We start from the raw sequence: 56322 nt of genomic DNA on the forward strand, positions 1-56322 counted from the left end.
CGAGGTCGTCGACGACGCGGTAACTCAGCTTGTCGGACGTCAACACCAGCTCGCCGTAGCGCAGCTCGGCGCCTCCGGTGGCATCGGCCTGCTGCTCGGCCTGGGCAGAGATCTTGCCGGCGCTGATGACCAGGGCCGGCTTGACGCCGCCGGACCGGGCCGGCGAACTCAGCACGCGGCTGCTGCGCAGCGGCAGGCCCTCGTCGGCCTCGGACGGCAGCGCCGACGCCTGACCCCAGGCGCACAGGGCCAGGGCGATCAGCGTGGGCAGCGGAGCAGGTTGGGGAGTGCGGAACGGGCGCGGCACGGGCGGCAGGGGCGCGAAGTCGGGAGAGGTCGCCGGGGCCGGCTTCTTAGAATTTCATTATCCACGAGGGCCCCTCCTCCATCTTCTCCGTCTGCTCCATGACAACAACCCACGACGACGCGGCCGAGGCCGACCGCCTGATGCGCGCGGCCTGCGCCGCCCTGCGCGACCAGCCCCCGGCCCTGCAGCCCCCCGACCCGGCCGCGCTCGCCGCGGGTCTGGCGCGCATCGGCGACGACAAGCTCGACATCGTGCGCCAGCGCCTCGTCGATGACGCACCCGAGGGCTCGCCGACCGACGCCATTGCCGCACTGCTGCGCCCGCCCGGCCAGTCCTGGGACGAGCAGCAGGAGATCGACTGGGCCGTGCGCCACTGGGAAGCCAGCCGCGCCGCCGGCCTGCTCGATGAGGACCTGGCCGCCGATTTCGGCGAGTACTGGCGCCGGCTGGAATGGAGCGCGATGCGCCAGCACCTGGTGCTGCTGGGCCAGGGGCACGCCGACGAGCGGCGGCTGCTGGCCTACATCGTCAAGACGGCCAGCCGCTACGTCGCCTTCGGGCCGCTCAAGCGCGCGATGGAGGCGCGCTTTCCGGAGTTCTTCGAACTCGGATTCAGTCTTCGCTGATCAGGGGCAGGTCGCGCAGCCGGCAGCCACCAGCCACGGGTCCTTGTCCTCGCCGCCGAAGATCTCCAGCAGGAAGTCCAGGAAGGCCCGCGTGCGCGCCGGCACGTATTTGCGTGTGGGCATGCCGGCCCACAACGTGGTGCCGAACAGGCTCCAGTGCGGCATGACGCGCTCCAGCGCCTGCTCCAGCAATGCGTCCTCGACAACGAAGCTCGGCAGGCCGGCGATGCCCAGGCCGTGCAGCGCGGCGGCGTAGTTGGTGTCCATGTGCGTCGTCGCCAGCGCCGCGCGGTGCGGCGACATGGGCAGCGTGATCTCCTCGCTGCCGTCGCCGCGCTGCAACGTCAGGCCGCGCATCATGGCGGGCGTCGGTGGCACCAGCGCGTCGTGCTCCTTCAGCTCCCTGGGGTGCTGCGGCCGCCCGCGCTGGTCGAGGTACTCGGGCGACGCGCACAGGATGAACTCGCTGCGCGCCAGCCGCCGGGCGATGAACTCGCCGTCCGGCGCCTCGCGGGTCAGGAAGATGGTCAGGTCGTAGCTGTCGTCCACCGTCTCGACGGGCCCCGGCGACGTGATCTCCAGCGTCACCAGCGGGTAGTCGCGGTGGAAGCTCGGCAGGTGCTTGGCGAGCTGGTGCACGGCGATGGCCGGCGGGCACAGCACGCGCAGCAGGCCGCGCACCTCCTGAGTGGCCGACGCTGCCAGCGCCGCCGCCTCGTCCACGTCCGCCAGGATGCGCCGGGCGCGCTCCAGGTAGGCCTCGCCGATCTCGGTCAGCGCCAGGCGGCGCGTCGTGCGGTTCAGCAGCCGCGTGCCGAGGTGCTCCTCCAGCTCCGCCACCAGCCGCGTGACGACGGCCGGCGCCAGATCCAGCGCCCGCGCCGCAGCCGCGAAGCTGCCCTCGTCGATGACGCGGACGAAAACCTTGATGGCGCGGAGCTGATCCATTCGTCCTCTGTTTCTCTAGGGGTGCGCAGCCATCACCTGAGCAACGGCGGCGGTCAGCCGCTTGCCGTAGGGCACATGCAGGAACTCGTTGGGACCATGCGCATTGCTCTTGGGCCCCAGCACGCCGCAGACCATCATCTGCGCCTGCGGGAAACCCTTCTGCAGCATGCTCATCAGCGGGATGGTGCCGCCCTGGCCGATGTAGCCCACCGGTGCGCCGAAGTGGGTCTGGCTGGCGTCGTTCAGCGCCTGGCTGAGCCAGGGCGACAGCTCCGGCGTGTTCCAGCCGGTGGCGCCGTAGGCACCGGCGCGGCCGTCGGGCGTGAACGTGACCTTGGCGTTGTAAGGCGCGTTGTCCTCCAGCAGGGCCTTGAGCTTGAGGGCGGCCTCGTTGCCGTCCACCAGCGGTGGCAGGCGCAGCGACAGCTTGAAGGCCGTGTAAGGCCGCAGCACGTTGCCGGCGTTCTTCAGCTCGGGGAAGCCGTCGGCGCCGACGACCGACAGCGTCGGGCGCCAGGTGCGGTTCAGCAGCACCTCGACCGGGTCGGTCGTCACCGGCAGCACCGGGCCGCCGTCCGCGCCGCAGGCCCAGGGCAGGCGCTTGTAGACCTCTTCCTTCAGGATGGCCGCGGTCGCCTGCGCCTGTTCCAGCCGGGCACCCGGGATCTCGCAGTGGAAGCTCTCCGGCAGCAGGCGGCCGGTCTTGCTGTCCTCCAGGCGGTCCAGCACCTGGCGCAGGATGCGGAAGCTCGACGGCACGACGCCCGAGCCGTCGCCGCTGTGGATGCCTTCGGTCAGCACTTCCACCTTCAGCACGCCCGACACCATGCCGCGCAGCGACGTGGTGAGCCACAGCTGCTCGTAGTTGCCGGCGCCGGAGTCCAGGCAGACCACCAGCGACACATTGCCCAGCCGGGGCTTCAGCACATCCAGGTAGGCGGGCAGGTCGAAGGAGCCGCTCTCCTCGCAGGTCTCGATCAGGCCGACGCAGCGCGGGCGCGGAATGCCCTGCTTGTCCAGCGCCATGATGGCCGTCAGCGACGCGTAGATCGCGTAGCCGTCGTCGGCACCGCCGCGGCCGTAGAGCAGGCCGTTCTCGTACTTGGGCGTCCACGGCCCCAGGTCGCTGCGCCAGCCGCTGAACTCGGGCTGCTTGTCCAGGTGGCCGTAAAGGACGACGGTGTCGTCGCTACCGGCCTTGGTGCCCGGCACCTCGAAGAAGATCACCGGCGTGCGGCCGGGGATGCGAATGACTTCGAGCTTGAGCCCCGCGACCTTCTGGTTCTCCACCCAGGCGGCGGCCTGCGTCAGCACCTTGTCGATGTGGCCGTTCGCTGCCCAGTCGGCGTCGAACATCGGGCTCTTGGCCGGGATGGCGATGTAGTCGGTCAGCGCGGGGACGATTTCCTCGTCCCAGACGCGCGCGGCGAACTCGCCCAGGGCGGTGGCCTCGTCGGCCTGCAGGGGCAGTTGGGGGTCTCGTGCGTTCATGGCGTACTCCTTGGCGCTTGTGGCGCAGCCGGGCAGTTTAGGCGCTCGGATAATGATTTGTTGCCCGCCCCGCCATGCGCCTGACCCGCCTCTTCCTGCTCACCACCGGGCTGCTGCTCAGCCTGGTGACGGCGCTGCTGTTGCATTCGAGCTGGGCCGACTGGCGCCATGTCGACGCGTCCGAGCTCGGCCTCGCGGCCATGCAGCGAGCCTATCTGGCCATGAAGGTCGCCGAAACCGCCTCGGCCGAGCGCGGCCCGGCCATCCCGGTGCTCAACGACACCGAGCCACCGGACCCGGCCAAGCGTGCCCGCCTGACGGACTTCCGCCACGCGACCGACACCGCGCTGGACCAGGCGCTCGCCGCCGTGGCCGGGCTCGCCGACCCGGCCTCGGTGTCCGCCCGTGCCCAGCTGGAGCAGGCCCGCACCGAGCTCGCGCGGGCGCGGGTTGAGGTCGACCGAGTGGCGGCCCTGCCGCATGCCGAGCGCAGCGCGCCAGGCCGGCGCCTCACCCGGGCACCGATCGACCAGATGTTCGCGGTCATCGACACGGTGCTCGGAGCCGTGACGACGCAGTCCGCCGCCGCCGAGGCCGTCTATCCCGAGCTGGCCATGCCCCTGGTCGGTGCGCGCTACGCCGCCGAGCTGCGCGAGTACGCCGGTCGGCTCGGCTCGCAGTTCACCACCCCGCTGGCCACTCAGCTGCCGCTGGAACGGGGCGACGAGCGCGAGATCGCGGTACTGACGGGCCGCATCGAGCAACTGCGCAAGCTCATCAGCCTGCAGGCCCGCGTCAGCCGCGCGAGCGCCCCGCTGCAGGCCGCCATCGCCACCATGGAAGCCCGCTACTTCGGGGTCGGCCTGCCCCTCGTGCGCGAGCTGACCGAGCGAGGCCAGTCCGGCCAGCCCTACGGCCTCGACTCGGCGGCCTTCGTCGGGCGCTACGTGCCGCCGATGAAGAGCATCGTCGAGCTGCGCGACACCCTGTTCGCCGCCGCCCGCGACGATGCCACCGCCCGCGTCGCCGCGGTGCGCCGTGACATGGCGATCAACGCCACCCTGGGCCTGGCGGTGCTGTGTATCGAGCTGACCGTCTTCCTGCTGATCCGGCACCGGGTGCTGCTGCCGCTGCTCCGGGGCACCCGGGGCATGAACGCCATCATGGACGGCCGCGACCTGCCCAGCGACCACCTGCCACCGGTCACGCGGGAGGACGAGATCGGCGACATGCAGCGCGCCGTCGCCGCCCTGCGCGACGCCACGCTGCGCCGACGCGCGCTCGAGGCCGAGCGCGAGCAGCTCATCGGCCAGCTGCGCGTGGCCAGCGACACCGATTTCCTGACCGGCCTGCCCAACCGCCGGGCCTTTGCCGAGCAGGCCGCGCGGCTGCTCGCCCAGGGGCGCCGCCACGGCTGGCCCCTGGCCCTGCTGGTGTTCGACCTGGACCATTTCAAGCGCATCAACGACCAGCACGGCCACCCGGCCGGCGACGCGGTGCTGCGCGCAGTCGCCGAACTCGCCCGGTGCCAGGTGCGCCAGGGCGAGCTGCTGGCCCGGTATGGCGGGGAGGAATTCATCATCCTGGCCATCGACTGCCGCCCCGCCGAGGCCGCCCTGCTGGCCGAGCGACTGCGCGAGGCCCTGGCCGACAACCCCGTCGTGCTGCCCGGCGACGTCCGCCTGCAGGTGACCGCCAGCTTCGGCCTGGCCTGCACCGAGGCGCGCGCGCTGCTCGACCTGGACAGCCTCTACCGCGAGGCCGACCGAGCGCTCTACCGCGCCAAGGCCGAGGGCCGCAATCGCGTCTGCCGCAGCGAGCCGGCAGCGCGGCTCGACGCCGGCTGATGTCACGAGGCGCTGGCAGGATCGGGGAAAACGACGGCCCGGTCCGCCGAGACCTGCACTTAGGCTCGACGCCATGCGCTCCCTCCTGCTGCTCCTTGCCATCTTGCTGCTGGCTGGCTGTGCGTCCGGCCCCAAGTTCACCGTGGACGATGGCCGCAAGGTCGACGAGAACCTGCTCGCCGGCATGCGGGCCTACGGTGCGGGCGAGCGGCTCATCCGCCCGGCCATCGCGCGCAGCGCGGCGCTGCAGGACAAGGACTGCGACAAGCAGTGGGAGCTGCCCTTCGCCGTCGCCACCAGCGAGGGCTGGAGCGACAACGACCGCGTCGCCTGGGCGCGCGCGCTGCAGGTGGACGAGCGGCTGACCGTCATCGCCGTCACGCAGGACTCGCCGCTGCCGGTCGGCACGCGCATCAACAACATCGCCGGCCGGCCCAGCAACGACGGCGAGACGCTGCTGGAGTGGCTGGCCGAGGTACGCGACAACGGCAAGCCGTTCAACGTCGGCACCGCGGCGGGCAAGACCGTGCTCGTCAAGCCCTTCGAGGTCTGCCGCGGCTACACGCGCTTTGCGCCGCCCAACACGCCGCAGATGCAGGACTACCACTGGCTGCTGAGCCTGCACCCGTTGGAGGTGACCCAGGCCGAGCCGACGCCGGACGAGGCGCTGTGGATGGTGCTGTGGACGCAGGGCCTGTCCGAGGAGGGCGGCGCGCGCATGAAGACCTATCACTACGCCGTCAAGATCGCCGGCACCCTCTACAACCTGGCCACGCTGGCCTCGGGCGTGAAGGCGGCGGCGCTGGCGGCCGACGCGGCCATCAGCGCGGCCAAGAGCGCCGCCGCCAACGTGGCCAGCGACGTGCTCAAGCAGCAGCTCATCGACCAGGGCAAGGCACTGGCGGTGCAGCACATACGCGACGGCCTGGTCGACGCCGCACAGAACCTCAGCCGCCAGCAGGTCGTCAACGTCATGCAGGCCGCTGCCGCCAACCGCGGCTCGCTGTCGGGTATCTCGCGCATCGCCGCCACCGCCTTCGAACGGGCCGACGCCTGGGCCTTCACGCGCATGGCCGCCCTGGGCGCACCGCCGCTGGCCGGCTTCACGCTGCATCAGAAGCTCGTCGAACGCGGGCTGGCGCAGAACGCGATGCTGTTCGACGCTGATCGCCTGGCCGCGCTCAACAAGGTGGCCGCCGCGCGCGGCTTCGAGGGCGAGATCACGGCCATCCTCGGCGGCTTCCGCCCCGATGCGCTGGTGGCCGAGATCGGCGCCATGCCGCTCGCCTCCGCACAGACCAGCTTCTCCTTCGAGAGCCCCGACGACCCCGGCGCCGGTCGCTTCTCGCGCGGCCTCGTCGACGCGATGCTTGAAATGCCCGCTGAAACCGGCGCCCGCAAGAAATGAGATCCGCCCTGCTTCTCTGCCTGGCGCTGCTGGCAGCCGTCGCCCGCGCGCAGACGCCGCCCGAGCCCGCAGCCTCGGCCCCTGTCCTGGCAGCGTCCGCGCCCGATGCCGGCGCCGCCGCCCCCGAAACCGCAGCCTCCGCGCCCGAACCTGCGCCAGCCCCACCTCCACCCAGCTGCTCGCAGCTGACCAGCCGCGCGCTGTCGTACGACCTGAAGGCGGCCACGGCGCAGGCGCAGAACCAGCCGCTGCAGGTCCAGGTCAAGTTCTACGACGAGGCCGTGGCCCAGTGGGGCGCGGCCATCGCCACCTGCGACGGCCGCGCCCGCGAGCGCGCCCAGCGCAACCTCGCCGACAGCCAGAAGGCCCACGACGCGCTGGCCGAGAAGCTGCAGGCCGGCAGCCAGTGCGAGAGCGCCCACCACGACGCCGGCGCGCTGCAGGACCTGGCACGCACCGCCTTCAGCGAGCGGCGTTTCTCCGACGCCGCCAGCCTCTACCGCAAGGCCGAGGGCATGTGGGATCTCGCCGTGGACCAGTGCAGCGGCAGCCAGCAGCTGACCGCCCAGCGCCGCCGCGAGCAAAGCGAGATCGACGGCTACAACGCCGAGTTCTGCGCCCCGCCCTTCGAGCAGGCCCGCGAGTTCTCCACCAAGCTGCGCAACGGCGGCGCCGCGCTGCCGCTGGCCGAGCGCCAGACGCAGAGCCAGATCGGCGAGACGCTGTGGCGCAACACGGCTGCGCAGTGCAAGGGCAGCGCGCAGGAGCTGGCGCTCAACAACGCCCAGGCGCTGGCGCGCGAGCGCGGCACGCCGTGGGTCGCCACCGCGCTGCCCGGCGCGCCGCCGCCCACCGCCATGGCCGCGGCCCCCAAGCCGGCGCCCACACCGGGCAAGCCCGCCACCACCGCGGCGCCGGCAGCAGCTGCCGCGGCAACGGCCGCCGCCGCGCCGATGCGCCAGGCCGCCACCGCGCCCGTCGTGCCGCTGCCCAAGCCCGCCGCGCCGGCGCCCACGCTGCCCGCCACGACCACTGCGGCCGCGCCGGCTGCAGAGCCCAAGCTGTTCGACCGCGTTGCCGGCGACACGCATTACGTCGGCCAGTTCGTGCGCAACGACGACGACACCGTCTCCGGCACCGGCCGCGTCGAGTGGAAGAACGGCGACCTCTACGAAGGCCCGCTGAATCACAGCCGCCGCGAAGGTGTCGGCGAGATCCGCTGGGCCACCGGCCAGCGCTACAAGGGCGAGTGGGTCGACGACCGTGCCACCGGCAAGGGACTGATGATGTTCGCCAACGGCAACCAGTTCGACGGCACGCTGGTGGACGGCCAGCCCGAAGGCCAGGGCAAGCTGACCTACGCGTCGGGCGACGTCTACACCGGCCAGATCCACAACGGCCTGCCGCACGGCAAGGGCAGCTACGTCTGGATGAGCGGCCAGCGCTACGAAGGCGACTGGGTCAACGACAAGCCGCAGGGCATGGGCAAGATGCGCTTCTCCAACGGCAACCAGTACGAGGGCCAGCTCGCCGCTGGCCTGCCGCAGGGCAAGGGCCGCATGGTCTTCCCCAGCGGCGACGTCTACGAAGGCGAGTTCGACGCCGGCAAGGCCAACGGCCAGGGCAAGTACGCCTGGCAGACCGGCGAGCGCTACGAAGGCGCCTGGGCCCGCGGCCTCAAGCACGGCCAGGGCATCTTCTACTGGCCCAGCGGCGACCGCTGGGAAGGTGTGTTCAAGGACGACGAGCGCACCGACGACGGGCTCACGATCCGCAAGGGCGGCTAGGACCCGCTCGCGGCGCGGAAGTAGCCGTCCACGCCGGTCAGCATTTCTTCGGTCACCTGGCTCCAGTAGTGGAAGGTGTGGGCGCCCGCGTCCTCGCGGTAGTCGGGTGGCGTGCCCTGCTCGCGCAGCAGCGCCAGCAGCGCGCGGTTGCCGGGCAGCAGCGAGTCCTCGGTGCCGCAGCGCATCACCAGCTGCACCGGCAGCCTGCCTGCGGCCCGGACCTCGTCCAGCAGCTCGTCCGGATACCAGCCGGCCAGCGCGTAGGCATAGCCCCAGCGTGCCGGCGCCGCGACGGGCAGCCGCACCGCGCCCAGGCCACCCAGCGACATGCCGGCGATGGCCGACCGCGCGCGGGTCGGCGCGAGGCCGTAGCGCGCCTTCAGCCAGGCCGGCAGCTCGTCCACGATGAAGTCCCGGGCGGGCCCGTCGTAGCGCCGGCCGTTGCTGCTGGGCATGACGATGACGAAGGGTTTCACGCGGCCGGCGGCGATGAGGCGGTCCGCGTAGCGCTCGATGTGGCCGGTGCGAAACCACTGGTCGGCGTCCATGCCGCCGCCGTGCAACAGCCACAGCACAGGCAGGTCCTGGCCCGCCTGGAAGCCGGGTGGGAGGTAGACGTTGACCTTGACCGGCTGCCCGCCGAACGCCGCCGACGGCAGCTGGTGTGTCTCGACGTGGCCGCGCTGAGCCGGCGCCGGCGGCGTCCACGGCCCGGTGCCGACGAAGACGAAGGAATGCTGGCCGCCCTGGCCGTCGGCATCGTGGTCGGGCGTGGCCGGATCGTGGACCCAGCGGCCATCGACGACGAACTTGTAGAGCCACTGGCCGGGCGCCAGGTCCAGCTGCACGCGCCAGACACCGTCGGCGCCGCGCGCCAGTGGTTTCTTTCCGGCGTCCCAGTCCGTCATCTCGCCGGCCAGGAAGACCTCGCGTGCCTGCGGGGCCGCGAGCGTGAACGTGACCGGGTCGGCCTGGGCCGCCACGGCGGCCAGCCAGACAGCGGCACAAAGAAGGAACCTGGCTTTCATTCGGCTTGCAGCGTCGGGTTGCGGGACTCGCGAGCGTGCCACAGCAGGCCACACTGGCGCCCAATCCCACCCCCCGCACATCATGGACCTCGACCCCAAGGACGTCATCGACCGCGCCGCCGACGCCGGCAAGGAAGCCAGCGCCGCGCGACTCAACGCTGCCGTCGCCGTGACGGTCGCCATCCTCGCCACCTTCATGGGCATCTGCAAGGTCAAGGACGACAACATCGTCCAGGCCATGCAGCAGGCGCAGGCCGACAAGCTGGACCACTGGGCCTACTACCAGTCGCGCACGCTGCGCACCGACGTGGCCGAGGCCACCGCCACGCAGCTGGAGCTGGCCAAGGCTGGCGCCTCGGCTGTGCAGGCGCCGGCCTACGACCAGGCCATCGCCAGCTACCGCGCCAAGGCCGCGGAGCAGGCCAGGAAGCGCGACGAACTCAAGGCCCAGGCCGAGGCCGACCAGCAGACCTACGACTCGCTGAACTACCGCGACGACCAGTTCGACCTGTCCGACGCGCTGCTCGCCATCGCCATCGCGCTGCTGGCCGTCACGGCGCTCACCAAGCTGTGGCCGCTGTTCTTCGCGGCGCTGGTGCCGACCTTCTTCGGCGTGCTGATGGGCGTCGCCGGCCTGGCCGCGCTGCACATCCACCCGGATGCGCTGGTGAAGCTGTTGTCCTAGTCTCGCTGCCCCAGCGTCAGCGAGGGATTCAACCGCAGCGCCGCGGAGGCCGAGGCGTCGACGACAGCCGACGGCATGTACAGGATGCGTCCACGCCCCTGGGGATTGGGTGAGCGGCTGCCCGCCTCGACCACCAGGACGTCGGCGCGGTTGTCATAGGTGATGGTCGACCCGGTTGCTTCCATGCGACCACGGGCGCCTTCAACGCGCATGTAGGCCTTGCCAAGCAAGTGCACCGTGGCGGCGCGGGCGTCGTAGTCCAGCTGGTCCGCCGAACCGTCGACCGCCGCGCCCGGCGCATCGCGCCCCTGGCGGAAGGAAGCCTGCCGGGACGGCCTACCGCTCGCAAACGCTCGATAGAAGCCGTCGGGTGTCTCGCGGAGGTCAGCTCGCTCGGCGCGCAGCAGCGTGGAGCCCTGCGACAGCACCACATCGCCGACGATCTCCGTGCGTCCTTTGGCAAGGTCGCTGAGGCCACGGTCGTCAAAGCTCAGGCTGACCGACCGGGTGCTGTCAGCCCTGTCCGCCAGCGCCGGCCCTGCACCCAAGGCAGCACACAGCGCACACACGACGAACTTCGGCGAAGACGGGCGGAAGCGGCGGCGCATGGGCAGGGCTTTCAACGTTAAGACCGGACGCCGACTGTAGAGGCTTGCAGCGCCTCGCGCCGGGATGGGTATCCTGCCGCCCCATGTACGCGCCCTTCTTCGGCCTCAGACAAGCGCCGTTCTCGATCGCGCCCGACCCGCGCTACCTGTTCATGAGCGAGCGCCACCGCGAGGCGCTGGCCCATCTGCTCTACGGGCTGGACGGTGGCGGCGGCTTCGTGCTGCTGACCGGCGAGATCGGGGCCGGCAAGACCACCGTCTGCCGCTGCTTCCTGGAACAGATCCCGGCGAACTGCAACGTCGCCTACATCTTCAACCCCAAGCTCACCGTCACCGAGCTGCTGCAGGCGATCTGCGACGAGTTCCACGTCCAGGTGCCCGCGGACGCGCTGACGGTGAAGGACTACGTCGACCCGCTGAACGCCTTCCTGCTGGCGCAGCACGCGGCCGGGCGCAACAACGTGCTCATCATCGACGAGGCCCAGAACCTCTCGGCCGACGTGCTGGAGCAGCTGCGCCTGCTGACCAACCTCGAGACCAGCGAGCGCAAGCTGCTGCAGGTGGTGCTGATCGGGCAGCCCGAGCTGCGCGGCATGCTGGCCCGGCCCGAGCTGGAGCAGCTGGCACAGCGCGTCATCGCGCGCTTCCACCTGGGCGCACTGTCCGAGGCCGAGACGGCGCAGTACATCCGCCACCGCCTGACCGTGGCCGGCCTCACCGGCGCGCTGCCCTTCGACCGCAAGGCGCTGCGCCTCATCCACCAGCTCACCCGCGGCGTGCCGCGCCGCATCAACCTGCTGTGCGACCGCGCGCTGCTGGGCGGCTATGCCGGCGGCCAGGCGCAGGTCACGCCGGCCATCGTGCGCCAGGCCGCGGCCGAGGTGTTCGACGCGCAGACCGCCACGCCCGCACGCAAGCGCCGGCGGCGGCCGGACCTGGTCGGCGTGGGCCTGGTGGCGCTCGCCGCGGCCGTGGCCGGCGCGGGGCTGACCTGGGGCTGGCAGCAGCAGTCGACATCGCAGGCCGCACGCGGCGGCAAGTCCGGCGAGGTGGCGATGGCCACCGCGGCGAGTGCCACATCCGCCCCCGCCGGCGCCGCGTCGGCCGCCCGGCCGGCCGCAAGCGCCGCATCGTCGCCAGCCCCGTCCGCCAGCAGCGCCGCGCCCGCGCCGCTGCGGCTGGCCGACTGGGCCCCGCGGGACGGCGACGCCTGGGCCGCGCTGGCCCAGCGCTGGGGCCTGCCACTGCCGGCCCAGGCCGACCCCTGCGGCACCGCGGCGCAGCACGGCCTGCAGTGCTACCGCAGCGCCAGCGGCAGCCTGTCGCTGATCCGCCTCATCGACCGCCCGGTGCTGCTGACGCTGCAACGCCCCGGCCAGCCGCCGGCCCTCGCCGCACTGGTGGGGCTGGACGGCCACCAGGCCACGTTGCTGGTGGACGGCACGCCGCGCCGCGTCGCGCTGGCCGAACTGGCCGGCGCCTGGCGCGGCGAGTTCACGACCTTCTGGCGCGTGCCGCCGGGCTATGTCGGCCGGGCCGGCAACGTCATGCCGCTGCGAGCCTGGCTGGCCGCCCAGCTGGCCCACGCGTCGGGCGCCGCAGCGCCGGCCAGCGCCGCGGCTTCCACGCCCCTCGGCTGGGCCGAGTTGAGCCGCCAGATCCAGGCCTTCCAGGCCAGCCAGGGCCTGCAGCCGGACGGCCGCATCGGCCCCGTCACGCTGATGCAGATCAACCGGGCCACCGGCGTGGCCGAACCGCGCCTGGACGCAGCCCGCTGACCCCAAGATTCGAGCGACCGAACGCCATGTCCTACATCCTCGATGCCCTGCGCCGGGCCGAAGCCGACCGCGAACGCGAGCGCGGCCAGGTGCCGGGCCTGCACACCCAGCCGCAGCCCACCGGCGGCGCCGCGCCGGCCACCGGGCGCAGCCGCTGGCTGCCCTGGGCCGGTGGCGGCCTGCTGGTGCTGGCCGGCGTGGGTGCGGGCAGCTGGTGGGCCGGCAGCGCGCATGACACCACGCCGCCGGTGCCCTCCATGCCGCAAGCCGCGTTGCCCGCGCCGATGCCGGTTGCCACGCCCGAGCCTGTCACGCCGCCGGTCGCCAGCGCGCCGATGCCACAGCCTGCGGCCTCAGGCTCGCCCTACCTGCCGCCCATGCCGCCACCGGTCGCGGTGGCCGCTGCACCCGCACCCGTCGCCGCCACCGTGCCGGCGGCGGCTCCCGCGCCGACCGCCGAAGCCCGCATCCCGGCGCTGGCCGAGCTGCCCGAGAGCACGCGCCGCGAACTGCCCCGACTGACGATCAGCGGCTCGGTCTATTCGGACGACCCGGCCAGCCGCTTCGTCATCGTCAACGGCGAGGTCGTGCGCGAGGGCGCGCGGCTGGGTGCCGACCTGTCGCTGGAGCAGATCCGCCAGCACGAGCTGGTGCTGCGCTTCAAGGGCCAGCGCTACCGGCAGCCGGTCTAGCCCATGCCGACCACGCCCGACGGCCAGGTCGCACGCATCGATCCCGAAGCGGTGTCGACTGACGACGAGTTGCCGGCGTTCATCGCTGCACCGAGGGACGCGCCCGCCTACTACGGCTTTCCGATGCTCGACGGGTCCGATAAGGACGGCTTTCGCTTCGGCGTCATCACGGACCCGCGCGGCAACGAGCCGAAGCGTTGGGGCGATGCGTATGTCGTGGCGCCGGATGGCTCACGGGCCGGCATCGTCTGGCAGGCCGGCGTAGGTGAAGCGACCGTGATCTGCCCGCCGGATCAACGCCGCTGGGGTGTGTACGGCTTCCACTTCCAGGCGCCGATCCAGTCGGACCGGGACCTCATCCGATGCCTTCACTCGGTGCTGCCGCAGTTGAAGGCGTTCTACGAAACCGCAGCTGCCAGTCGTCCCGGGACAACGCAGCCCGAGACGCCCGGCGAGACCTGACCCGCCATCACCACACCTTGCAATGCTGCCCCGCCGGCTTCACGAGCCGGGAGCCGGGCTTGCAAGCGAAGGCCTTCTCGAACTCCGGCATGTTGGCGACCACGCCGTTGATGCGCCACTCGGGCGGCGAGTGCGGGTCGATCTTGGCGTGCACACGCTGCGCCTCGGGGCGCGCGTCGGCGCATGCCCACTGCGCGAAGCCGACGAAGAAGCGCTGCTCGGGTGTCAGGCCGTCTTTCGACTCGCTCACCCTCCCCTGCATGTGAGCCTTCCAGGCCTCCCACGCGAGGATGAGGCCGCCCAGGTCGGCGAGGTCCTCGCCCAGCGTCAGCTTGGAATTGATCTTGATGTCGTCCACGACGGTGTAGGTCGCGTACTGGCCCACCACGCAGGCGGCGCGCTTCTCGAACTCGCGGCCGTCCTTCTTCGTCCACCAGTTCTTCAGGTTGCCCTGGGCGTCGAACTGGCGGCCTTCGTCGTCGAAGCCGTGCGTCAGCTCGTGGCCGATGGTGCCGCCGGTGTTGCCGTAGTTGGGCGCCTCGTCCATCTTCGGGTCGTACAGCGGAGCCTGCAGCACGCCGGCCGGGAAGTTGATGTCGTTCATCTGCGCGTCGTAGTAGGCGTTGACCGTCTGCGGCGTCATGTTCCATTCGCCGCGGTCCAGCGGCTGGCCGATCTTGGCCAGGCGGCGCCTGGCCTCGAACACGTTGCCGCGCACGACGTTGCCGAAGAAGTCGCCACGCTGCACGGCAAAGGCCGTGTAGTCGCGCCAGCGCTCGGGATAACCGACCTTGTTGACGATGGCCTTGAGCTTCTCGTGGGCGCGCGCCCGGGTCTCGGCGCTCATCCACGCGAGGCTGTCGATGGAGCGCGCCATCGCGGCCTCGATCTCATCGGTCATCTGCACCGTGGCGGCCTTGAGCTCGGGCGTGAGGTTGCGCGCGACGAACTCCTGGCCCAGCGCCTCGCCCAGTTGCACGTCGACGAGCTGCACGCAGCGCTTCCAGCGCGGGCTCAGCTGCGGCGTGCCGTTCAAGGTGTGGCCGTAGAAGTCGAAGTTGGCCTGCACGAGGCGGTCGTCCAGCGCCGGCGCCAGGCTGCTGGCGAGCTGCCAGCGCAGGTAGCGCTTCACGTCGTCCAGGCTCATGGCCTGCAGCCGCGCGTTGAACGCCTTCAGGAAGGCCGGCTCGGTGACGTTGTAGCGGGCCAGGTCGGGCGCCACGCCCAGGGCCGCGCCGAAGGCGGCCCAGTCGAAGCCCGGCGTCAGCGCCTGCAGGCCGCGGGCGTCGACAACGTGGAAGGTCTTGTAAGGGTCACGCTGGTCGACCTTGCTCAGCGACGCGCGCGCCAGCACCGCCTCGGTGGCCAGCACGCTGCGCGCCGCCGCCCGGGCCCCGGCCGGCGAGTCGCCCAGCAGCGTGAAGACCTGGGCCACATGGGCCTCGTAGGCGTTGCGGATCTTCAGCGTCCGGGCGTCGCGCTTGAGGTAGTAGTCGCGGTCGGGCAGGCCCAGGCCGCCGGCCGACGCGAACGCGATCTGGCGCGTTGCGTCGGCAAAGTCCTGGCCCGAGCCGAAGCCGAAGAACAGCCGCTCGTTGCCGGCGGCCAGTTGCAACTCGGCCAGCAGCGCCGGCAGCGCGCGCTTGTCGGCCAGGGCATCGATGCGGTCCAGCAGCGGCTGCAGGCCCTTCAGGCCGGCGGTCTGCACGGCACCCTCGTTCATGCAGCTGGCGAAATAGTCGCCCAGCTTGGCCTGGCTGGCGCTGCGCTCGGTGCCGGTGTCGCCGAGCTTATTCAGCACACCCCACAGGTAGCGCTGGTTCTCGTTGGCCATCTTGGCGTAGACCGACCAGCGCGACTGGTCAGACGGGATGGGGTTGGCCTTGCTCCAGGCGCCGCAGGCGAAGCGGTAGAGGTCGTTGCAAGGGTTGGCACTGCGGTCCATGGCCTTGACATCGAGTCCGGGCGTGTAGGGCAGCGCATCCAGCGGACCCTCGTCGGCCGCATGAGCCAGCGTGGCCGCCAGCAGGGCGGAAAGCAGCAGTTGTTTCATGGCAAGAACGTTGGATTTGATGAACGCGATTGTGGGTGCCGGGCCGCGGCCCGGCCATTCGTCAGACCGGGAAGCCGCACGGCATGATGGGCGCATGAACGACACCCTGCTACTGCTTGTCCCCATCGCCGCCGAACACAAGGCCCTGCTGCTGGCGCGCTTCCAGGTCATCGAGGCCACGGACCCGGCGGCACGCGCCGCCGCCATCGCCGCCCACGCGGCGGATATCGAGCTGGTGCTGACCAACGGTTCTGTCGGCTTCACGGCCGCCGAGATCGCCGCGCTGCCCCGCCTGAAGCTGCTGGCCGCCCTGGGCGCCGGCTACGAGAACCTCGACCGGGCCGCCGCCCGCGCCCGCGGCGTGGCGCTGTGCAACGGCGCCGGCACCAACGACGACTGCGTGGCGGACCACGCGCTGGCACTGCTGCTCGCCAGCGTGCGGGCACTGCCCCAGCAGGGCAAGGCGCTGCGGGCGGGCATCTGGCGCGACGATCTGCTGCTCTACCCAAGCCTCGGCGGGCGGCGGCTGGGCATCGTGGGCCTGGGCGCCATCGGTCGCAAGATCGCCCACCGCGCGGCGGCCTTCGGCATGGTCATCGGTTATCACAACCGCACGCCCAGGCCGGACGCCGGTGACGCGAGCTACTTCGACAGCCCGCAGGGCCTGGCCGCCTGGGCGGACGACCTCGTCGTGGCCACGCCCGGCGGCGCGGCGACGCGGCACATCGTCGACGCCGCCGTGCTGGCCGCCCTGGGTGCGGGCGGCCACGTGGTCAACATCGCCCGCGGCAGCTGCGTGGACACCGCGGCCCTGGCGGCCGCGCTGAAGGCCGGGCAGATTGCGGGCGCGGCGCTGGACGTCTACGAGAGCGAGCCGCAGCCGCCGGCGGAGCTGGCGAGCCTGGACAACGTCATCCTGACGCCGCACGTGGCCGGCTGGTCGCCCGAGTCCGTCCGGGCCTCGGTGCAGAACTTCATCGACAACGCCGACGCACTGCGGCGCGGCGCCCCGTTGCCGACGCCGATCTGAGGTCAGCGGCGGCGCGGCCGTTCGATGACCTCTTCCTCCGCCATCGGCACGTAGAGGCGGCGGCTGCCCTCCTCCAGCGCCATCTCGATGGCCCGGCGGCCCAGCGGCTGGGGCGCGGCGGGCGGCGGTGGCGGCAGGTTGTCGAAGCCCAGCAGGGGCTCGACCACCCGGTTGACGGGCGCCCGCTGGGACGCGAAGACGTTCAGCAGGCGGCGGGGCGTGGGGATGTGCAGAAGCTTCATGGCAGCAGGCAACAGAAGCAAACGAAGGGGTTTCCCAACAGACGACGTGGGCGCCGAAACAGCGACAGGCCGTCGGCATCCAAGTTTGTGCCGTGTCGGCGCAAGCCCGCAAGTAGGCCTGCCCCCGGGATAGCCATCACGTCGTCCGCCGGGCCGACCCGCGCGCACCCCGTCGGTGCGTCTTCAGCTGCGGCGCGCCGTCTGATGAAGCGTCGGGCGGCGGCTCAGGCCGCCGAAGCCGCCTTGGCCGGTGCGCTGGCGACGCAGCCCTTGGCCGCCGACAGCCCGCGCAGGAAGCCGCGGCGCACGCCGCCGGCCGTGATGGCCACGCTGACCTGGCGGGCGTAGCGCTCGGCGCCGCTGAGCTTGCGCACCCAGCCGCGGAACGGGATGACACCTTCGGCCGTGCGCTGCAGCGCACCGGTGGCCGCGTCCTCGCCGCGCTCCAGCAGGCCCGTGTTGCCCTTGCCGGCCGGCGCGTCGAGGTCAGGGCCCAGCACCTCGTCCAGCGCCTGGATGCCGGCGGCGAGCCCCGTGCAGCTGGCGTCGGCCGGCAGCGCGTAGGGCGCTGCCGAGGCCGCCTTCAGCACATCGGGGATGTCGGCGCGGACGACGTTGAGGTCGCTCAGCGGCGTGGTGGCAGCATTGGTGGCGGCGTTGGCGACCTTGTCCTGGCTGGAGCTGGCGCAGGCGGTGAGGGCGAGGACGGCGGCGAGGGTGAGGGCGTGGTGGTATGGGCGCATGGCGGGCTGGATCATCTCAGGCCGGCGTTGATCTTTTCGAGCGCTGCGGCGCCCGGGCACAGGTCTTTTTCACCCAGCGCATTCAACGCGCCGGCCGCCGTGCGCTGCGCGGCGTGCCAGTCCCTGGCGGCGGGGTCCACGTAGAGCAGCCCGGTCGCGATCTCGCCGGCAGCGGCGCGCAACTGCATCGCGGCCATCGCACCGAGGCGGTCGGTGGGGTCGTAGCCGGCGTCCATCTTGCGCAGGCGCAGTACCGTGCCGTCGGCCTGCGGCACATCGATGACGTCAGGCGAGTGCTCGACAACCTGCTCGTCGGCGAGGTCGATGAAGTCGATGCGGTTCAGCGCCTCGTTGTGCGCGCGGACATGGTCGTAGCTGCGCGTGGAACCAGCATGGTTGTTGAACGCCACGCAGGGGCTCACCACATCGATGAAGGCCGCGCCGCCGTGGCGGATGGCGGCTTCGATGAGCGGCACGAGCTGGGCCTTGTCGCCCGAGAAGCTGCGCGCGACGAAGGTGGCGCCGAGCTGCAGCGCCAGCGCGGCGAGGTCGATGGCCGCATCGTTGTTCGTCGCGCCCTTCTTGGCGACCGAGCCCTTGTCGGCAGTCGCACTGAACTGACCTTTCGTGAGTCCGTAGACACCGTTGTTCTCGACGATGTAGACCATGCGCACGCCGCGGCGCATCGCGTGGGCGAACTGGCCCAGGCCGATGGACGCCGAGTCGCCGTCGCCGGACACGCCGAGGTAGAGCAGTTCGCGGTTGGCGAGGTAGGCGCCGGTCAGCACGCTGGGCATGCGGCCGTGCACGGTGTTGAAGCCGTGGCTGGCGCCGAGGAAGTAGTCGGGCGTCTTGCTGGAGCAGCCGATGCCCGACAGCTTGGCAACGCGGTGGGGCTCGATGTCCAGCTGCCAGCAGGCCTGCACGATGGCGCCGGAGATGGAGTCGTGGCCGCAGCCGGCGCACAGTGTGGACACCTTGCCTTCGTAGTCGCGACGCGTGTAGCCGACGGCGTTCTTCGTCAGGCTGGGATGGTGCAGCTTGGGCTTCGCAAGGTAGGTCATGCGGCACTCCTCGGCGTGGTCGCCAGCGCGTGCACGTGGCGCGTGATCGCGTCGGTGATGAAGCGCGCCGTGATCGGCGTGCCGTCATAGTGCAGCACCTTGACGAGCTGCGCCGGCGCCACCTCCAGCTCGTTGATGAGCAGGCGGCGCATCTGCGCGTCGCGGTTCTGCTCGACGACGAAGACGGCGTCGTGCGCCGCGATGAACTCCGCGACCGACGGCGGGAAGGGGTAGGCGCGCAGCCGCATCGCGTCGATGTGGATGCCGGCGTCGGCCAGCGCCGCCAGCGCCTCGTCCATGGCCGGCGCCGTGGAGCCGAAGTAGAGGACGCCCAGGCGCGTCTTCTGCGCCGCGGCGCGCACCAGCGGTTGCGGTGCGAGCAGCGCGGCGGTGGCGAACTTGGCGCGCAGCCGCTCGACGTTGCGGACGTAGTCGTCGCCGCGCTCGGAGTAGATGGCCTGTTCGTTGCGCGTCGTACCGCGCGTGAAATAGGCGCCCTTGCTCGCGTGCGTGCCCGGCAGCGTGCGCCACGGGATGCCGTCGCCGTCGACGTCCTTGTAGCGGGCGAACGGCGTGCCGGCCTCCAGCTGCTCGGCCGTCATGACCTTGCCGCGGTCGTAGCGGCGCGCGTCATCCCATTCGAGCGGCGCGCACAGGCGCTGGTTCATGCCGATGTCGAGGTCGCTCATCAGGAACACCGGCGTCTGCAGCCGTTCGGCCAGGTCCAGCGCCATCGCGGCGAACTCGAAGCATTCGCGCGGGTCCTCGGGCAGCAGCAGCACATGCTGCGTGTCGCCGTGCGACGCGTAGGCGCTGGAGAGCAGGTCGGCCTGCTGCGTGCGCGTGGGCATGCCGGTGCTGGGGCCGCCGCGCTGCACGTCGATGACGACGAAGGGGATCTCGGCGAAGTAGGCCAGGCCCAGGAACTCGGTCATCAGCGACACGCCGGGGCCGGACGTCGCCGTGAACGCGCGCGCGCCATTCCAGCCGGCGCCGGTGATGATGCCGATGGACGCGATCTCGTCCTCGGCCTGCACGATGGCATAGCGCTTCTCGCCAGTCGCAGGATCAGTGCGGAACTTCACCGCGTACTTCTCGAACGCCTCGGCGACGGACGACGACGGCGTGATCGGGTACCAGGCGCAGACGGTGGCGCCGCCATAGACGCAGCCGAGCGCCGTGGCCGCATTGCCTTCCAGGAAGATCTTGTCGCCCACGGCATCGGCGCGCTTCACGGCCAGGCCGAAGGGCTGCACGGACAGGTGGTCCCGAGCGAACTCGCGGCCGGCGTGCAGCGCGCGCACGTTGGAGTCCAGCAGCCGCTCCTTGCCCCTGTACTGCTCGGCGAACAGACCCTCGATGACGGCCGACTCGATGCCCATCAGCTCGCTGAGCGCCCCCAGCACGAGGATGTTCTTGAACAGCGTGCGCTCGCGCGGCACGTCGTAGGTGGCGTTGCAGATGGCCGTGGCCGGCATGCCGATGACATGGATATCGGGCCTGAAATCGCTGGCCGGCATGGGCTTGGTGGAGTCGTAGAACAGATAGCCGCCGGGCTGGATCTCGGCCACGTCCTGGTCCCAGGTCTGCGGGTTCATCGCCACCATCAGGTCCACGCCGCCGCGCCGGCCCAGCCAGCCGGCCTCGCAGACGCGTACCTCGTACCAGGTCGGCAGGCCCTGGATGTTGCTGGGGAAGATGTTGCGCGGACTGACCGGCACGCCCATGCGCAGGATGGCCCGCGCGAACAGCTCGTTGGCCGACGCCGAGCCCGAGCCGTTGACGTTGGCGAACTTGACGACGAAGTCGTTGACCGCTTCTATCCTGCTCATGCAGCCTCCTTGCGGCTCACGCGATCACGGCACGAAGCCCCGGCCTTGGCGGTGACGAGCAGGAACTTCTGCATGTCCCACGCACCGGTCGGGCAGCGCTCGGCGCACAGCCCGCAGTGCAGGCAGACGTCCTCGTCCTTGGCCATCACGCGGCCGGTCTTGAGCCCGCCTTCGACGTAGATATCCTGCATCAGGTTCAGCGCCGGCGCCTTCAGCCGCTCGCGCAGGTCGGGGCCGTCGTCGGTGAAGGTGATGCAGTCCATCGGGCAGATGTCCACGCAGGCGTCGCACTCGATGCAGAGCTTGGGTGCGAACACCGTCTGCACATCGCAGTTCAGGCAGCGCTGCGCCTCCTTCAGCGCGGTCTGCGCGTCGAAGCCCAGCTCCACCTCGACCTTGATGCTGGCCAGCGCTTCTGAAGCCGCCGCCCAGGGCACCTTGCTGCGCAGGTCCAGCGTGATGGCGTTGTCGTAGCTCCACTCGTGGATGCCCATCTTCTGCGACACGAGGTTCACGTGCGGCGGCGGGCGCTGCGTGACCGGCTCGCCGTGCAGCAGGCGGTCGATGCTGACGGCGGCCTCGTGGCCATGGGCGACGGCCGTGATGATGTTCTTCGGCCCGAAGGCCGCGTCGCCACCGAAGAACACGCGGGGCAGCGTGGACTGGAAGCTCGTCCTGTCCAGCACCGGCAGGCCGTCGTCGCCGAAGGCAATGCCCGCGTCGCGCTCGATCCACGGGAAAGCGTTCTCCTGGCCGACGGCGATGAGCACCTCGTCGCAGGGGATGACGACTTCCTCGACGGCTTCACTTCCAGGTTTGGCCTTCCTGAACCGCATGCCGGTCAACTGGCCGTCGACATGCTCGAAGGCCAGCGGCACGTGAAAGTCGAGGATGGGGATGCCTTCGTGCTCGGCGTCTTCCTTCTCCCACGGGCTTGCCTTCATCTGCGCATAGCCGCTGCGCACGGCGACCGTCACGCGGCTGGCGCCCAGGCGCCGCGCCGAGCGGCAGCAGTCCATCGCCGTGTTGCCGCCGCCCAGGACGATGACGCGCGGCTGCACGGCCGTGACGTGGCCGAAGGACACGCTGCTGAGCCAGTCGATGCCGATATGGATGTTGTCGGCCGCCTCCTGTCGCCCAGGTAGCGTCAGGTCACGCCCGCGCGGCGCACCGCTGCCGACGAACACGGCATCCCAGCCCTCGGCCAGCAGTGCCTTCATCGAGTCGATGCGCTGGCCCGATCGCCACTCGACACCCAGGCCCAGGATGTAGCCGCACTCCTCGTCGATGACGCGCTCGGGCAGCCGGAAGCGCGGGATCTGCGTGCGGATGAAGCCGCCGGGCTTGGCCTCGCCGTCGAACACCGTGACGGCGTAGCCTTCCAGCGCCAGGTCGCGCGCGACCGCCAGCGACGCCGGCCCCGCGCCCACGCAGGCCACGCGCTTGCCGTTCTTCGCGGCGGGCTTGGGGAGCATCGCGCGAAACTCGTCGGTCTTGCTGTCCGCTGCGACGCGCTTGAGCCGGCAGATGGCGACGGGCTCGGGCTTGGCGGCCTGCTTCTCCTCCACGCGGCCGCGCCGGCAGGCCGGTTCGCAGGGCCGGTCGCAGGTCCGCCCCAGCACGCCGGGGAAGACGTTGCTGACCCAGTTGACCCAGTAGGCCTCGTCATGCCGCCCCTGGGCGATGAGGCGGATGTACTCCGGCACGGGGGTGTGCGCCGGGCAGGCCCACTGGCAATCGACGACCTTGTGGAAATAGGCCGGGTCCGAGATGTCGGTCCGCTGCACGGTTGTCTCCTCCGTGGTGCGATGCGTGCGGGCAGTCTAGGACGGCGCCATACGCCCGGTCCCTGTAGAAACCCTTTGCGGACCGTGGGGCCTGTGTCAGGTCATGACAGGGCGACGCAGGCGCCACGGCCCGACACGCGCAGCGGCCACGGTGACCGCCCAGCAGATCCAGCCCGTCCACATCGTGTGGCTGGGGTAGTGGGCGCCGCGCATCATCTGGCCCAGGCCGTAAAGCACGCCGAGCACGACGGCCGCCATCCACCAGGCCCGCGCCGCCTCCGGATAGGCCCGCGCCAGCGCCCAGCCGCCGGCCAGGTAGGCGAAGGCTGCACTCGCATGGCCCGACGGGAAGCAATGCCCGCCGCCGCCGTCCTTCACGCCGAAAGCCCAGTGCGACACGTAGAGCGCATGCGCCTCGCCGCCGAACTCGGCCAGATCCCAGGGGCAGCTCGTCAGGCTGGCGCGCTTGATCAGTGAAATGACAGCCAGGCAGACCAGCGTCGTCACCAGCCACCAGGTCCGCTCGCGCCGGGTCAGCGCCGGCAGCAGCCGCGGCCACAGGTTGACAAGCACGATGAAGCCCATGGCCACGTAGGACACCAGGCGCCCACCCTCGTGGACCAGCCCTCTTGTGACCCAAGCTTCGCGCAGCGCAAAGCCGCTCGCGTCGCCCGCCAGCCGCATGGCCCACAGGTCCAAAGGGCTGGCGTCCCAGGCCAACAGCAGCAGCAAGGCCAGCAGGGGCCAGCGGTAGGTCGTCAACATCGGCGCATTGTCTACACTGCCTTGATGTCTTCTGATTCCTCCGCCGCCGAGCGCGCCATCGCGATCGGCCGCCAGGCCCTCGAGGTCGAGGCCCGCGCGCTGAGCGCCCTCGCGCCGCGCCTGGGCGATGCCTTCGCCCGCGCCGTCCAGACCGTCCTCGCCTGCCGTGGCCGTGTCGCCGTCATGGGCATGGGCAAGAGCGGCCATGTCGGCCGCAAGATCGCCGCGACGCTGGCCTCCACCGGCACGCCGGCGCTGTTCGTCCACCCGGCCGAGGCCGCGCACGGCGACCTGGGCATGGTCACGGCCGGCGATGTCGTGCTGGCGCTGTCAAACTCCGGCGAAAGCGACGAGCTCAACGCCATCCTGCCGGTGCTCAAGCGCCTGGGCATCCCCATCCTCGCGATGACCGGCCGCGCCGAGTCCAGCCTGGCCGCGCATGCCGACGTCGTGCTCGACAGCGCCGTTTCCGAGGAGGCCTGCCCGCTGCAGCTCGCGCCCACCGCCAGCACGACGGCGCAGATGGCGCTGGGCGACGCGCTGGCCGTCGCGCTGCTGGACGCCCGCGGCTTCAAGGCCGAGGACTTCGCCCGCTCGCACCCCGGCGGCGCCTTGGGCCGCAAGCTGCTGACCCACGTGCGCGACCTGATGCGCAGCGGCGATGCGCTGCCCCGCGTGACCGCCACGACATCGTTCACCGACCTGATGCGCGAGATGAGCGCGAAGGCGCTGGGCATGGCGGTCATCGTCGACGCCGACGACCGCGTGCAGGGCATCTTCACCGACGGCGACCTGCGCCGCCTCGTCGAGCAGGGCCGCGACCTACGCGCACTGACGGCCGCCGAGGTGGCCCATGGCAACCCGCGCGCGCTGGGCCCTGACGCGCTTGCCGTCGAGGCTGCTGACCTGATGGAAGCCGCGCGCATCACCGTCGTTCTCGTCGTCGATACAGACCGCAAGCTGCTCGGCGCGATCAACAGCAACGACCTGATGCGCGCCAAGGTGATCTGATGGCCGCACAGACCTTCCCGACCGAGCTCCTCGTCAAGGCACAAGGCACCGGCCTCGGCGTCAAGCTGGCGCTGTTCGACGTCGACGGCGTGCTGACCGACGGTCGCATCTACATCGGCGAGCGCGGCGAGGAGTTCAAGGCCTTCTCGACGCTGGACGGCCACGGCCTGAAGTCGCTGCAGCAGGTGGGCATCACGCCCGTCGTCATCACCGGCCGCGACAGCCCCGCCGTGCGCCGCCGCGTCGCCGACCTGGGCCTGAAGCACGCGCTGTACGGCATTGGCGACAAGCTGGCCGCCGCCGAGCCGCTGCTGGCGCAACTCGGTGCCACGTGGGGCGAGGTCGCCGCCATCGGCGACGACTGGCCCGACCTGCCGCTGCTGGCCCGCGCCGGCTTTGCGGCCGCACCGCCCGGCGCCCACGCCGAGGTGCTGGCCGTGGCCCACCACATCACGCGCGCCGCGGCCGGCTACGGCGCGGCCCGTGAGTTCTGCGACCTGCTGCTGATGGCCGCCGGCCATTACGAGCGCCTGCTGCACGCCCACCACGAGACGCTGGACGGGGGCAAGACATGACGCCGACGACCGAGCGCTGGGCCGCTCCCGAGCCGGCCGGCATCCCCTCGGGGGATCGCCCGGCGTACCCGGCGGGCGAGGGGTCGACATGACGGCGCTACCCTTGCCGACGCCGCGCCGCCGCCCGCCCCAGCCGTGGACGTGGCGCGCGCAAGGCCTGCTGTCCAACTACCTGCCGCTGCTGCTGATGACCCTGCTCGCCAGCGGCACCTGGTGGTTGGTCAAGAACACGCCGCTGCTGGGCGACGCCAGCGAGTTTGCGCCGCCGCGCCATGTGCCGGACTACCGCATGGCCAACTTCGAGATCCAGCGCATCACGGCCGACGGCCGGCTCAACGTGCAGATCGCCGGCGCCGAGCTGCGCCACTACCCCGACACCGACACCGTCGAGATCGACCAGGTCCGCGTGCGCGCCGTGGCGCCCGACGGCACGCTGGCCATCGCCGAGGCCCGGCGCGCCATCGGCAACGGCGACGGCAGTGACCTGCAGCTGACCGGCGACGTGCGCCTGCGCCGCCTGGCCCCCGGCGCCGGCGAGAACACCCCGGCGCTGATGGAAGTGCGCGGCGAGTTCCTGGAGGCCCTGTCCAGCACCCAGGTCCTGCGCTCCCACCTGCCCGTCACCATCCGCCAGGGCAGCTCGACGCTGAACACGCAGAACTTCGAGTACCACCACCTCACCGGCCAGCTCACGTTCAGCGGCAGGACGACGGGCGTCATCACCCCGCGCCCCGGCAGATGACGGAACTCGTCTTCATCACCGGCGCCTCCAGCGGCATCGGCCAGGCGCTGGCGCTGCGCTACTACCGCGACGGCGCCCGCCTCGCGCTGGTCGCGCGCCGCACCGCCGAGGTCGAACGCTGGGCCGCCGAGCAGCAGCTCGACCCGACGCGCTTCCAGGTCTACGGCGCCGACGTGGCCGACCTCGACGCAATGGCCGCTACCGGCCGCGACTGCATCGCGCGCCAGGGCCTGCCCGACGTCGTCATCGCCAACGCCGGCATCAGCATCGGCATGGACACGGCCTACTTCGACGACCTCGACGTCATGCGCCGCACCTTCGCGACCAACAACGTCGGCCTGGCCGCCACCTTCCACCCCTTCGTCGCAGCGATGAACGAGCGCGGCTCGGGCACGCTGGTGGGCGTGGCCAGCGTCGCCGCCATCCGCGGCCTGCCGGGGCACGGCGCCTACTCGGCCAGCAAGGCCGCCGTCGTCGCCTATTGCGAGAGCCTGCGCGGCGAATGCCGGCCGTTCGGCGTGCGCGTCGTCACGCTGCTGCCCGGCTACATCGACACGCCGCTGACGCGCGGCAACCGCTACAGCATGCCCTTCCTGATGCCGGTCGACGACTTCGCCGACCAGGCCGTGCGAGCCATCCGCGCCCAGGTCAGCTACCGCGTCATTCCCTGGCAGATGGGCGTGCTGGCCAAGGTGCTGCGCCTGCTGCCCAACTGGCTCTACGACCGCGCGTTGGCAGGCCGGGGCCGCAAGAAGCGCGCGACCGAGTAGCCAGCGCGTTGGGCGCGTGGCCGCACCGCAGCACGCAAAGCCTCGTCGTGCCGCACCTGAGCCCGCGCGCCTCTCTGTGCCTCAACCAGCAGGCGCAAATCAAGCGCCGCGCGGACGCTACCGCCCGCCCCGGCCCGCTCCGCGGTAACGCGCTGCTCGCCGGGCTGGCACCGTGCCATTGAGGGCGCTTCGCCCGTCCTGTGCTGCCAGCCTCCCCAGGGCCGGCACCGCCCACCGCCAATGGGGACGGGAACAGGCAAAAGAAAAGGCGCCCGAAGGCGCCTTGTGCATGCGTGCTTTGTGAGCAGGGCTCAGTAGCTGCTGCCACCGCCATAGCCGCCGCCACCACCGGAACGGCCACCGCCGCCGTAGCCACCGCCGCCCGAGCGGCCGCCGCCGTAGCCGCCGCCACCACCGCCGTAGCCACCACCGCTGCCGCCGCCGCCGTAGCCGCCGCCACCCGAGCGGCCACCGCCGCCGTAGCCGCCACCACCGCCGCCGCCGTAGCCGCCGCCACCCGAACGGCCACCGCCGCCGTAGCCGCCGCCACCACCGCCGTAGCCGCCACCGCCGGAGCGGCCACCGCCGCCGCCGAAGCCGCCCGGACGCTCTTCACGAGGACGAGCTTCGTTCACGACGATGGCACGGCCTTCCAGGGCCTGGCCATTCATGCCGTTGATCGCGGCTTGCGCCTCTGCGTCGGAACCCATCTCGACGAAACCGAAGCCCTTGGAACGGCCCGTTTCGCGATCCATCATGACCTTTGCGGAGGTCACCGTACCGAACTGACCGAACGCCTCTTGCAGCGATTCGTCACGCACGCTGTAGGCCAGATTGCCCACATAAAGCTTGTTTCCCATGGGGAAGCCCTTCTCTAACTCAAAACCAAAAAACCATGTGGAGCTTCAACCCATCGTGAACCATTCAAGCGAAGGTGCGGCGTCCAGACACAGGCGATTCATTATGGTGGGGAGGTAAACAATTGCACGCTGGGCCTCCGGCAAGTGTTGTTTTTCAGAGCTAGCACAAACCCTGTCGGGTCCCGTTTCTCATGTTCATGTCATCGCTACCATCCCCGCCCGATGAGTTTTCCACTGCTTCCCGCCCTCTCCCGCGTCCTCGCCAGCGTTGACGCGCCGCGCAATCTGCGCGCGCTCTATGCACTGCTGGCGGGCTTTTGCATGACCGGGCTGCTGCTGGCCACCGCCCAGTCAGCCCTGGCCCGCGGCGACTCGGTGCTGAGCGCGCTGTGGATGGGCCTGGCGCTGGCTGTCGCTTTTTTTGGCGTCAACACGACGGGTTTGCTGCTGATGGACCAAGCGCGCGGCCTGCCCGTGCGAGACCCGCAGGACGCCCTGTCCGACGCGCTGCGCAGCGGCCACCGCGTGCTGCTGGCGCTGCTGGCCTGTGTGGCGCTGGCCGCCGTGGGTGTGGCGGTGCTGGCCGGCCTGCTGTGGGCGACACGCTGGCCCTGGGTGGGCGCGCCGCTGATGGCCGTCGTGCTGCCGGTGGGCGTGCTGGCGCTGGGCGGGCTGGCCTTCGTCGTCGTCGTCCTCATCGGGCCGCTGGCCGGGCCGGCGGTCTGGGCGGGGCGGCACAGCGGCGGCGTGCTGGCCTTCCTGCGCGGGCGGCTGCGCCACGGCCTGCCGGAGACGGCGCTGCTGATGGGCGCCGTCTACCTGCTGGTGGCGCTGACGACGGCGGCGGTCAGCTTCGTCGTCGTCACCGGCGGCAAGCTGCTGGCCGGGCTGGCCATCCTGGGCGCCGGCATCGAGCTGCCGGTGCGCCAGCTGCTGGCCGGCGTGGCGGGCCTGGGGCCGCGGGCCTTCAGCGCCAGCGGCATCGCGCTGGAGGGCGGCAACCTGGGTCTGGCCGCGCTGGTCGGGGGCGGCGTCGTCTTCACGCTGGCGCTGGTGCTGCCGACGCTGGTGTGGCTGCGCGGCTGCTGCGCGGTCTACCTGGCACTGACCGAGGACGAATGACGCCGCACCGGATCGGCATCCCCGCGGGGGATAGGCAAGCCTCCCCGCCGCCCGAAGGGCCTCGAATTGCCAGCCTGGTGCCCAGCGCGACCGAGACGCTCGTGGCGCTTGGATTGGCGCCCTGTCTCGTCGCGCGGACCGGCTTCTGCATCCACCCGGCCGACGCCGTCAGGGACGTGCCCAAGGTCGGCGGCACGAAGGACGTGAATCTTCACAAGCTGCGGCGGTTGATGCCGTCGCACGTGATCGTCAACGTCGACGAGAACCGGCGGGAAACGGCCGAGGCGCTGCGGGATTTCGTGCCCCACGTCATCGTCACGCACCCGCGCCGGCCCGAGGACAACCTGGTGCTGTTCGAGCAGCTGCGAGCGGCGTTCTCCGACCGGCCTGGCGTGGACGAGCGCGCCGCGGCGCTGTCGGCCGGATTCCGCGCCGCGCTGGCCCGCTGCCGCGCCCAGGCCCATCCGGTAGAGAAGGTGCTCTACCTGATCTGGCGCGAGCCGTGGATGACGGTGGCCCGCGACACCTACATCTCGACGCTGCTGGCCGAGGCCGGCTGGCACACGCTGCCGGACGTGGACGGCGGCGACCACGGCGCAGGCCGCTACCCTGTGCTGAGCGGCGACGAACCCTGGCTGCGGCAGATCGACCGCGTGCTGCTCAGCTCCGAGCCCTACCGCTTCGGCCCCGCGCACGTCGCCGTGGCACAGGCGCTGTGCCCGCAGGCGCGCGTGCAGCTGGCGGACGGCGAGCTGCTGAGCTGGTGGGGCGCGCGCGGCGCGCAGGGGCTGGACTACCTGCTCAGCCTGACCGCACCGGGCTGAGTCGGCCCGCCGACGCGGCCACCCGCCACAATGGGCCGCCATGGATATCTACAAGCCCCTCGTCGCCCTGCTGGCGATCGTGAACCCCGTGGGCGTGGTGCCCTTCTTCATCCATTTCACCAGCAGCTTCACGCGCGAGCAGCGGCGCAAGACCATCCTCGTCAGCGCCAGCACGGCCGGCATCGTCATCGCGCTGTCGGCGCTGTTCGGGCTGAAGATCATCGAGTTCTTCGGCATCTCGCTGGCCAGCTTCCAGGTCGGCGGCGGCTGTCTGCTCCTGATCAGCTCGCTGCAGATGCTCAACGCACAACCGGCCGAGGCACGCAAGGAGGACGTCTCCGAGGGCAGCAGCAAGGCCGACGCCGGCGCCAGCATCGCCGTCGTGCCGCTGGCCATCCCGCTGCTGACGGGGCCGGCGACCATCTCGACGATGGTCATCTACGCCGACAAGACGCGCGTCTGGTGGGAGCTGGCCGTGCTGTGCGGCTACGGCGTCGTCGTGGCGGCGGTGACCTTCGTGACGTTCTCGGCCAGCAGCAAGATCGCCAAGGTGCTGGGCCAGACCGGCATCAACATCATGACGCGGCTGATGGGTCTCATCCTCGCCGCGCTGGCCGTGGAGCTGCTGGCGGACGGGCTCATCAAGCTGTTCCCGGTGCTCGCGGCACGAACCGTGGGGTGACGCGATGGACCTGTTCAACCTGCCTCCCGTCTGGATGGCGCCGATGGCCGGCGAGGCCGCCAGCGCGGCGCTCGTGGCCGCCGTCAGCGCGGGCGGCGGCTTCGGCCAGTTGGGCGCGGCCTACCTGGCGCCGGCGCGCATTGCCGAAGTCGCAGCCGACATCCGCGCGCGCACCGACCGCCCCTTCGGCATCAACCTGTTCTGCCCGCAGCCCTGGGTGCGCGACGACGACGCGCTGGACGCCTACCTCGCCCGGCTCGCGCCCTGGCATGCAGAGCTGGGCCTGCCGGCGCCGGCGCGACCCGAACGCTTCGAGGAAGACTTCGACGCGCAGCTGGAGGCCACCATCGCCGCGCGGCCGGCCGTCATCAGCTTCGTCATGGGCGATCCCGGCGTCGCGCGCGTAGCGGCACTGAAGGCACAGGGGTTCATCGTGCTCGGCACGGCGACGCAGGTGGCCGAAGGGCTGCTGCTGCAGGCCAGCGGCGTGGACGCCGTCATCGCGCAGGGCTACGAAGGGGGCGGTCATCGCGGCGGCTTCCTGGGTGCCCCCGAGGGCGCACTGATCGGCACCATGGCGCTGGTGCCGCAGCTCGTCGACGCGCTGGGCATTCCCGTCATCGCCGCCGGTGGCATTGCCGACGCGCGCGGCGTGGCGGCGGCGCAGGCGCTGGGCGCGAGCGCGGTGGCGGTGGGCACGGCCTTCCTGCTCGTCGACGAATGCCCGCTGTCGCCGGCCTACCGCGCGGCGCTGCTGGCCGCGCGCGATGCCGACTCCACGCTGACGCGCGCCTTCTCCGGCCGCCTGGCGCGCGGCCTGGCCAACCGCGTCACGCGCGAGCTGGAAGGTGTCGAGCTGCCGGCCTTCCCGCAGCCCAACGCCGCCAGCCGGCCCCTGCGCCAGGCCGCGGCCAGGGCGGGCGACGCCGACTTCATCAGCCTGTGGGCCGGCCAGGCACTGCCGCTGAACCGCACGCCGGGCACGGCGGCCGATCTCGTCGCGACGCTCGCGAAGGGCTGGCGCGCTTGACGGCGACCTTGCTGCTGCTGGAGGACGACCCGGCCATCGCCGACACGGTCGTGTTCGCGCTGAAGCGCGAGGGCTACGCCGTGGAGCACCGCGCGTGGCTGGCCGAGGCACGCGAGCGGCTGCGCCAGCCGCCGGCGCCGGCCCTGCTCATCCTCGACATCGGCCTGCCCGATGGCCACGGGCTGGACCTGTGCCGCGAGCTGCGCGCCGGGGCGCTGTCGCACCCGGCCCACCTGCCCGTCATCGTGCTGAGCGCGCGCAGCGAGGAGATGGACCGCGTGCTCGGGCTGGAGCTGGGCGCCGACGACTACCTCGCCAAGCCCTTCAGCCCGCGCGAGCTGGTAGCCCGCGTGCGGGCGCTGCTGCGCCGCGCCCAGGCCGCGCCGGCCGTCACTGCGGGCTTTGCCATTGACGGCTCGCGCGTGCGGCTGGACGGGCAGCTGCTGAACCTGACGAAGCTGGAGCTGGGCCTGCTGCTGAAGCTGCTGCAGGCGCCGCAGCGCATCCACTCGCGCGACGCGCTGCTGGACGCCGTCTGGGGCACCAGCGCCGACAGCGGCGACCGCACGGTGGACACACACATCAAGACGCTGCGCGCCAAGCTGCGCGAGGCGGCGCCTGCGCGCGACCCGATCAAGACGCACCGCGGCCTTGGCTACTCGCTAGAACCATGACGCCCCCCACGCGCGCCTCGCTCACTGCCGCCCAAGGGGGCGCGTCAGCGCCTTCGGGCGGCCGGGCGGCGCTGACATGAGACTCGGGCTCAGGGTCTTCTTCGGCTTCTTCCTCATCGCCGGCCTCAGCGCCGTGCTGCTGTTGAAGGTCTTCCTGGCCGAGGTGAAGCCCAGCGTGCGCGAGGTCATGGAAGACCTGATGGTGGAGACCGCCCACCTGGTGGCCGAGGCAGCGGCGGACGAAATGGATGCCAACGGCCTCAAGCCCGGCAGCCGGCTCGGCGCGCAGCTGCAGCGCTACGCGAAGCGCGACATCGACGTGTCGATCTGGGGCCTGCGCAAGCAGAGCCTGGACCTGCGGCTGTACGTGACCGACGCGCGCGGCCGTGTCGTGCTGGACTCCGGCCAGCCGTCGGCCGTAGGCCAGGACTACTCGCGGTGGAACGACGTGGCCCGCACGCTGCGCGGCGAGTACGGCGCGCGCTCGACGCGCTACGCGGCCGACGACCGCAGCACCATCCTCGTCGTCGCCGCGCCGGTGCTACAGGACGGCCGCGTGCTGGGCGTTGTCAGCGTTGCCAAGCCGGTGGCCAGCGTGCAGCGCTTCATCGACCGCGCCGAGCGCCGGCTGTACTGGGCCGGCGCCGCGCTGCTGGCGGCCAGCCTCGTCGTCGGCGTGGCGGTAACGCTGTGGCTGGTCGCTTCCGTGCGGCGGTTGCGGCGCTACACCCAGCAGGCGCAGGCCGGCCAGGCCATCGCGCCACCGGCCATGCCGGGCGAGCTGGGCGACCTGGCCCATGCGATGGACGACATGCGTCGCCGGCTGGAAGGCCGAGAACGGCTGGAGCACGATGTGCGCGCGCTGACGCACGAGCTGAAGAGCCCGCTGGCCGCGCTCCGCGCCAGTGGCGAGCTGCTGCAGGACGAGCTGCCTGCCACCGACCGCCAGCGCTTCGCCGCCCAGGTGCTGGACCAGACCGCCCGGCTGCAGACGCTGGTGGAGCGCGTGCTGGCGCTGTCGCAGCTGGAGGCGCAGGTCGGGCTGGGCGAGCGGCAGCGCGTGGCGCTGGTGGCCTGGGCCGAGGCCCAGCTGGAGCGGCAGGCGCCGCGGCTGGCGCAACAGCGGCTGTCCGTGGCATGGACGGCGCGCGAGGACGCGACCGTGGACGTCGACGCGGCGCTGCTGGAGCTGGCCTTCGGCAACCTGCTCGTCAATGCCATCGACTTCGCCCCCGCCGGCTCGATGCTGGAACTCGCCGTCAGCACGACGCCGACCTCCGCGAGCCTGACGTTGCGCGACCACGGCCCGGGCGTGCCAGCCGCGGGCTTCGCGCAGCTGGGCCGGCGCTTCTTCTCGACGGCGCGGCCGGGCAGCCTCGTCAAGGGCTCGGGCCTCGGGCTGGCCATCGCGCGGCGCGTGGCCGAGCTACACGGCGGGCGACTGGCGTTCGAGGCGGCGGAGCCGGGGCTGCGGGTCACGCTGGTGCTGCCGACTTCACGCTGACTTCACACCGCTCGTCCTGCCCTCACACCGCGTGGCGATGCTGCGCGGCATGAACAAAGCCCTCTTCATCAAGCTGGCCATCCTGGCCGTCGTCACCCTCGTTCTGATCGCCGTGCTCGCCCAGATCGGCGGGCTCGTACGCGAACGCCAGGAGCGGCAGCACGAGGCCGAGCAAAGCGTCGAGCAGTCGCAGGCCGGCCCGCAGACGCTGCTGGGCCCGCTACTGACGCGCAACTGCAAGGAAACCTGGGCGCCGTACAAGGACGGCGTGCAGACCCGCAACTTCACGGTCGCGCTGCCGCCGTCGCAGCTGCAGGTCGGCGGGCGCGTGACGCCGGACCCGCGCTACCGCGGCCTGTTCAAGATCAACAGCTACGCCGGCAAGCTGTCCATCACGGCACGCTGGGACGACTTCGACCGGCTGACCCCGCCGGCCGAGAACGCCGGCGGTCGCGTCGAATGCGGCGATGTGGTCGCGATGTTCTCCGCCAGTGACGCACGTGGCCTGCGCGATGTCGAGCTCAAGCGCGACGGCCATGCGCTGGCCGTCAAGCCCGGCACGACCAACGGCCATTACCCCGCAGGCCTGCACGCCGTGCTCGCCACGCCGCGCACGGGCGAGACCCTGGAGCTGAGCCTGAACGTGAACCTCGTCGGCACGCAGCGCCTGGCCGTCGTGCCCGCCGCGGGTAGCACCGCGGTGGACCTGCAGTCCAGCTGGCCGCACCCCAGCTTCGCGGGGCGCTTCCTGCCGGCCGAGCGCGAGGTCGGCGCCAACGGCTTCTCGGCGCGCTGGCAGGTCTCCGAACTGGCCACCAGCGCAACAGCCGACGCAGCAGCCGGCAAGGCCGACCTGGACACGGTGGCCGTCGACTTCATCGACCCGGTGAACCCCTACGTCATGAGCGACCGCGCCATCAAGTACGGTCTGATGTTCATTGTGCTGACCTTCGTCACCGTAGGTTTGACCGAGCTGCTGACGGGTCGGCGCGTGCACCCGGTGCAGTACCTGCTCGTGGGCCTGGCGCTGAGCCTGTTCTTCCTGCTGCTGCTCAGCCTGTCGGAGCACCTGCCGTTCCTGACGGCCTATCTGATCGCCGCCGGTGCCGCGGCTGCGGTGCTGACGCAGTACGCCGCGGCCATGCTGGGCGGCTGGGGGCGCGGGCTGGCGTTCGGCGGCGGCGTCGCGCTGCTGTACGGCGCGCTCTACGTGCTGCTCACGCTGGAGCAGACAGCCCTCGTCATCGGCGCGGTGCTGCTGTTCGCCGTGCTGGCCGCGGTCATGACGCTGACGCGCAAGCTGGACTGGTACGGCATGGTGGGCGACAGGCAGGCGGTCAGCGAGTGAATTACGCTAGCGCATGCCCAAAGAAGGTTTCGACTACATCATCGTGGGCGCCGGCACTGCCGGCTGCCTGATGGCCAACCGGCTCAGCGCCAACCCGGACAAGCGCGTGCTGCTCATCGAGGCCGGCGGCAAGGACGACTACCACTGGATACACATCCCCGTCGGTTATCTCTACTGCATCGGCAACCCGCGCACCGACTGGTGCTACCAGACCGAGGCCGAAGCCGGCCTCAACGGGCGCAGCCTGCGCTACCCGCGCGGCAAGGTACTGGGCGGCAGCTCCAGCATCAACGGCATGATCTACATGCGTGGCCAGAGCCGCGACTACGAGCACTGGGCCGACGTGACCGGCGACGACACCTGGCGCTGGGAGCGCGTGCTGCGCGCCTTCCGCCGCCACGAGAACCACTGGCGGCTGGACGATCCCAAGACCGCCCCCGAAGGCTTTGCCGAGCTGCATGGCCACCGGGGCGAATGGCGGGTGGAGCAGCAGCGGCTGCGCTGGCCCATCCTCGACGCCTTCGCGGCCGCATGCACACAGGCCGGCATCCCGGCCACCGGCGACTTCAACGCCGGCACCAACGAGGGCGTGGGCTACTTCGAGGTCAACCAGCGCAAGGGCCTGCGCTGGAACACGGCCAAGGCCTTCCTGCGCCCCACCGCGATGGGCCGGCCCAACTTCGAGCTGTGGACCGGTGCGCAGGTGCGCAAGCTGCGGCTGCTGCACGACGACGCCGGCCTGCGCTGCGGCGGCGTCGAGGTGCTGACGCCACACGGCGTGGAGCAGCCCTGGCTGAACGCGGGCGGCGAGGTCATCCTGTGCGCCGGCGCGGTCGGCTCGCCGCAGATCCTGCAGCTGTCGGGCCTGGGGCCGGCGTCGCTGCTGCAGGGGCTGGGCATCACCGTCGAACAGGAGCTGCCCGGCGTGGGCGCCAACCTGCAGGACCACCTGCAGATCCGCGCCGTCTACAAGGTGCAGGGCACGCAGACGCTGAACCAGCGCGCCGCCTCGCTGCTGGGCAAGGCCAAGATCGCGCTGGAGTACGCGCTGCGCCGCAGCGGCCCGATGAGCATGGCGCCGTCACAGCTCGGCGCCTTCACGCGCAGCAGCCCGACCAAGGCCTGGCCCGACCTGGAGTACCACGTGCAGCCGCTGTCGCTGGACGCCTTCGGCGAGCCGCTGCACGGCTTCAACGCATTCACGGCCAGCGTCTGCAACCTGAACCCGACCAGCCGCGGCAGCATCCACATCCAGTCGCCCGACGCGACCGTGGCGCCGGCCATCCGGCCCAACTACCTGTCCACCGAGGCCGATCGGCTCGTGGCCGCCGAGAGCCTGAAGCTGACGCGCCGCATCGTCGCGCAGCCGGCGCTGGCGGCCTTCCGGCCCGAGGAATACAAGCCCGGCCCGCAGTACCAGACCGACGAAGACCTGACGCGCCTGGCCGGCGACATCGCGACGACCATCTTCCACCCCGTCGGCACCTGCCGCATGGGCCGCAAGGACGACCCCGGCGCGGTGGTCGATTCACGGCTGCGCGTGCGCGGCGTGAGCGGCCTGCGCGTGGCGGACGCGAGCGTGATGCCGACGATCACGAGCGGCAACACGAACTCGCCGACCTTGATGATTGCGGAGAAGCTGGCGGGGTGGCTGGGAGCGTGATGCTGGCGAACCGCACGGACCGGACAGCGGCAGGCGCCTAGCCGCAGCAACACCTCTTTCCTCCAACAACACCTGTCTCGTGCCCGGCGCTGCTGCGCCGCCGGCATGGCGGAGCTCTGGTCAAACGATCGGATCGAACCTTCATGGACACCCCGATTTCTTCGCTGTCGATCGCCTGGATTGGCATCCTCTTCGCACCACCCGTCGCGATCGGCACGTTCTTCATCACAAGCAGGCACCGGCCGGCCGCGATGCGCCGCCTCTCGATGACGTGCGTGCTGCTGATGGCGCTGGTGGCGGCGGCCGCCTGCCTCGACGTCTCGTTCACATCGGTCACGGCCAACACCGTCTGCTGGTCGGCAGCCTATTTCTCGTACTGCTTCCTGGCCATCTCCGCGTGGCGGCTGCGACGGCTGGCGGTGCGCATACCTGTGTTGATGGTTGCCGCGCTGCCCGTGGCCGTCGGCTACCTGCTCGGCACCGTGGGAATGCTCGGGCTGATGTTCATCCTGGACGACTACACCCGTCCCCCGATGCAAACCACCGATATCGCGCATGGCCTGGAGTGCCGCGTGACCAGCTGGGGCATGGCGGCGTCAGACAGTGGCTACACCGTCCACATTTACAGACATTGGGCGCTCATCCCCCTGCTGGAACGCGAGGTGGCCCGCATCGTCATCAACCAATCGAATCCACAGGCCGGATTGCAAAGCGCCTCGTGCGACGATGCCCTGAAGCTGATCCGCTGAAACGGTTGCGAGAAACGCCAGGCGTTGTTGAGCCGCCTGCCTTGTCATACTCGCGCTGGAGACTCGATGCGCTTGTGCCGCGCAGCTCGACGCAAGCCATGTTTGACACCTCCCGAATCGACCGCAGAAAGCTCGCAGCGTGGGCGGCCTGCTGCACGCTCGATCTCGTCACGGGCCTGCCGCACGCCACAGCCGCCGAGCCAGCCTTGCCCAGCAAGGACAACATGGCGTTTCGCTACTGGGACTGGGGCGCCACGCCCAAGCGCGACGACTACCAGTTCGAGCTGCTGACGCTGGCGCTCGACAAGACGACCAAGGACTACGGCCCCTACCAGCTGGCGCGCGTGGTGCGCAGCTACTCCACGTCGCGGCTGCGGCGCGAGATCAACCGCGGCGACGTCGTGAACGTGCACGCCGGCCCGTGGCGGCCGCTGGAGACCACCGAGGACAAGCTGCCGGAGCGCAGCCTGCGCGTCAATGTCTCCATCCTGAAGGATCTGCTGGGCTACCGCCGGCTGCTGATCCGCCGCGACGACCGGGAGCGGTTCAGGAGCATCCGCAAGGAGCAGGAGCTGAAGGAGCTCGTGATTGGGCAAGCGAACGGCTGGGTCGACATCGAGGTCTACCGGCACAACGGCTACCGCGTCAACGACACGCCGACGCCGGCATCGCTGTTCGACATGCTGGCCAGGAAGCGCATCGACTACATCCCCATCAGCCTGATGGACGCCGACACCACGCTCAGCAGCCGGCCCGACCTGGCCGGTCAGTTGATGCTGCTGCCCGACATCACGCTCTACTTCCCGCTTCCCGTCATCTTCTACGTGAACATCCACGAGCCGCGCATGGCCGAGCGGCTGGAAGCGGGCCTGAACCTGGCCCGGCAGGACGGCTCGTTCGAGCGGCTGTTCAGGAGCCACTTCGCCCACGAGCTGCAGCTGATCCGCGAGGGTTCGGGTCGGCGATTCATGCTGGCGAATCCCTTTGTGCCCAAGGAGCTGACATTGGAGGCGAGCGAGGCCGACACATCACCGGTCAAAGGCGGCAGCCGATAGGTCGTCGGTGCAACTTGGACGACGGCCCACGACAATCTCGCCCATGTCATCCCCGTCCCCTCGCGTGCTCGCCGTCATCCCGCCGATGACGCAGCTGAACACGCCCTACCCGTCCACCGCCTACCTGACCGGCTTCCTGCGCTCGCGCGGCGTCGAGGCGCATCAGGTGGACCTGGCGCTGACGCTGGTGCTGGCGCTGTTCTCGCCCGCTGGCCTTGCGCAGATCCGCGAGGCCGTCCAGGCCCTGCCCGAAGACCACCGCACGCCGCAGACCGCCTGGTTCGCTGCCGAGTTCGACACCATCGCCGCCGTGGCGCCGCGCGCCCTGCGCTTCCTGCAGGGCAATGACCCGACGCTGGCGCACCGCATCAACACGCGCGCCTTCCTGCCCGAGGGCGCGCGGTTCGCGTCGCTGGACCACTACGTCGACGAGGACGGCGGCGACCCGCTGGCCTGGGCATTCGGCGCTTTAGGCCTGCAGGACCGCGCCCGCCACCTCGCCACGCTGTTCCTGAACGATCTCGCCGACGTGCTGCGCGACGCGGTGGATGCACGCTTCGAGTTCGTACGCTACGCCGAGTCGCTGGCCGCCGCGCAGGCGCATTTCGACCCGCTGGCCGAGGCGCTCGCCGCGCCGCTGAACCTCGTCGACGAGACGCTGAAGCGGCTCACCCTCGCGGCGCTCGAACAGCACAGCCCGGACGTCGTGCTGCTGTCCGTGCCCTTCCCCGGCTCGGTCTATGCGGCGCTGCGCATCGCGCAGACGATCAAGGCGGCGCGGCCGAACGTCGTCACGGTGCTGGGCGGCGGCTACGTGAATACCGAGCTGCGCGAGCTGGCCGAGCCGCGTGTGTTCGACTTCGTCGACTACGTGACGTTGGATGCCGGCGAGCGTCCGCTGCTGGCGCTGCTGGAGCACGTCGCCGGCAAGCGCTCGAAGACCCGCCTCGTGCGCACCTTCTGGCGCGACGGCGATCAGGTCAGGTACACCAACTTCGTCGAGCCCGATGTGCCGTTCGACGACGTCGGCACGCCGACCTGGGACGGGCTGCCACTGGACCGCTACCTGTCGCTGCTGGACATGCTCAACCCGATGAACCGGCTGTGGAGCGACGGGCGCTGGAACAAGCTGACCGTGGCGCACGGCTGCTACTGGAAGAAGTGCAGCTTCTGCGACGTGAGCCTGGACTACATCTCGCGCTACGAGGCCGCCAGTGCCGAAGTGCTGGTGGACCGCATCGAGGCCATCGTCAGGGAGACGGGGCAGACGGGCTTCCACTTCGTCGACGAGGCGGCGCCGCCGAAGGCGCTCAAGGCGCTGGCGGAAGAGTTGCTGAGGCGCGGTGTGGCGATCAGCTGGTGGGGCAATATCCGCTTCGAAAAGACCTTCACGCCCGAGCTGTGCCAGCTGCTGGCCGACAGCGGCTGCATCGCGATCTCGGGCGGGCTGGAGGTGGCGTCGGACCGGCTGCTGAAGCTGATGAAGAAGGGCGTCAGCGTGGAGCAGGTGGCGCGCGTGACCAAGGCCTTCGCGGACGCCGGCGTGCTGGTCCACGCCTACCTGATGTACGGCTTCCCGACGCAGACGACGCAGGACACCGTCGACGCGCTGGAGTATGTGCGTCAGCTGTTCGAGAACGGCTGCATCCACAGCGGCTTCTTCCACCGCTTCGCCTGCACGGTGCACTCGCCGGTGGGCATGAACCCGGCGGAGTACGGCGTCACGCTGCAGCCGCTGCCGGCCGACGGGCGCTTCGCGAAGAACGACATCGCCTTCATCGACCCCACGCCCACCGACCACGACGGCCTGGGCCAGGGGCTCAAGAAGGGCCTCTACAACTTCATGCACGGCATCGGCGTCGACAGCGACATCCGCAGCTGGTTCCCGGTGCGGGTGCCAAAGACGACGGTGCCACGGCGCTTCGTCGAACGCGCCCTCACCACCGACCGCTGATGTTCACTTCTACTTTCACCTTCGCCGCGGGCGACTACGACGACGAGTTCCACGCACTGGACGCGCGCATCGCCGAGATCGCCCGCGCCATCCCCGGCTACCGCGGCGAGGAGACCTGGGAGAACACCGCCACGGGCCTGATCTCCAACGTCTACTACTGGGACTCGATGGAGTCGCTGCAGCAGTTGATGAGCCACCCGCAGCACCGCGAAGCCAAGCAGGCCCAGGCGCGCTGGCTGAAGGGCTACCAGGTGGTCATCGCCGAGGTCATGCGCAGCTACGGCGACGGTGGCATCCCGCATCCGTTGAGCAGGCCGCCCGAAGACTGACTTTTGTGCAGTGCACAATCGCCTTATCCAAACGGAGGTGCGGCGATGCGGCGAGTCGTGTTCAACCAGAAGGGCGGCGTGGGCAAGTCCACGATCACGAGCAACCTGGCGGCAATTGCCGCAGCCTCGGGGAAGCGGGTGCTGGTCATCGACCTGGACTGCCAGGGCAACACGACGCGCTACCTGCTCGGCGACGCGGCCGACGAGGACCTGGCCGGCTCGGCGGACTTCTTCGGCCAGACGCTGAAGTTCAGCGTGCGCGACACGGACGGCAGCGAGTTCATCAGCGAGACGCCGTGGGAGAACCTGCACGTGATGGCCGCCAACCCCGAGCTGGACGAACTGCACGGCAAGCTGGAGAGCCGCTACAAGATCTACAAGCTGCGCGACACGCTGAAGAAGCTGGAGGCGCAGTACGACGAGATCTGGATCGACACGCCGCCGGCGCTGAACTTCTACACGCGCTCGGCGCTGATCGCCGCGCAGGGCTGCCTGATCCCGTTCGACTGCGACGACTTCTCGCGCCGCGCGCTGTACGGGTTGCTGGAGGCGGTGCAGGAGATCCAGGCCGACCACGCGCCCGAGCTGCACGTGGAGGGCATCGTCGTCAACCAGTTCCAGGCCCGCGCGTCGCTGCCGCAGCGCGTCGTGCAGGAGCTGCAGGACGAGGGACTGCCGGTGCTGCAGCCTTTCCTGTCGAGCAGCGTCAAGGTCAAGGAGTCGCATGAGCTGTCGAAGCCCATGATTCACCTCGACCCGCGCCACAAGCTCACGCAGGAGCTGGTGGCGCTGTACGAGTCACTCGATCAGGGCTGAGGCTTTCCCTCGGCCTTGCCTTCAACGTTCAGGACCTCGGCCTTGCGGCCGATGGCTTCGAGCTGCGGCACGACCTTGGCCTTGTCGCCGACGGCCACGACGATGAGCTGCGACGGGTCCAGATGCTCCCGCGCGGCCTTCAGCGCCGTGGCGGACGTGACGGCGGTGTACTGCTTCGGCAGGTCGGTGATGGCGGAGAGCGGCTGGCCCGAGGACCAGTTGCCCGCGTAACCCGAGACGACGGCGACGTTGGTATCGAACAGCCCCGGCAGCGACAGCAGCTGGGCGTTGCGCACCCGGTTCAGCTCGGCTGCCCCCATGGGCTTGGCGCGCATGCCCTCGATCTCCTTCCACATGTCCACCAGCGCCGCGCCGGTCACGTCGGTGCGCACGCTGCCGCGGATGCCGAACTGGCCGCGCTCCCGGCCCAGCGTGTAGCCGGAGTAGATGCCGTAGGTGTAGCCCTTGACCTCGCGCAGCTGGTTGTTGATGCGTGACGTGAACAGGCCGCCCAACGCAGCGTTCATGACCTTCAGCGGCGCCACGTCGGGCGTGGACGCGAACGGCCCTGGCGCGACGACGGCCAGCGCCGTCTGCGGCGCGCCGGGCTTGTCGACGACGACGGTACGCGCGGCGATGGGGCGAGCCGGCGGCAGCGGCACGGCGGCAGGCGCGGCGCCCTCACCCTTCCACGCGCCGAACAGTGGCTCGACCAGCGCGCGCAGCTCGGCCTCGGTCAGGTCGCCGGCAACGACCAGCGCCGCGCGCTCGGGCCGGTAGTAGGCCTGCCAGAAGCCGCGCAGCGCGGCCGCGTCGACGGCCTTGATGCTGGCCTCGGTGCCCAGCGCGTTCTCGGCCAGCGGGTGGCCATCGCCGTAGGTCACGCGGTTGCCGACGACGTTCGCCAGCAGCGGCGCCTGCTCGCGCGCCTGCGCCAGCGCACCCAGCCGCTGGGCCTGCTTGCGCGCGACCTCGGGGGCTGCGAAGGCCGGGTGCAGCGTCACGTCGGCCAGCAGCGCCAGGCCCTCGCGCGCGGCGGCCTTGCGGCCGGAGAAGTCCAGCCGTGCCTCTTCCGCCCCGGCCTGGGCCGTCAGCGTGGCGCCCAGCGCCGCCGTGGCCTCGGCGATCTGCTGTGCGCTGCGCGTGGTCGTGCCCTCGGGCAGCATCGCGGCAACGAAGCCGGCCAGGCCCGGCTGGCCTGCCGGGTTGGCGCCCTGGCCGGCGCGCAGCACCAGGCTGGCGCTGACCAGCGGCAGCCCCGGCTTGGGCGAATGGATGACGGTCAGCCCGTTGGCGAGCGTGAAGCTCTGCGCGGCCGGCAGCGTCAGCGCCTTGGCCTTCGCCGCCGCGGGCGGCTTGTTGCGCCAGACCTCCGGCGCGTTCAGCGCCTCGCGTTCGCCCTTGCCGGCCTTTGTCGGCGCAGGCGGCGTGGCCACCTCGGGCGGCAGTACCTGCTCGCCGGGCTGGGCGATAACGGCGACGCGATGGTCCTTCTGCAGCCACCGCGCCACCGTGGCGCTGACGTCGGCCGGCTTCAGCGCCGCGTAGCGCGCCAGGTCCTGGCCGACGTAGCCGGGGTCGCCGGCCATCTGGTTGTAGTGGTTGACGAGGTCGGCCAGCGACGTGACCTTTTCCATACGCTGCAGCACCTGCGTCTCAATCGTCGCCCGGGCCTGCGCGACCTCGGCATCGGTCGGCGGCTCGGTGGCGAGGCGGGCGACCTCGGCGTCGACCAGTGCCTCGATCTCGTCCAGCGACGCGCCAGGCCGGGCCACGACCTCGATCTCGAACACCGAGCTGAGCGACTGCGAGCCCTGCCCCACTTCCACGCTCTGCGCGAGCTGCCTGTCGCGCACCAGCAGGCCGTACAGCCGGCTGGCCTTGCCGCCGCCCAGCACGTGGGCGGCGATGTCCAGCTCGGCGTCGCCGGGCCTGAACATGGCCGGCGTGTGCCAGGCCAGCGTCAGGCGGCTCAGCTCGACGCGGTCGGTCACGACGAGGCGGCGCTCCTTCGTGATCGCGGGCATGGCCACGTTCACCTCCGGCGGCTTGGGGCCGGGTCGGAGCGAGCCGAAGTACTTCTGCACCAGCGCCTTGGCCTCCTTCGGGTCGAAGTCGCCAGCCAGCACCAGCGTCGCGTTGTTGGGCCGGTAGTAGGTACGGGCGAAGGCCTTCACGTCGTCGAGCTTGATGCTCTGGATGTCGGCGTGCGAGCCGATGACCGACGCGCGGTAGGGGTGGCCCTCGGGGTAGAGCGCCTGGTACAGCGCCTCGTCGGCGATGCCATAGGGCCGGTTCTCGTAGTTCTGGCGGCGCTCGTTGCGCACGACGTCCTGCTGGTTGGCCAGCGACACCGAGTCGACCTCGTCGATCATCCAGCCCAGCATGTCCGCCTTCAGCCACAGCCCCAGCGCCAGTTGGTTGGACGGCAGCGTGAAGAAGTAGTTCGTGCGGTCGAAGTTGGTGGAGCCGTTGGCGTCCGTGCCGCCGGCCGCGTCGACGAACTTGTCGAACTCGCCGCGCGGCACATGGCGGCTGCCGGCGAACATCAGGTGCTCGAACAGGTGGGCAAAGCCCGTCTGCCCTTTGGCCTCGTTGCGCGGGCCGGCATGCACCCACAGGTTGAAGGCCACCAGCGGCAGGCGGTGGTCCTCCACGAGGATGACCTCGAAGCCGTTGGCCAGCGTGAACTTCTCGTGGCGGATGGCCAGCTGGCCGGCCTCGGTGCTGACGGCGCCCGGCGCAGGTGCGGCAGGCGCGCTCCAGGCGGGCAGCGACAGCGCGCCGGCCAGGGTCAGCAGTGCAACGAGGCGACGAGGGGCGGGAGCATTCATTCGATCCATCCTCAGAAAGGCAGAACGTTGATTGGACGACACGGAACCGGCGCTGCCGAAGTGCCGCAGGTCACCACGGAGAAACCCAGGCCAGCAGCGCCAGCCACAGCGGCGCCGTGGCGACGTAGAGCACCGTGGACAGCACGGTGGCGGCCGTCACCTCGGCCTCCATCGTGCGGTAGCGCTGCGCGAAGATCAGCGCGTTGGAGCCGGTGGGCAGCGCCGCCAGCATGACGATGACGGCCAGCGGCAGGCCCTGCAATCCCAGCAGCCAGTGCGCGATGCCGAACACCACGCCGGGAATCAGCAGCAGCTTGGCCGACACCAGCCCCGAGATGCCGCGCCACGACTTCGGCCAGCCGTAGTAGGCCAGCGACATGCCGATCAGCGTCAGGCACAGCGGCACGACGGCCGTGCCGAGGTTCTGCAGCACCTCGTCGAACACCGCCGGGATGGGCCAGCCGGTGGCGTTCCAGCTCAGGCCCGCCAGCACCGGCAGCACGACCGGGTGGATGACGGTGTTGCGCACCGTCTGCACCAGCGTCGCGCGGAAGGTGCGCGACTTGCTGCCACGCGCCACGTCCAGCTCGACGAGGGCGGTCAGCAGCGTCAGGATGGTCAGCGAGTGCAGGCTGACGACGGCGATGTGGATGGCCAGTCCCTGCTCGCCGAACACGCCCGCCGCCACCGGCACGCCCACCTGCAGCGTGTTGCCGAAGCCGGCCGTGATGGCCTTGACGCTGGGCTCCGTGACGGCGCCGCCCGGCTTGAGCCGCCAACGCTCGAACGCGTAGATGAGCGCGACGACCACCAGCACCGGCACGAAGAAGGCGAACAGGAAGGCCCAGGGCAGCGCCGACGTGTCCAGCCGCGCCGTGGTGCGGAACAGCAGCGCCGGCACGAAGATGAAGAAGGCCGCGTTGGCCAGCACGCGCGCCGGGTCGCTGTCGCTGCCCGCCGCGCCACCGCCCAGCCAGCGCGCACGGCCGACGATCCAGCCGATGGCGACCGCCACCAGGATGGCAATCAACTTCGCCGCAATCGCCCAGGTCATCTCAACGCGTTGCGGGCCGAGCGCCGGGCCGCTCCCAAGCCGGCCCGCCCTGGGCGATGCTTGCGGCTCAATGCCGCAAGCATCGCCGTCCCCTCGGGGGACCGGTCAGGTGCGCGAGCGTTCAGCGCCGCGCGACTGGACGAGGGGCTCGCAGTCACGCCAGCGGCAGCCTCAACTCGAAACTGAAGCTGCTGCCCTGGCCGGCCGTGCTCTGCACCAGGATCTGGCTGCCCATCAGCCGCACCAGCTGCTGGCTGATGGACAGGCCCAGGCCCGTGCCGCCGAGATGACGCGAGGCCTCGGAGACCTGCTCGAAGGCCTGGAACAGCCGCGCCTGCTGGGCCGGCGTCATGCCGATGCCGCTGTCCGTCACGCCGAAGCGCAGCCGCACATGACCCGCCTGCGGTGGCTCGACGACGCAGGTCGTCAGGCTGACAGAGCCGCTGTCGGTGAACTTGACGGCGTTGGACAGCAGGTTGAGCAACACCTGGCGCAGCCGCTGGCCGTCGACGAGCACCTGCGTCGGCAGGCACGGGTCGATGTCCAGCGCAAAGCTCAGGTTCTTCTGCTCGGCGCGCAGGCGCACGCTGTCGCAGGCCATGTCCAGCAGCGCACGCAGGTCCGCAGGCGTGGGCTTCAGGCTGACCTTGCCGGCCTCGATGCTGGCCATATCCAGCACGTCGTTGATGAGCTCCAGCAGGTGCAGGCCCGAGTCGCGCATCAGCTGCAGCCGGCCCTGCTGCGGCGCGGGCACGCCGACGTCCATCTGCATCAGCTGCGTGAAGCCGAGGATGGCGTTCAGCGGCGTGCGGAACTCGTGGCTCATCGTCGCGAGGAAGCGGCCCTTGGCCTGGTTGGCGGCCTCCGCGCGCAGCTTGGCCTCGCTGAGCTCGGCGGTGCGTTCGGCGACGAGGTCCTCGAGGTGGTCGCGGTGGCGCGTCAGCTCGGCCTCGGCCTGGCGGCGCAGCGAGATGTCCATGACCATGCCTTCGATGCGCCGCTGCCCGCCCTCGCCCTCTACCCAGTGCGCGCTCAGCTCCACCCAGACCGACCGGCCGGCGCTGTCGCGCAGCTGCAGCTGGGCCTGCTGCACCTTGCCCTGCTCGTTGAGCAGCGTGGCCACGCGCACCATGTCGCGGCGGCCCAGGCCCGTCAGCTCGCGCAGGCGCCGGCCCACCGGGCTTTGCGTGCCCAGGCCCAGCATCTGCGTGAACGCGCGGTTCATGCCCAGCACGCGGCCGTCGGCGTCGGCCTGGAAGATGCCCTCGGTCGCGTTCTCGAACAGGCTGCGGTAGCGCGCCTCGCTGGCGCGCAGGCCCTGCGAGCTGATCTGCACCTGGTCGGCCGCGCTGCGCAGCTTGAGGCTCATCGCGTTGAAACGCGTCGTCAGCTCGCCGATCTCGTCCAGCCGCTCGACGCGCTCCTGCGCGCCCAGGTCGCCCGCGGCCACGCGCTGCGCCAGCCTGCCCAGCCGCGCCACGGGCCGGCGCACCAGCCAGTGCACAAGCAGCGAGCTGGCGACGACGATGCCCACGACGACGACGGCCAGCAGCTCGACGACGAACAGCCGCGTGCGGCGGATCTGCTCGTCGACGCGGTCGCGCGTGAAGGTCAGCACCGCCGACGCGACCTGAGCGCCGGGCGCATCCGCCGCGGGCTGGTAGGTGATGGGGAACTCGCTGCGCAGCGGGCCGACAGCCGGATGGTCACGTTCGCGCCGTCCCTGGCCGCCGCGCAGGCCCAGGCCCTTGAGCTCGATGGCATGCACCTCGGGGTCGGCCATGACGGCATCGAGCAGGTTCTCGATGGCGACATGGTCCAGGTTCCAGATCGGCCCGGCGAAGCCGCGCTCGACGAGGCCGGCCATGCGGGCCTCGCGCTGACGCAGCGCCTGCATCAGCTCGTCCTCCTCGTAGGAGGTCCAGGTCCAACCCACGACCAGCACCAGCAGGCTGGCGACCAGCGCAATGCCGGCCGTCAGGCGCGTCTGTATGCCGATGTTCAACGGCGGCAACGCCATCCCCTCTCCTCCCGGCCTCGTGGTACGCAGCCGCGAGGTGAGCATAGGCTCATTAGCTCTTGGACGCTGCAGTCTTCTTCGCGGCCACCTTCTTGGCCGGCGCGGCCTTGCCCGCCGGTTTTCCGGCCCGCGGCTCGAACTCGAACACGACCTTGCCTTCCTTCTTGTCATAGGCCAGGAAGGCCTTGAACTTGCGTCGCGTCTTGTTGGAGACGAAGTTCTCCAGCAGGTCGGTCTTGCCCTCAAGCAGCAGCTTCGTAGCCTGGGCAGGCTCGATGGGCTGCGTCAGGATGACCTTGCCGGTCTTGAAGTCGCAGGTCACCTTCTCGCCCACCGAATGCTCGCAGACGTAGTTGGCGCCATGCTCGTAGACGTGGCCCTGGCACTTCGGGCAGGCGCCCAGGCTCTGCTGGCCGGAGAAGTCCACCGGCTCGCCATCGTTCTCGGCCTTCTTGGCGTCCTCGCCGAAGTCGAACTCCAGTTTCCAGTTGGCGATTTCGTCGTCGTAGACCAGCGCCAGCTCGGCCGTGAACGGCCAGCCCGCCTTGGAGCGGAAGCCCTCCAGCGGACCGATCTTCTTGTCACGCAGGAACTGCTCCACCTCGGCCAGCTCGAAGCTGCGGCCACCGGGGATCTTGCCGATGGAGAAGCCGCAAGCGTCACTGCCGTCGGCATGCTTGCCGGTGCAGGTGAAGCGGCGGTAGTTCTCCTTCACGACGCCACCGCACTTCGGGCAAGGCGTCTTCAGCGTCGCGTAGTCGCCGGGGATGGTGTCGCGGTCGTAGCCCTTGGCCTTGGCGACCATCTTCTCGGTCATGGCCGCGATCTCGGCCATGAACTGCTCGCGGCTGAGCTTGCCCTTCTCCATCGCGGCGAGCTTGCTTTCCCAGTCGCCGGTCAGCTCGGGCTTGGTCAGGTCTTCCACCTCAAGCCCGCGCAGCAGCGTCATCAGCTGGAAGGCCTTGGCCGTCGGGATCAGCTCGCGGCCCTCGCGCAGCATGTACTTCTCGGTGATCAGGCCTTCGATGGTGGCCGCGCGCGTGGCTGGCGTGCCCAGGCCCTTCTCGGCCATGGCCTCGCGCAGCTCGTCGTCGTCGATGAGCTTGCCGGCGCCTTCCATCGCGGACAGCAGCGTCGCTTCCGTGTAGCGCGCCGGCGGCTTGGTCTGCAGCGCCTTCACGTCGACGCTCTCGGTGCGCACGACCTCGTTCGGCTGCACCGGCACGAGGTTGGCGTCCTCGTCGTCCACGTCCTTGCCGTAGACGGCCAGCCAGCCCGGCTTCACGAGCACCTTGCCGTTGGTCTGGAAGTGATGCTTGTTGTCGACCTTGCTGATGCGCGTCGTGACCAGGAACTCGGCCGGCGGGAAGAACACCGCCAGGAAGCGCTTGACGACCATGTCGTACAGCTTGGCCTCCACCTCGGTCAGCGCCTTGGGCGCCTGCAGCGTCGGGATGATGGCGAAGTGGTCCGACACCTTGGCGTTGTCGAACACCTTCTTGGTGGGCTTGATGTAGCCCTCCTTCAGCGACTTGGCGGCGTGCTGCGACAGCGCGGCCAGCGGGCCCGGCAGGTCCTCCGTCGCCAGCATCTTGGCCGTGTCCTTGGCCACGGCCAGGTAGTCCTCGGGCAGGAAGCGCGAGTCCGTCCGCGGGTAGGTCAGCACCTTGTGCTTCTCGTACAGCGCCTGGGCGATGGACAGCGTCGTCTTGGCCGAGAAGCCGAAGCGCGAATTGGCCTCGCGCTGCAGCGTCGTCAGGTCGTAGAGGCCGCCGCAGCTGGTCGTGCTGGGCTTGCTCTCCTCGGTGACGACGGCGGGCTTGCCCAGCACGGCCTTGGCGATCTCGTCGGCCTCGGCCTGCGTCCACAACCTGTCCGCGCGGCGCTCGGCGTCGTCGTTCTTCTTCCAGGCTGGGTCGAACCACTTGCCTTCGTACTGGCCGGCCTGGGCGTCGAAGTTGGCGCGCAGCTCCCAATAGTCGCGGGCGACGTGCTTGCGGATCTTCTCCTCGCGCTCGACGACGACCGACAGCGTCGGCGTCTGCACGCGGCCCACCGTCGTCAGGAAGAAACCGCCGTCGCGCGAGTTGAACGCCGTCATCGCCCGCGTGCCGTTGATGCCCACCAGCCAGTCGGCCTCGGAGCGGCAGCGCGCGGCGTCGGCCAGCGGCAGCATCTGCTGGTCGCTGCGCAGCTTCTCGAAGCCCTCGCGGATGGCAGCCGGCGTCATCGACTGCAGCCACAGCCGCTGGATGGGCTTGTTCAGCTTGCCCTTGGCCGGCTGCGCGTACTGCTCGATGAGCCGGAAGATCAGCTCGCCCTCGCGGCCCGCGTCGCAGGCGTTGATAAGCGCCGTCACGTCCTTGCGGCGGATCAGCTTGGTCAGCGCGTTCAGCCGGCCCTTGTTCTTGTCGATGGGGTTGAGGTCGAAGTGCGGCGGGATCACCGGCAGGTTGGCGAAGCTCCATTTGCCGCGCTTGACGTCGAACTCCTCGGGCGCCGCGATCTCCACCAGGTGGCCCACGGCGGAGCTGACGACGTACTGCTCGTTCTCGAAGTAGTCGTCGTGCTTGTCGAACTTGCCCGCCACGGGGGTCAGCGCGCGGACGATGTCCTGCGCGACGGAAGGCTTCTCGGCAATGATCAGGGTCTTGCTCATCGGGTCTTGTCTCTCGGTCTTCCCTATGACAGGGGACGTTGAATCCCCTGCCTACAATCCGGGCCTCGCGCGCACGTACACGTGTGCGCACCCATGAAATCACCGTACCACAGCGCCGATGACGCCAAAAACCCCACGCCGCAAGATCGAAGTCCGTGATTCCGGCGTGCATGGCCGCGGCGTCTACGCGACGGCGCCCATCGCGGCGGGCGCGCGCATCATCGAGTACACCGGCGAGCGCATCACCTGGGACGTGGCGGTGGACCGCCACCCGCACGACCCGGCACAGCCCAACCACACCTTCTACTTCCACCTCGACGGCGGCCTCGTCATCGATGCGCTGTACGGCGGCAACGATGCGCGCTGGATCAACCACGCCTGCGAGCCCAACTGCGAGGCCGACGAGGTCGACGGCCGCGTCTTCATCAACGCACTGCGCGACATCGAGCCCGGCGAGGAGCTGTTCTACGACTACGGCCTGGTGCTGGACGAGCGCCACACGGCCAAGGTCAAGAAGCAGTTCGCCTGCTGGTGCGGCGCGCTGACGTGCCGCGGCACGATGCTCGCCCCGAAGAAGCGCTGACGCCATGGAGCGGCGCCACCTCGGCGAATGCGGCTCGACCAACACCGAGGCGCTGGCCCACCTGCGCGACGGCGGCGGGCCGCTGATCGTGTCGGCGGACCGGCAGACCGCCGGCCGCGGCCGGCTGGGCCGGGCCTGGCAGAGCGATCAACGGGGCGATGACGCGTCGCTGACCTTCTCCGTCGCGCTGCCACTGCCTGCCGGGCTGGACCTCTCCGGCCTGTCGCTGGCCGTCGGCTGCACGGTCGCCGACGTGCTGGACCCGGCCGGCGACCGCATCCGGCTGAAGTGGCCCAATGACCTGTTCCTGGACGGCGCCAAGCTGGGCGGCATCCTCATCGAGACCGTGCCCTTGCCTGGCGAACGCCGCGGTGTCGTCATCGGCATCGGCCTGAACCTGCGCCCGCTGCCGGCCGACGCCGACCGCAGCGCCTTCGCCAGCGGCCACGCGGCACTGCAAAGCCTGGATGCCAACGCAACGGCAGCGACGACGCTGGACCGCCTCGCCCCCGCGCTGCGCGCCCTGCTGGCCGACTTCGAGGCGCTGGGCTTCGGCCCGTGGCAGCTCGCATTCTCCAGGCGCGACCTGGCCGCCGGCCGGCCCGTGCGCGTCGGCGAGCAGACGGGCATCGCGCGTGGCGTGTCGACGAGCGGCGAGCTGCTGCTGGACACGGACAGCGGCATGTCCATCATCACCGCCGGCGAACTGAGCCTCAGACTGGAGCCCTCCCCGTGATGCGCGTCGTCGTCATCGTGCTGCTGGCGGTCAACGCCCTGTTCTTCATCTGGTCGCGCGGCTGGCTTGACGCCGTCACCGGCCTCCCCGCCGACGGCGGCCGCGAGCCGCAACGCGTCGCGGGGCAGCAGCATCCCGAGCGCATCACGCCGCTGGCAGCCAGCTCGGTCGCCGCGCTGGCGCAGAAGAGCTGCCTGGAACTGGGCCCGCTGGATGGCGACGCCGCGCTGGCCGCCGCGCAGGCGGCGCTGAAGGCCGCGGGTGCCGACGCGCAGGTGCGCAGCAGCGAGCAGCCGGGCGTGTGGGTCGTCGCGACGATCAAGCTCGCCGACCCGGATTTCCGCGCCCGCAAGGAAGCCACCTACAAGCAGATGCGCATCGCCTACGAGCCGCTGGAGGGCCTGCCCGCCGAGCAGCCGGCCTTCGTGCTGAGCCGGCATGCCAGCCAGGCCGAGGCGAACGCCGATGCGGCGGCGCTGGACAAGCGCGGCCTGAAGGGCCTGCGCGTGCTGGCGCTGAAGCCCGCGCAGACCCGCAACACGCTGGTGATCCCGCAGGCCGACGGCCTGCTCGCCGGCCGGCTCAAGGCCAGCAAGGATGCGGCCTTCGCCGCCGGCTTCAGGGCCTGCAGCGCTGCAGCCGGGGCGTCGGCCGCTTCAAGCTGACGGCGGCCAGCAGCAGTGCTGCGAGCCAGGCCGCGCTGACGGCGCCGCCACCACCGCCGCCGCCGGACGAGGACGGCGTCGTCACCGCGGCGGCGGCCACGCTGAAGCTGGCCGTCTGGCTGTGCACGAAGCCATCGCTGTCGGTAATGTCAGCCTGCACCGTGAAGCTGCCGGCAGCCCCTGGCGTCAGCGACACCGTGGCTGTATCCGCGCCGCCGTTGAAGGCGCTGACGGCAGTGCCGCCATCCAGCAACGTCCAGTTCGTTGAAGCCACGGTCTTGCCGGCCGCCAGGCCGGTGACGGCCGCCGTCAACGTGGCCGACTGCATGGCCGTCAGGCTGGTGCTGGAGGGTGTGATGGCGACGGTGGCGGCGTTGAGCGCCTGGGCTGCCGCCACGGCCGCGGCAGCGTCGGCCATGCCGGCGCCGCAGGTGCTGGTCGTGCAATAGCACTCGTCCTGCTTGGCCGCGGTGGGCGCCACGCAGGCCGGCGGTGTGGCGGCAGAGGCGCTGCCGCCACCTGTCGTCGGGAAGGGCCGCGCTGTCTTACGCAGCGCGGCGGTGGCCTCGGCCGAGGTCAGCGCCGGCCGCACAGAGGCCATCAGCGCCACGACACCGCTGACGACGGGTGCCGAGAAGCTGGTGCCGACGGAGGCATTGCCGTTCGTGTAGCTCTCGTCGTTGGCCACCGGCGAGGTGGCTCCGGAATTCGTCGTGCTGACCATCGTGTACAGGCAGGGGTAGCCGACGGCCAGGTTGACGCAGTTGCCGCCCGGCGCGGCGATGGTCACTTCCGGGCCGACACTGGCGAAGCCGACCTTCGTGCCGACATGTCGCAACGCCGTCACGGTCACGACGCCAGGGCAGTTGCCCGGCAGGCCCACGGCCTGGCCTTCGGAGTTGCCCGCCGCGACGACGATGGTGGCCCCCTGGGCGTTGGCCTGGGCGATGACGTCGCGGTAGAGCTTGCCGGTCGAGTCCGAGGCGGCGCAGCTGCCCGAGCCGCCCAGGCTCATGTTCAGCACCTTGGCTTTGTTGGTGTTGGCCGGCACGCCCGGCACGGCCAAGCCGACGGCCCATTTGATGCCGGCGATGATGTCGGAGTCATAGCCGCCGCACTTGCCCAGCACGCGTACCGGCAGGATCTTGACGCCCGGCGCCACGCCGCTCATGCCTCGACCATTGCCAGCCAGCGCCGCAATCAGGCCCGAGACGCGCGTGCCGTGCCAGGAGCTGTTGCCGATGTCGGTGGAGGTGCACCCGCTGCCGAGCTTGCCGCCATCGATATCGGCCTGACTGACCCAGTCACCGTAGTCCAGCGCCAGCGTCAGGTCCGCATTGGCCGGCCTGTTGGCAATCGCCGTGGCGGTGGAACCGGCCGACGCGGGGGTCGATCCGATCATGTCGTAGCCGCTCAGGAACTGGCTGGTGCCGTTGGCCGCAATGAAGTCGGGATGATCGCGGCGCACGCCAGTGTCCAGTACCGCGACGACGATGCTGGACGCGCCCGTCGTCAGCCCCCAGGCCGGCAGCACGTTGATGTTGGACACCACCTCGCCGGTCGCGCTGCCGCCGCTGGTGACAGTGCTCGGCGCCTTCAGATACCACTGGTCGATGGTGCGGCTGTAGGTGTCACGCAGTTGGGGAGCTACAGGTGGGTTGGCGCTCGGATCGCCGGCATCGTAGAACTGCCCGATATAGGCGGTCGGCGCAGGCGTCACGCCGCCGAACAGCGGGTCATTGGGCGCAGAGGCGACACCCAGGTGCTTGCGCCGGCCGTCCACGGCCACCATCTCCACCTCGGGGTCGGCCGCCAGCTTGCGCGCCAGCGCGGCGGAGCTGAGGCCTGTGGCGGTGACGACGTGGGTGCGCTCGTCCAGGCTCAGGCCGGCGCTCAATTGCTGCCCCTGGCGCAGGCCCAGCGCCGTCGCGCGCGTCTGCGCGACTTCGCGGGCCTCGCCGCGCGTGGCGCGCAGGCTCAGCGCCTTGGCACGCACGCTGTCGGCCTGGGGCTTGAACCGCACGATGACGCGGGCCTCGGGTTCGGCCTGGGCAGAAACCAGGGCCGGCATCGCCAGCATGGCGGCGGCGATCAGCAAGGGGCGCAAGAACATCATGGCGGCGGCTGTGGCGATGCGGGGCCGGTCAGTTTAGGCGTCGCCACTCGGGGCGAGTGGCAACAAATGGTCGCCGTGCAGCTCGCTGTCAGCCTCGGCGGCCCAGGGGCAACAGCGCGGCCAGCCGGGCCAGTTCGTCGCGCGCGCCGGCACGGGCGGTGGCGATGCGGGCCGTCAGCCAGCCGACGGCGAACCAGGCCGCCGGTGCGCTGCCGACCAGCGCCTGGTAGCGGTCGCGGGCGACGATGAGGTCGTGGATTTCGCCCAGCATGCTCTGTGCCGCCGACAGCGCCTGCACGTGGCGCGCCGTGGACTGGCGCGGCAGCAGCGGCGCGAGGAAGTCGATCGCGTAGCGCTGCCGCTTCACGCGTTTGCGCAGCGCATGCAGGGCCGCGTCGTCGAGCTCGTCGAAGGCATGGCCGCCGGCGGCCATGCGCTCGTGCCAGCGGCGCAGGCGGCGGCGGGCCAGGCGCCTGAGCGCATCCTCGGTCTCGGTCTCGGCCTCGGCCGGCAGGCCGGCGCGCCAGGTCACCCAGCCCAGCAGCAGGCGTTGCGTGTCCGCGGCGCGGACCAGCGCGGCGGGATCGACCGCGTCCTGCGAGCCGGGCAGCGGCAGGGGCGGCGCGCCGGCCCGCGCCAGTTCGGCAGCCACGCCGCTGCCCAGCACGTCGCGGTCGCGCGCCTGGCCCAGCGCGGCGAACAGCACACGCAGCCCGTCGACGAGTTCGGCCGGCGGCGCGGCCACCCAGCCCTCGAAGGCCCGCAGCGCGCTGCGCAGCCGGCGGATTGCCACGCGCAACTGGTGCACGTGCTCGCCGGCCTGCGCGGCATCGCCATCCGCCAGGCCGATGGCGCTGCGCATCAGATGGGCCAGGCATTCGTCCAGCACGGCGGAGAAAGCCTCGCCGGCGCCCGCCCGCTTGTCGTAGCTTGGCGAGGCCGCCTTGCGCAGCGGCGCATCGGGCCAGCCGGCGGCCAGCGCGAAGCCACGCTCGGCCTTGTTGCGCGGGTCGAGGATGAGGCCGAAGCGCTGGCGCCAGCGTTCCACCAGCGCCAGCATCGCGACGGGCGAGCCGGAGACGAGTTCGAACTCGACCTCGCGCAGCCGCAGCACGGCGCCACTGGCCAGCAGCCGCCCCTCGTCCAGCGCGATGTCGACGACGGCGCCGCGCGTGCGCACGCGGCGTTCGAGCCGGCGCACCTGGCTCCGGAACCGCACACCGGCCTCCAGCCCGTCGGCGCGGGCGGCGTCCAGCAGATCGATGAGCTGCCGACCCGGCGCGGTGTCGGCGTGGGCCGCGGCGTCGGGCGTGGCATCGGGGCGGACGACTTCGTGCTCGAAGCGCTCCAGCGCATCGCCACGCGCGCACTTGAGTGCCTGCACCCAGCGGCCGGCTTCGCGCCGCACGCGCCAGGCCAGGCCGGCACGGGCCAGGCGCAGGTCCGGCGTGTCGAGATAGTCCGCCGTCAGCTGCGCGCGCCGCGCGTTGCCCCGCCCGTCCAGCTCGGCCGCGAGCGCAGCGCGGCTGGCGGCGGGGACGAGGAACTTCAGCTCGATCTCGACGGTGCCGGACACACCATCAGCCCTTGGCCCGCGTCGCGGCCATCGAGCGGTCCAGGTCGGTCTTGCGGTCGGCGGCCACCGTGACGGCGTGCGGGCGCTCGCCGATGAGCTTGGCGTAGGGCTTCCAGTCCACGCCGCCGGCGGCGAGCAGGTCCTCGCCGTAGATGGTCTTGGTGGCCATTGCGACCAGCGGCAGGCTGACCCAGCCGGCGCAGTCGGCCATCGTGAACGTGTCGCCGGCCAGGTAGGGCCCGAACTTCGCCAGGCGCTTGAAGGCGCGGATGTTCTCGGGCAGCACGCGGGCGACGCGCTTCTTCGTGCCGTCGCTGACCTGGCCGCCGAAGTAGGCCTCCGCGTAGAGCTCGCGCGCAACCAGCTCCAGGTGCAGCTCCACGTAGGTGATGAGCTCGCGCACCTTGGCGGCCTGGTAGGCATCGGCCGGGATCAGGCGCGGCGTGTCGGGGTAGGCGGCCTCGAGGTAGTCGACGATGACCTGGCTCTCGCACAGCGCGCCGTGCGGTGTCTTGATGAAGGGCACCTTGCCCAGCGGCGAGCAGCTCAGCACGGCCTCGTCATGCGAGTGGGTCTCGATGCGCTCCTCGGTGAAGGGGATGCCCTTCTCCAGCAGCGCGAGCTTGACCTTGTTGTAGTAGTTGGACAGCGGGAAGCCGCACAGCGTGATCATGGAGGTCTCCTGGGTGTAAGCCCTGCAGTCTAGGCAGCCGCCGTGCCCAACCCTGGCGCGGCGGCGACAGCGTCGGGGCCGCAGATTTGAGGATGCCTGCGGCTTACAGCGTCACTAACGTCCGCGGCCATCTTCAACCGACCGGAGGACGTCATGCGCAAGGAAACCTTTTTCAGGCTGGCATGCAGGCCACGGCTGCTGGCGGTCGCTGCGGCGGCGAGCGCGGTATCGGGCTGCGCGTTCTTCTATCCCTATGTGGGCTTCCCGAAGCAGTTGCCCGAAGGCTGGGACCGCGATCCGCTGCTGGCCGGCGATGCGAGCCAGGCGATCTCGCAAGTGGAAGAGGTTCGCCGCGATTACCTGAAGTACATGCGCGAGATGAGCGGCACGCGCGCCGTGTTCGCCACGGGCGCGGGCGTGCTGACTGGGTGGGCGCTGTACAACGCCGTCAAGCCGAACGCCCCCGGCACCACGGAACCGACCTATGTGGACAAGCGGCGCACGGCGCAACTGGG

Annotated in this window: 50 protein-coding genes (2 of these 50 running past the window's edge); 30 read left to right on the top strand and 20 right to left on the bottom strand. The window is 70.9% G+C overall.

All coding sequences use genetic code 11. The annotated features are described in order from the left end of the window. Positions 1-307: the 5' portion of an LPS-assembly protein LptD gene (locus tag ACG04R_RS06675; protein WP_394407360.1), read on the bottom strand. It extends 2072 nt beyond the left edge of the window; the window shows 307 of its 2379 coding nt (coding positions 1-307); it begins with the start codon at positions 305-307; the stop codon falls past the left edge of the window. A gap of 98 nt (positions 308-405) precedes the next feature. Here ACG04R_RS06675 and ACG04R_RS06680 point away from each other — a divergent pair, with 98 nt between their 5' ends. Then, complete coding sequence (locus tag ACG04R_RS06680; RefSeq protein WP_394407361.1) at positions 406-933, top strand: hypothetical protein; 528 nt, start codon at positions 406-408, stop codon at positions 931-933. On the opposite strand, the gene ACG04R_RS06685 is transcribed toward ACG04R_RS06680, so the two are convergent. Both ACG04R_RS06685 and ACG04R_RS06690 read right to left on the bottom strand, forming a co-directional pair. Then, complete coding sequence (locus ACG04R_RS06685) at positions 934-1881, bottom strand: LysR family transcriptional regulator (RefSeq protein WP_394407362.1); 948 nt, start codon at positions 1879-1881, stop codon at positions 934-936. It abuts the gene before it with no gap. 15 nt (positions 1882-1896) lie between these two features. Next, the gene (locus ACG04R_RS06690; RefSeq protein ID WP_394407363.1) at positions 1897-3372 is read right to left on the bottom strand and encodes a M20 family metallopeptidase; all 1476 of its coding nucleotides are present in this window, start codon (positions 3370-3372) and stop codon (positions 1897-1899) included. Between the two features lie 74 nt (positions 3373-3446). Between ACG04R_RS06690 and ACG04R_RS06695 the strand changes: the two genes are divergently transcribed. The 3 genes from ACG04R_RS06695 to ACG04R_RS06705 all read left to right on the top strand — a co-directional run bounded on the left by ACG04R_RS06695 (position 3447) and on the right by ACG04R_RS06705 (position 8414). Beyond that, a complete protein-coding gene (locus tag ACG04R_RS06695; protein WP_394407364.1) occupies positions 3447-5219 on the top strand; it encodes a GGDEF domain-containing protein in 1773 nt (590 codons plus the stop codon). A gap of 73 nt (positions 5220-5292) precedes the next feature. After that, positions 5293-6627, top strand: coding sequence for a hypothetical protein (locus tag ACG04R_RS06700; protein WP_394407365.1), 1335 nt, complete (start codon positions 5293-5295; stop codon positions 6625-6627). Next, complete coding sequence (locus tag ACG04R_RS06705) at positions 6624-8414, top strand: MORN repeat-containing protein (RefSeq protein WP_394407366.1); 1791 nt, start codon at positions 6624-6626, stop codon at positions 8412-8414. Before ACG04R_RS06700 ends, ACG04R_RS06705 begins: the two co-directional genes overlap by 4 nt. Here the strand turns inward: ACG04R_RS06705 and ACG04R_RS06710 are convergent. Continuing rightward, entirely contained in the window at positions 8411-9442 is a 1032-nt protein-coding gene (locus tag ACG04R_RS06710; RefSeq protein ID WP_394407367.1) for an alpha/beta hydrolase, read from the bottom strand. The two genes, ACG04R_RS06705 and ACG04R_RS06710, sit on opposite strands and share 4 nt — an antisense overlap. An 82-nt stretch (positions 9443-9524) precedes the next feature. On the opposite strand from ACG04R_RS06710, the gene ACG04R_RS06715 reads away from it, so the two are divergent. Further along, positions 9525-10127 carry a DUF4337 domain-containing protein gene (locus ACG04R_RS06715; protein WP_394407368.1) on the top strand — a complete coding sequence of 201 codons (603 nt, stop codon included), beginning with the start codon at positions 9525-9527 and terminating at the stop codon, positions 10125-10127. Here ACG04R_RS06715 and ACG04R_RS06720 read toward each other — a convergent pair. Beyond that, positions 10124-10735 carry an LptA/OstA family protein gene (locus ACG04R_RS06720; protein WP_394407369.1) on the bottom strand — a complete coding sequence of 204 codons (612 nt, stop codon included), beginning with the start codon at positions 10733-10735 and terminating at the stop codon, positions 10124-10126. The genes ACG04R_RS06715 and ACG04R_RS06720 overlap by 4 nt on opposite strands. An 83-nt stretch (positions 10736-10818) precedes the next feature. On the opposite strand from ACG04R_RS06720, the gene ACG04R_RS06725 reads away from it, so the two are divergent. The 3 genes from ACG04R_RS06725 to ACG04R_RS06735 are packed head-to-tail and all read left to right on the top strand — an operon-like array spanning position 10819 to position 13667. Further along, entirely contained in the window at positions 10819-12513 is a 1695-nt protein-coding gene (locus ACG04R_RS06725) for an ExeA family protein (protein WP_394407370.1), read from the top strand. A 26-nt stretch (positions 12514-12539) separates the two neighbouring features. Next, positions 12540-13205 carry a general secretion pathway protein GspB gene (locus tag ACG04R_RS06730; protein WP_394407371.1) on the top strand — a complete coding sequence of 222 codons (666 nt, stop codon included), beginning with the start codon at positions 12540-12542 and terminating at the stop codon, positions 13203-13205. Between the two features lie 3 nt (positions 13206-13208). After that, positions 13209-13667, top strand: coding sequence for a hypothetical protein (locus ACG04R_RS06735; RefSeq protein ID WP_394407372.1), 459 nt, complete (start codon positions 13209-13211; stop codon positions 13665-13667). 7 nt (positions 13668-13674) lie between these two features. Here ACG04R_RS06735 and ACG04R_RS06740 read toward each other — a convergent pair whose 3' ends face one another. Further along, positions 13675-15720: a M13 family metallopeptidase gene (locus ACG04R_RS06740; protein WP_394407373.1), complete on the bottom strand. Its 2046-nt coding sequence runs from the start codon at positions 15718-15720 to the stop codon at positions 13675-13677. Between the two features lie 94 nt (positions 15721-15814). On the opposite strand from ACG04R_RS06740, the gene ACG04R_RS06745 reads away from it, so the two are divergent. Beyond that, positions 15815-16750 (top strand): NAD(P)-dependent oxidoreductase, encoded by a 936-nt coding sequence (locus ACG04R_RS06745; RefSeq protein WP_394407374.1) that lies wholly within the window; start codon positions 15815-15817, stop codon positions 16748-16750. A 2-nt stretch (positions 16751-16752) separates the two neighbouring features. Here ACG04R_RS06745 and ACG04R_RS06750 read toward each other — a convergent pair whose 3' ends face one another. From ACG04R_RS06750 to ACG04R_RS06775, 6 genes are all read right to left on the bottom strand, one after another. Next, entirely contained in the window at positions 16753-16992 is a 240-nt protein-coding gene (locus ACG04R_RS06750) for a hypothetical protein (protein WP_394407375.1), read from the bottom strand. A 224-nt stretch (positions 16993-17216) separates the two neighbouring features. Further along, a complete protein-coding gene (locus ACG04R_RS06755) occupies positions 17217-17750 on the bottom strand; it encodes a hypothetical protein (RefSeq protein ID WP_394407376.1) in 534 nt (177 codons plus the stop codon). Beyond that, complete coding sequence (locus ACG04R_RS06760) at positions 17747-18799, bottom strand: 2-oxoacid:ferredoxin oxidoreductase subunit beta (RefSeq protein WP_394407377.1); 1053 nt, start codon at positions 18797-18799, stop codon at positions 17747-17749. The genes ACG04R_RS06755 and ACG04R_RS06760 overlap by 4 nt, the downstream gene beginning before the upstream one ends. Next, entirely contained in the window at positions 18796-20631 is a 1836-nt protein-coding gene (locus ACG04R_RS06765; RefSeq protein ID WP_394407378.1) for a 2-oxoacid:acceptor oxidoreductase subunit alpha, read from the bottom strand. The genes ACG04R_RS06760 and ACG04R_RS06765 overlap by 4 nt, the downstream gene beginning before the upstream one ends. Continuing rightward, positions 20628-22418, bottom strand: coding sequence for an FAD-dependent oxidoreductase (locus ACG04R_RS06770; RefSeq protein WP_394407379.1), 1791 nt, complete (start codon positions 22416-22418; stop codon positions 20628-20630). The genes ACG04R_RS06765 and ACG04R_RS06770 overlap by 4 nt, the downstream gene beginning before the upstream one ends. A gap of 96 nt (positions 22419-22514) precedes the next feature. Beyond that, positions 22515-23183 carry a phosphatase PAP2 family protein gene (locus ACG04R_RS06775; RefSeq protein WP_394407380.1) on the bottom strand — a complete coding sequence of 223 codons (669 nt, stop codon included), beginning with the start codon at positions 23181-23183 and terminating at the stop codon, positions 22515-22517. Positions 23184-23207: 24 nt separating this feature from the next. Between ACG04R_RS06775 and ACG04R_RS06780 the strand changes: the two genes are divergently transcribed. The 4 genes from ACG04R_RS06780 to ACG04R_RS06795 all read left to right on the top strand — a co-directional run bounded on the left by ACG04R_RS06780 (position 23208) and on the right by ACG04R_RS06795 (position 26281). Continuing rightward, positions 23208-24194, top strand: a complete 987-nt coding sequence (locus tag ACG04R_RS06780; RefSeq protein WP_394407381.1) for a KpsF/GutQ family sugar-phosphate isomerase — start codon at positions 23208-23210, stop codon at positions 24192-24194. Further along, positions 24194-24769, top strand: a complete 576-nt coding sequence (locus ACG04R_RS06785) for a KdsC family phosphatase (RefSeq protein WP_394407382.1) — start codon at positions 24194-24196, stop codon at positions 24767-24769. Before ACG04R_RS06780 ends, ACG04R_RS06785 begins: the two co-directional genes overlap by 1 nt. A gap of 88 nt (positions 24770-24857) precedes the next feature. Beyond that, positions 24858-25511: an LPS export ABC transporter periplasmic protein LptC gene (gene lptC / locus ACG04R_RS06790; RefSeq protein ID WP_394407383.1), complete on the top strand. Its 654-nt coding sequence runs from the start codon at positions 24858-24860 to the stop codon at positions 25509-25511. Next, a complete protein-coding gene (locus ACG04R_RS06795) occupies positions 25508-26281 on the top strand; it encodes an SDR family oxidoreductase (RefSeq protein WP_394407384.1) in 774 nt (257 codons plus the stop codon). Before lptC ends, ACG04R_RS06795 begins: the two co-directional genes overlap by 4 nt. 311 nt (positions 26282-26592) lie before the next feature. On the opposite strand, the gene ACG04R_RS06800 is transcribed toward ACG04R_RS06795, so the two are convergent. Beyond that, a complete protein-coding gene (locus tag ACG04R_RS06800; RefSeq protein WP_394407385.1) occupies positions 26593-27141 on the bottom strand; it encodes an RNA recognition motif domain-containing protein in 549 nt (182 codons plus the stop codon). Positions 27142-27363: 222 nt separating this feature from the next. Between ACG04R_RS06800 and ACG04R_RS06805 the strand changes: the two genes are divergently transcribed. The 13 genes from ACG04R_RS06805 (at position 27364) to ACG04R_RS06865 (ending at position 40891) form a co-directional block, all read left to right on the top strand. Continuing rightward, positions 27364-28263 (top strand): hypothetical protein, encoded by a 900-nt coding sequence (locus ACG04R_RS06805; protein ID WP_394407386.1) that lies wholly within the window; start codon positions 27364-27366, stop codon positions 28261-28263. Beyond that, complete coding sequence (locus ACG04R_RS06810) at positions 28260-29087, top strand: helical backbone metal receptor (RefSeq protein WP_394407387.1); 828 nt, start codon at positions 28260-28262, stop codon at positions 29085-29087. The genes ACG04R_RS06805 and ACG04R_RS06810 overlap by 4 nt, the downstream gene beginning before the upstream one ends. Positions 29088-29127: 40 nt before the next feature. Further along, the gene (locus ACG04R_RS06815) at positions 29128-29769 is read left to right on the top strand and encodes a MarC family protein (protein WP_394407388.1); all 642 of its coding nucleotides are present in this window, start codon (positions 29128-29130) and stop codon (positions 29767-29769) included. A gap of 4 nt (positions 29770-29773) precedes the next feature. Then, positions 29774-30799, top strand: a complete 1026-nt coding sequence (locus ACG04R_RS06820) for a nitronate monooxygenase (RefSeq protein WP_394407389.1) — start codon at positions 29774-29776, stop codon at positions 30797-30799. Then, positions 30796-31473 (top strand): two-component system response regulator CreB, encoded by a 678-nt coding sequence (gene creB / locus ACG04R_RS06825; protein ID WP_394407390.1) that lies wholly within the window; start codon positions 30796-30798, stop codon positions 31471-31473. Before ACG04R_RS06820 ends, creB begins: the two co-directional genes overlap by 4 nt. 76 nt (positions 31474-31549) lie before the next feature. Next, a complete protein-coding gene (gene creC / locus ACG04R_RS06830) occupies positions 31550-32977 on the top strand; it encodes a two-component system sensor histidine kinase CreC (RefSeq protein WP_394407391.1) in 1428 nt (475 codons plus the stop codon). A gap of 49 nt (positions 32978-33026) precedes the next feature. Continuing rightward, positions 33027-34325, top strand: a complete 1299-nt coding sequence (gene creD / locus ACG04R_RS06835; RefSeq protein WP_394407393.1) for a cell envelope integrity protein CreD — start codon at positions 33027-33029, stop codon at positions 34323-34325. A gap of 13 nt (positions 34326-34338) precedes the next feature. Continuing rightward, entirely contained in the window at positions 34339-35988 is a 1650-nt protein-coding gene (locus ACG04R_RS06840) for a GMC family oxidoreductase (protein WP_394407395.1), read from the top strand. A gap of 143 nt (positions 35989-36131) precedes the next feature. After that, a complete protein-coding gene (locus ACG04R_RS06845; RefSeq protein ID WP_394407397.1) occupies positions 36132-36737 on the top strand; it encodes a hypothetical protein in 606 nt (201 codons plus the stop codon). A gap of 98 nt (positions 36738-36835) precedes the next feature. Continuing rightward, positions 36836-37792, top strand: a complete 957-nt coding sequence (locus ACG04R_RS06850; protein WP_394407399.1) for a hypothetical protein — start codon at positions 36836-36838, stop codon at positions 37790-37792. A 43-nt stretch (positions 37793-37835) separates the two neighbouring features. Next, positions 37836-39746: a B12-binding domain-containing radical SAM protein gene (locus ACG04R_RS06855; protein WP_394407401.1), complete on the top strand. Its 1911-nt coding sequence runs from the start codon at positions 37836-37838 to the stop codon at positions 39744-39746. Next, positions 39746-40075 (top strand): antibiotic biosynthesis monooxygenase family protein, encoded by a 330-nt coding sequence (locus ACG04R_RS06860; RefSeq protein ID WP_394407403.1) that lies wholly within the window; start codon positions 39746-39748, stop codon positions 40073-40075. The genes ACG04R_RS06855 and ACG04R_RS06860 overlap by 1 nt, the downstream gene beginning before the upstream one ends. Positions 40076-40120: 45 nt before the next feature. Further along, positions 40121-40891, top strand: a complete 771-nt coding sequence (locus tag ACG04R_RS06865) for a ParA family protein (protein WP_394407405.1) — start codon at positions 40121-40123, stop codon at positions 40889-40891. On the opposite strand, the gene ACG04R_RS06870 is transcribed toward ACG04R_RS06865, so the two are convergent. The 4 genes from ACG04R_RS06870 to ACG04R_RS06885 all read right to left on the bottom strand — a co-directional run bounded on the left by ACG04R_RS06870 (position 40882) and on the right by ACG04R_RS06885 (position 49458). After that, entirely contained in the window at positions 40882-43725 is a 2844-nt protein-coding gene (locus ACG04R_RS06870) for a M16 family metallopeptidase (protein ID WP_394407407.1), read from the bottom strand. The genes ACG04R_RS06865 and ACG04R_RS06870 overlap by 10 nt on opposite strands. A gap of 70 nt (positions 43726-43795) precedes the next feature. After that, positions 43796-44779 carry an AEC family transporter gene (locus ACG04R_RS06875; protein WP_394407409.1) on the bottom strand — a complete coding sequence of 328 codons (984 nt, stop codon included), beginning with the start codon at positions 44777-44779 and terminating at the stop codon, positions 43796-43798. Positions 44780-44933: 154 nt separating this feature from the next. After that, complete coding sequence (locus ACG04R_RS06880; RefSeq protein WP_394407411.1) at positions 44934-46799, bottom strand: ATP-binding protein; 1866 nt, start codon at positions 46797-46799, stop codon at positions 44934-44936. Positions 46800-46851: 52 nt separating this feature from the next. Beyond that, positions 46852-49458, bottom strand: a complete 2607-nt coding sequence (locus ACG04R_RS06885) for a DNA topoisomerase III (protein WP_394407413.1) — start codon at positions 49456-49458, stop codon at positions 46852-46854. A gap of 118 nt (positions 49459-49576) precedes the next feature. Here ACG04R_RS06885 and ACG04R_RS06890 point away from each other — a divergent pair, with 118 nt between their 5' ends. Genes ACG04R_RS06890 through ACG04R_RS06900 form a run of 3 tightly spaced genes read left to right on the top strand, consistent with a single transcriptional unit; the run spans position 49577 to position 51442 of the window. Further along, entirely contained in the window at positions 49577-50041 is a 465-nt protein-coding gene (locus ACG04R_RS06890) for an SET domain-containing protein (RefSeq protein ID WP_394407415.1), read from the top strand. A gap of 4 nt (positions 50042-50045) precedes the next feature. Further along, a complete protein-coding gene (locus tag ACG04R_RS06895) occupies positions 50046-50777 on the top strand; it encodes a biotin--[acetyl-CoA-carboxylase] ligase (RefSeq protein ID WP_394407417.1) in 732 nt (243 codons plus the stop codon). Then, on the top strand, positions 50774-51442 hold the full coding sequence (locus tag ACG04R_RS06900) for a hypothetical protein (protein ID WP_394407419.1): 669 nt from the start codon (positions 50774-50776) through the stop codon (positions 51440-51442). Before ACG04R_RS06895 ends, ACG04R_RS06900 begins: the two co-directional genes overlap by 4 nt. Here ACG04R_RS06900 and ACG04R_RS06905 read toward each other — a convergent pair. The 3 genes from ACG04R_RS06905 to ACG04R_RS06915 form a co-directional block, all read right to left on the bottom strand. Next, on the bottom strand, positions 51396-53558 hold the full coding sequence (locus ACG04R_RS06905; RefSeq protein WP_394407421.1) for a S8 family serine peptidase: 2163 nt from the start codon (positions 53556-53558) through the stop codon (positions 51396-51398). The two genes, ACG04R_RS06900 and ACG04R_RS06905, sit on opposite strands and share 47 nt — an antisense overlap. An 88-nt stretch (positions 53559-53646) precedes the next feature. Continuing rightward, a complete protein-coding gene (locus tag ACG04R_RS06910; protein WP_394407423.1) occupies positions 53647-55134 on the bottom strand; it encodes a CYTH and CHAD domain-containing protein in 1488 nt (495 codons plus the stop codon). A 4-nt stretch (positions 55135-55138) separates the two neighbouring features. Next, positions 55139-55807 (bottom strand): glutathione S-transferase family protein, encoded by a 669-nt coding sequence (locus ACG04R_RS06915; RefSeq protein WP_394407425.1) that lies wholly within the window; start codon positions 55805-55807, stop codon positions 55139-55141. Between the two features lie 153 nt (positions 55808-55960). On the opposite strand from ACG04R_RS06915, the gene ACG04R_RS06920 reads away from it, so the two are divergent. Then, a protein-coding gene (locus ACG04R_RS06920) for a hypothetical protein (protein WP_394407427.1) crosses the window boundary here: on the top strand, positions 55961-56322 show its 5' portion. Its footprint extends 1588 nt past the window's final position; 362 of the gene's 1950 nt are visible here — the first part of the coding sequence; it begins with the start codon at positions 55961-55963; the stop codon falls past the right edge of the window.

Source organism: Pelomonas candidula (assembly GCF_043555985.1).
Lineage (GTDB): Bacteria > Pseudomonadota > Gammaproteobacteria > Burkholderiales > Burkholderiaceae_C > Pelomonas > Pelomonas candidula.

Coding starts and splice junctions, on each gene's coding strand:
- ACG04R_RS06680 (WP_394407361.1), top strand. CDS start 406: ATGACAACAACCCACGACGACGCGGCCGAGGCCGACCGCCTGATGCGC.
- ACG04R_RS06685 (WP_394407362.1), bottom strand. CDS start 1,881: ATGGATCAGCTCCGCGCCATCAAGGTTTTCGTCCGCGTCATCGACGAG.
- ACG04R_RS06690 (WP_394407363.1), bottom strand. CDS start 3,372: ATGAACGCACGAGACCCCCAACTGCCCCTGCAGGCCGACGAGGCCACC.
- ACG04R_RS06695 (WP_394407364.1), top strand. CDS start 3,447: ATGCGCCTGACCCGCCTCTTCCTGCTCACCACCGGGCTGCTGCTCAGC.
- ACG04R_RS06700 (WP_394407365.1), top strand. CDS start 5,293: ATGCGCTCCCTCCTGCTGCTCCTTGCCATCTTGCTGCTGGCTGGCTGT.
- ACG04R_RS06705 (WP_394407366.1), top strand. CDS start 6,624: ATGAGATCCGCCCTGCTTCTCTGCCTGGCGCTGCTGGCAGCCGTCGCC.
- ACG04R_RS06710 (WP_394407367.1), bottom strand. CDS start 9,442: ATGAAAGCCAGGTTCCTTCTTTGTGCCGCTGTCTGGCTGGCCGCCGTG.
- ACG04R_RS06715 (WP_394407368.1), top strand. CDS start 9,525: ATGGACCTCGACCCCAAGGACGTCATCGACCGCGCCGCCGACGCCGGC.
- ACG04R_RS06720 (WP_394407369.1), bottom strand. CDS start 10,735: ATGCGCCGCCGCTTCCGCCCGTCTTCGCCGAAGTTCGTCGTGTGTGCG.
- ACG04R_RS06725 (WP_394407370.1), top strand. CDS start 10,819: ATGTACGCGCCCTTCTTCGGCCTCAGACAAGCGCCGTTCTCGATCGCG.
- ACG04R_RS06730 (WP_394407371.1), top strand. CDS start 12,540: ATGTCCTACATCCTCGATGCCCTGCGCCGGGCCGAAGCCGACCGCGAA.
- ACG04R_RS06735 (WP_394407372.1), top strand. CDS start 13,209: ATGCCGACCACGCCCGACGGCCAGGTCGCACGCATCGATCCCGAAGCG.
- ACG04R_RS06740 (WP_394407373.1), bottom strand. CDS start 15,720: ATGAAACAACTGCTGCTTTCCGCCCTGCTGGCGGCCACGCTGGCTCAT.
- ACG04R_RS06745 (WP_394407374.1), top strand. CDS start 15,815: ATGAACGACACCCTGCTACTGCTTGTCCCCATCGCCGCCGAACACAAG.
- ACG04R_RS06750 (WP_394407375.1), bottom strand. CDS start 16,992: ATGAAGCTTCTGCACATCCCCACGCCCCGCCGCCTGCTGAACGTCTTC.
- ACG04R_RS06755 (WP_394407376.1), bottom strand. CDS start 17,750: ATGATCCAGCCCGCCATGCGCCCATACCACCACGCCCTCACCCTCGCC.
- ACG04R_RS06760 (WP_394407377.1), bottom strand. CDS start 18,799: ATGACCTACCTTGCGAAGCCCAAGCTGCACCATCCCAGCCTGACGAAG.
- ACG04R_RS06765 (WP_394407378.1), bottom strand. CDS start 20,631: ATGAGCAGGATAGAAGCGGTCAACGACTTCGTCGTCAAGTTCGCCAAC.
- ACG04R_RS06775 (WP_394407380.1), bottom strand. CDS start 23,183: ATGTTGACGACCTACCGCTGGCCCCTGCTGGCCTTGCTGCTGCTGTTG.
- ACG04R_RS06780 (WP_394407381.1), top strand. CDS start 23,208: ATGTCTTCTGATTCCTCCGCCGCCGAGCGCGCCATCGCGATCGGCCGC.
- ACG04R_RS06785 (WP_394407382.1), top strand. CDS start 24,194: ATGGCCGCACAGACCTTCCCGACCGAGCTCCTCGTCAAGGCACAAGGC.
- lptC (WP_394407383.1), top strand. CDS start 24,858: ATGACGGCGCTACCCTTGCCGACGCCGCGCCGCCGCCCGCCCCAGCCG.
- ACG04R_RS06795 (WP_394407384.1), top strand. CDS start 25,508: ATGACGGAACTCGTCTTCATCACCGGCGCCTCCAGCGGCATCGGCCAG.
- ACG04R_RS06800 (WP_394407385.1), bottom strand. CDS start 27,141: ATGGGAAACAAGCTTTATGTGGGCAATCTGGCCTACAGCGTGCGTGAC.
- ACG04R_RS06805 (WP_394407386.1), top strand. CDS start 27,364: ATGAGTTTTCCACTGCTTCCCGCCCTCTCCCGCGTCCTCGCCAGCGTT.
- ACG04R_RS06810 (WP_394407387.1), top strand. CDS start 28,260: ATGACGCCGCACCGGATCGGCATCCCCGCGGGGGATAGGCAAGCCTCC.
- ACG04R_RS06815 (WP_394407388.1), top strand. CDS start 29,128: ATGGATATCTACAAGCCCCTCGTCGCCCTGCTGGCGATCGTGAACCCC.
- ACG04R_RS06820 (WP_394407389.1), top strand. CDS start 29,774: ATGGACCTGTTCAACCTGCCTCCCGTCTGGATGGCGCCGATGGCCGGC.
- creC (WP_394407391.1), top strand. CDS start 31,550: ATGAGACTCGGGCTCAGGGTCTTCTTCGGCTTCTTCCTCATCGCCGGC.
- creD (WP_394407393.1), top strand. CDS start 33,027: ATGAACAAAGCCCTCTTCATCAAGCTGGCCATCCTGGCCGTCGTCACC.
- ACG04R_RS06840 (WP_394407395.1), top strand. CDS start 34,339: ATGCCCAAAGAAGGTTTCGACTACATCATCGTGGGCGCCGGCACTGCC.
- ACG04R_RS06845 (WP_394407397.1), top strand. CDS start 36,132: ATGGACACCCCGATTTCTTCGCTGTCGATCGCCTGGATTGGCATCCTC.
- ACG04R_RS06850 (WP_394407399.1), top strand. CDS start 36,836: ATGTTTGACACCTCCCGAATCGACCGCAGAAAGCTCGCAGCGTGGGCG.
- ACG04R_RS06855 (WP_394407401.1), top strand. CDS start 37,836: ATGTCATCCCCGTCCCCTCGCGTGCTCGCCGTCATCCCGCCGATGACG.
- ACG04R_RS06860 (WP_394407403.1), top strand. CDS start 39,746: ATGTTCACTTCTACTTTCACCTTCGCCGCGGGCGACTACGACGACGAG.
- ACG04R_RS06865 (WP_394407405.1), top strand. CDS start 40,121: ATGCGGCGAGTCGTGTTCAACCAGAAGGGCGGCGTGGGCAAGTCCACG.
- ACG04R_RS06870 (WP_394407407.1), bottom strand. CDS start 43,725: ATGAATGCTCCCGCCCCTCGTCGCCTCGTTGCACTGCTGACCCTGGCC.
- ACG04R_RS06875 (WP_394407409.1), bottom strand. CDS start 44,779: ATGACCTGGGCGATTGCGGCGAAGTTGATTGCCATCCTGGTGGCGGTC.
- ACG04R_RS06880 (WP_394407411.1), bottom strand. CDS start 46,799: ATGGCGTTGCCGCCGTTGAACATCGGCATACAGACGCGCCTGACGGCC.
- ACG04R_RS06885 (WP_394407413.1), bottom strand. CDS start 49,458: ATGAGCAAGACCCTGATCATTGCCGAGAAGCCTTCCGTCGCGCAGGAC.
- ACG04R_RS06890 (WP_394407415.1), top strand. CDS start 49,577: ATGACGCCAAAAACCCCACGCCGCAAGATCGAAGTCCGTGATTCCGGC.
- ACG04R_RS06895 (WP_394407417.1), top strand. CDS start 50,046: ATGGAGCGGCGCCACCTCGGCGAATGCGGCTCGACCAACACCGAGGCG.
- ACG04R_RS06905 (WP_394407421.1), bottom strand. CDS start 53,558: ATGATGTTCTTGCGCCCCTTGCTGATCGCCGCCGCCATGCTGGCGATG.
- ACG04R_RS06915 (WP_394407425.1), bottom strand. CDS start 55,807: ATGATCACGCTGTGCGGCTTCCCGCTGTCCAACTACTACAACAAGGTC.